At 71.4% G+C, this 54,885-nt stretch carries 54 protein-coding genes, 1 tRNA gene and 4 pseudogenes; 26 read left to right on the forward strand and 33 right to left on the reverse strand.

Annotated elements, in window-relative coordinates:
- Together ACIG0D_RS33860 and ACIG0D_RS33865 are read left to right on the forward strand one after the other, a co-directional pair.
- Positions 1-216, forward strand: a pseudogene (locus ACIG0D_RS33860) (ABC transporter); the annotation flags it as partial.
- Positions 213-1,001: an ABC transporter permease gene (locus ACIG0D_RS33865; RefSeq protein ID WP_399808857.1), complete on the forward strand. Its 789-nt coding sequence runs from the start codon at positions 213-215 to the stop codon at positions 999-1,001. The pseudogene ACIG0D_RS33860 and the gene ACIG0D_RS33865, both read left to right, overlap by 4 nt.
- Positions 1,002-1,116: 115 nt before the next feature.
- Here the strand turns inward: ACIG0D_RS33865 and ACIG0D_RS33870 are convergent, their stop codons facing one another.
- Positions 1,117-2,679, reverse strand: a complete 1,563-nt coding sequence (locus tag ACIG0D_RS33870) for an MFS transporter (protein ID WP_399808860.1) — start codon at positions 2,677-2,679, stop codon at positions 1,117-1,119.
- A gap of 205 nt (positions 2,680-2,884) precedes the next feature.
- Here ACIG0D_RS33870 and ACIG0D_RS33875 point away from each other — a divergent pair, with 205 nt between their 5' ends.
- On the forward strand, positions 2,885-3,952 hold the full coding sequence (locus ACIG0D_RS33875; RefSeq protein WP_399808863.1) for a hypothetical protein: 1,068 nt from the start codon (positions 2,885-2,887) through the stop codon (positions 3,950-3,952).
- Positions 3,953-3,998: 46 nt separating this feature from the next.
- Here the strand turns inward: ACIG0D_RS33875 and ACIG0D_RS33880 are convergent, their stop codons facing one another.
- Both ACIG0D_RS33880 and ACIG0D_RS33885 read right to left on the reverse strand, forming a co-directional pair.
- Entirely contained in the window at positions 3,999-4,499 is a 501-nt protein-coding gene (locus ACIG0D_RS33880) for an SMI1/KNR4 family protein (RefSeq protein WP_399808866.1), read from the reverse strand.
- A gap of 85 nt (positions 4,500-4,584) precedes the next feature.
- The gene (locus tag ACIG0D_RS33885) at positions 4,585-6,171 is read right to left on the reverse strand and encodes a carbohydrate-binding protein (RefSeq protein WP_399808868.1); all 1,587 of its coding nucleotides are present in this window, start codon (positions 6,169-6,171) and stop codon (positions 4,585-4,587) included.
- Positions 6,172-6,497: 326 nt separating this feature from the next.
- Between ACIG0D_RS33885 and ACIG0D_RS33890 the strand changes: the two genes are divergently transcribed.
- From ACIG0D_RS33890 to ACIG0D_RS33905, 4 genes are all read left to right on the forward strand, one after another.
- A complete protein-coding gene (locus ACIG0D_RS33890) occupies positions 6,498-7,055 on the forward strand; it encodes a DUF4396 domain-containing protein (RefSeq protein WP_399808871.1) in 558 nt (185 codons plus the stop codon).
- A 106-nt stretch (positions 7,056-7,161) separates the two neighbouring features.
- Entirely contained in the window at positions 7,162-8,418 is a 1,257-nt protein-coding gene (locus ACIG0D_RS33895; protein ID WP_399808874.1) for a helix-turn-helix domain-containing protein, read from the forward strand.
- A 157-nt stretch (positions 8,419-8,575) separates the two neighbouring features.
- Positions 8,576-8,779: a hypothetical protein gene (locus ACIG0D_RS33900; protein ID WP_399808877.1), complete on the forward strand. Its 204-nt coding sequence runs from the start codon at positions 8,576-8,578 to the stop codon at positions 8,777-8,779.
- Positions 8,776-9,342, forward strand: a complete 567-nt coding sequence (locus ACIG0D_RS33905) for a DUF6415 family natural product biosynthesis protein (protein WP_399808880.1) — start codon at positions 8,776-8,778, stop codon at positions 9,340-9,342. Before ACIG0D_RS33900 ends, ACIG0D_RS33905 begins: the two co-directional genes overlap by 4 nt.
- Here the strand turns inward: ACIG0D_RS33905 and ACIG0D_RS33910 are convergent.
- Together ACIG0D_RS33910 and ACIG0D_RS33915 are read right to left on the reverse strand one after the other, a co-directional pair.
- Positions 9,276-9,725 carry a hypothetical protein gene (locus ACIG0D_RS33910; protein WP_399808883.1) on the reverse strand — a complete coding sequence of 150 codons (450 nt, stop codon included), beginning with the start codon at positions 9,723-9,725 and terminating at the stop codon, positions 9,276-9,278. The two genes, ACIG0D_RS33905 and ACIG0D_RS33910, sit on opposite strands and share 67 nt — an antisense overlap.
- A 54-nt stretch (positions 9,726-9,779) precedes the next feature.
- The gene (locus ACIG0D_RS33915; RefSeq protein WP_399808886.1) at positions 9,780-11,096 is read right to left on the reverse strand and encodes an APC family permease; all 1,317 of its coding nucleotides are present in this window, start codon (positions 11,094-11,096) and stop codon (positions 9,780-9,782) included.
- A gap of 71 nt (positions 11,097-11,167) precedes the next feature.
- Between ACIG0D_RS33915 and ACIG0D_RS33920 the strand changes: the two genes are divergently transcribed.
- Positions 11,168-12,172: a GlxA family transcriptional regulator gene (locus tag ACIG0D_RS33920; RefSeq protein WP_399808889.1), complete on the forward strand. Its 1,005-nt coding sequence runs from the start codon at positions 11,168-11,170 to the stop codon at positions 12,170-12,172.
- Positions 12,173-12,524: 352 nt separating this feature from the next.
- On the opposite strand, the gene ACIG0D_RS33925 is transcribed toward ACIG0D_RS33920, so the two are convergent.
- The 6 genes from ACIG0D_RS33925 to ACIG0D_RS33950 form a co-directional block, all read right to left on the reverse strand.
- The gene (locus ACIG0D_RS33925; RefSeq protein ID WP_399808891.1) at positions 12,525-13,223 is read right to left on the reverse strand and encodes a DUF2637 domain-containing protein; all 699 of its coding nucleotides are present in this window, start codon (positions 13,221-13,223) and stop codon (positions 12,525-12,527) included.
- A 32-nt stretch (positions 13,224-13,255) separates the two neighbouring features.
- Positions 13,256-13,435, reverse strand: coding sequence for a hypothetical protein (locus tag ACIG0D_RS33930; protein WP_399808893.1), 180 nt, complete (start codon positions 13,433-13,435; stop codon positions 13,256-13,258).
- A gap of 133 nt (positions 13,436-13,568) precedes the next feature.
- Entirely contained in the window at positions 13,569-14,849 is a 1,281-nt protein-coding gene (locus ACIG0D_RS33935; RefSeq protein ID WP_399808895.1) for a hypothetical protein, read from the reverse strand.
- Positions 14,846-16,120 carry a glycosyltransferase gene (locus ACIG0D_RS33940; RefSeq protein WP_399808897.1) on the reverse strand — a complete coding sequence of 425 codons (1,275 nt, stop codon included), beginning with the start codon at positions 16,118-16,120 and terminating at the stop codon, positions 14,846-14,848. The genes ACIG0D_RS33935 and ACIG0D_RS33940 overlap by 4 nt, the downstream gene beginning before the upstream one ends.
- A gap of 74 nt (positions 16,121-16,194) precedes the next feature.
- Positions 16,195-16,752 (reverse strand): hypothetical protein, encoded by a 558-nt coding sequence (locus ACIG0D_RS33945; protein ID WP_399808899.1) that lies wholly within the window; start codon positions 16,750-16,752, stop codon positions 16,195-16,197.
- 10 nt (positions 16,753-16,762) lie between these two features.
- The gene (locus ACIG0D_RS33950; RefSeq protein WP_399808901.1) at positions 16,763-17,269 is read right to left on the reverse strand and encodes a SigE family RNA polymerase sigma factor; all 507 of its coding nucleotides are present in this window, start codon (positions 17,267-17,269) and stop codon (positions 16,763-16,765) included.
- Between the two features lie 307 nt (positions 17,270-17,576).
- Here ACIG0D_RS33950 and ACIG0D_RS33955 point away from each other — a divergent pair, with 307 nt between their 5' ends.
- From ACIG0D_RS33955 to ACIG0D_RS33975, 5 genes are all read left to right on the forward strand, one after another.
- A complete protein-coding gene (locus ACIG0D_RS33955; protein ID WP_399808904.1) occupies positions 17,577-18,287 on the forward strand; it encodes a lytic polysaccharide monooxygenase in 711 nt (236 codons plus the stop codon).
- Between the two features lie 353 nt (positions 18,288-18,640).
- The gene (locus ACIG0D_RS33960; RefSeq protein ID WP_399808906.1) at positions 18,641-21,694 is read left to right on the forward strand and encodes an FG-GAP-like repeat-containing protein; all 3,054 of its coding nucleotides are present in this window, start codon (positions 18,641-18,643) and stop codon (positions 21,692-21,694) included.
- A gap of 116 nt (positions 21,695-21,810) precedes the next feature.
- Positions 21,811-22,104 (forward strand): hypothetical protein, encoded by a 294-nt coding sequence (locus tag ACIG0D_RS33965; protein ID WP_399808909.1) that lies wholly within the window; start codon positions 21,811-21,813, stop codon positions 22,102-22,104.
- 269 nt (positions 22,105-22,373) lie between these two features.
- On the forward strand, positions 22,374-24,170 hold the full coding sequence (locus tag ACIG0D_RS33970; protein ID WP_399808912.1) for a pentapeptide repeat-containing protein: 1,797 nt from the start codon (positions 22,374-22,376) through the stop codon (positions 24,168-24,170).
- Positions 24,171-24,198: 28 nt separating this feature from the next.
- A complete protein-coding gene (locus tag ACIG0D_RS33975) occupies positions 24,199-24,477 on the forward strand; it encodes a hypothetical protein (protein ID WP_399808914.1) in 279 nt (92 codons plus the stop codon).
- A 68-nt stretch (positions 24,478-24,545) separates the two neighbouring features.
- Here ACIG0D_RS33975 and ACIG0D_RS33980 read toward each other — a convergent pair whose 3' ends face one another.
- The 13 genes and pseudogenes from ACIG0D_RS33980 to ACIG0D_RS34040 form a co-directional block, all read right to left on the reverse strand.
- Positions 24,546-26,570: a hypothetical protein gene (locus ACIG0D_RS33980; RefSeq protein ID WP_399808917.1), complete on the reverse strand. Its 2,025-nt coding sequence runs from the start codon at positions 26,568-26,570 to the stop codon at positions 24,546-24,548.
- A complete protein-coding gene (locus tag ACIG0D_RS33985; protein ID WP_399808920.1) occupies positions 26,560-26,973 on the reverse strand; it encodes a hypothetical protein in 414 nt (137 codons plus the stop codon). Before ACIG0D_RS33985 ends, ACIG0D_RS33980 begins: the two co-directional genes overlap by 11 nt.
- Positions 26,974-27,431: 458 nt before the next feature.
- Positions 27,432-27,731 carry an SCO5918 family protein gene (locus tag ACIG0D_RS33990; RefSeq protein ID WP_399808923.1) on the reverse strand — a complete coding sequence of 100 codons (300 nt, stop codon included), beginning with the start codon at positions 27,729-27,731 and terminating at the stop codon, positions 27,432-27,434.
- 41 nt (positions 27,732-27,772) lie between these two features.
- Positions 27,773-28,192, reverse strand: coding sequence for a CBS domain-containing protein (locus ACIG0D_RS33995; RefSeq protein ID WP_399808926.1), 420 nt, complete (start codon positions 28,190-28,192; stop codon positions 27,773-27,775).
- Positions 28,193-28,320: 128 nt separating this feature from the next.
- The gene (locus ACIG0D_RS34000) at positions 28,321-29,856 is read right to left on the reverse strand and encodes a DEAD/DEAH box helicase (protein WP_399808929.1); all 1,536 of its coding nucleotides are present in this window, start codon (positions 29,854-29,856) and stop codon (positions 28,321-28,323) included.
- A gap of 205 nt (positions 29,857-30,061) precedes the next feature.
- Positions 30,062-30,265 (reverse strand): cold-shock protein, encoded by a 204-nt coding sequence (locus ACIG0D_RS34005; RefSeq protein WP_007383480.1) that lies wholly within the window; start codon positions 30,263-30,265, stop codon positions 30,062-30,064.
- 228 nt (positions 30,266-30,493) lie between these two features.
- Positions 30,494-30,832, reverse strand: a complete 339-nt coding sequence (locus ACIG0D_RS34010) for a MerR family transcriptional regulator (protein ID WP_399808932.1) — start codon at positions 30,830-30,832, stop codon at positions 30,494-30,496.
- Between the two features lie 353 nt (positions 30,833-31,185).
- Entirely contained in the window at positions 31,186-31,473 is a 288-nt protein-coding gene (locus ACIG0D_RS34015) for a DUF4190 domain-containing protein (RefSeq protein WP_399808935.1), read from the reverse strand.
- Between the two features lie 168 nt (positions 31,474-31,641).
- Positions 31,642-35,478, reverse strand: a complete 3,837-nt coding sequence (locus ACIG0D_RS34020; RefSeq protein ID WP_399808938.1) for an FG-GAP-like repeat-containing protein — start codon at positions 35,476-35,478, stop codon at positions 31,642-31,644.
- Positions 35,479-35,740: 262 nt separating this feature from the next.
- Positions 35,741-36,607 carry a GNAT family N-acetyltransferase gene (locus ACIG0D_RS34025; RefSeq protein WP_399809015.1) on the reverse strand — a complete coding sequence of 289 codons (867 nt, stop codon included), beginning with the start codon at positions 36,605-36,607 and terminating at the stop codon, positions 35,741-35,743.
- Positions 36,608-36,855: 248 nt separating this feature from the next.
- A complete protein-coding gene (locus ACIG0D_RS34030; protein WP_399808941.1) occupies positions 36,856-37,743 on the reverse strand; it encodes a septum formation family protein in 888 nt (295 codons plus the stop codon).
- A gap of 276 nt (positions 37,744-38,019) precedes the next feature.
- The gene (locus ACIG0D_RS34035) at positions 38,020-38,271 is read right to left on the reverse strand and encodes a hypothetical protein (protein ID WP_399809021.1); all 252 of its coding nucleotides are present in this window, start codon (positions 38,269-38,271) and stop codon (positions 38,020-38,022) included.
- A gap of 195 nt (positions 38,272-38,466) precedes the next feature.
- Positions 38,467-38,657: pseudogene (locus tag ACIG0D_RS34040) on the reverse strand (DNA mismatch repair protein MutT); the annotation flags it as partial.
- 125 nt (positions 38,658-38,782) lie between these two features.
- On the opposite strand from ACIG0D_RS34040, the gene ACIG0D_RS34045 reads away from it, so the two are divergent.
- Together ACIG0D_RS34045 and ACIG0D_RS34050 are read left to right on the forward strand one after the other, a co-directional pair.
- Positions 38,783-39,274, forward strand: a complete 492-nt coding sequence (locus ACIG0D_RS34045; protein ID WP_399808944.1) for a hypothetical protein — start codon at positions 38,783-38,785, stop codon at positions 39,272-39,274.
- Entirely contained in the window at positions 39,271-39,591 is a 321-nt protein-coding gene (locus ACIG0D_RS34050; protein ID WP_399808947.1) for a transcriptional regulator, read from the forward strand. Before ACIG0D_RS34045 ends, ACIG0D_RS34050 begins: the two co-directional genes overlap by 4 nt.
- 475 nt (positions 39,592-40,066) lie before the next feature.
- Here the strand turns inward: ACIG0D_RS34050 and ACIG0D_RS34055 are convergent.
- Positions 40,067-40,140, reverse strand: a tRNA-Gly gene (locus tag ACIG0D_RS34055).
- A gap of 294 nt (positions 40,141-40,434) precedes the next feature.
- Here ACIG0D_RS34055 and ACIG0D_RS34060 point away from each other — a divergent pair.
- From ACIG0D_RS34060 to ACIG0D_RS34070, 3 genes are all read left to right on the forward strand, one after another.
- Complete coding sequence (locus ACIG0D_RS34060) at positions 40,435-40,599, forward strand: hypothetical protein (protein ID WP_399809024.1); 165 nt, start codon at positions 40,435-40,437, stop codon at positions 40,597-40,599.
- A 253-nt stretch (positions 40,600-40,852) separates the two neighbouring features.
- Positions 40,853-41,428, forward strand: a complete 576-nt coding sequence (gene dcd, locus ACIG0D_RS34065; protein WP_289920749.1) for a dCTP deaminase — start codon at positions 40,853-40,855, stop codon at positions 41,426-41,428.
- 5 nt (positions 41,429-41,433) lie between these two features.
- Positions 41,434-41,931: a phosphoribosyltransferase gene (locus ACIG0D_RS34070; protein WP_399809018.1), complete on the forward strand. Its 498-nt coding sequence runs from the start codon at positions 41,434-41,436 to the stop codon at positions 41,929-41,931.
- Between the two features lie 74 nt (positions 41,932-42,005).
- Here ACIG0D_RS34070 and ACIG0D_RS34075 read toward each other — a convergent pair whose 3' ends face one another.
- From ACIG0D_RS34075 to ACIG0D_RS34085, 3 genes are all read right to left on the reverse strand, one after another.
- On the reverse strand, positions 42,006-43,049 hold the full coding sequence (locus tag ACIG0D_RS34075; protein WP_399808950.1) for a Yip1 family protein: 1,044 nt from the start codon (positions 43,047-43,049) through the stop codon (positions 42,006-42,008).
- 54 nt (positions 43,050-43,103) lie between these two features.
- On the reverse strand, positions 43,104-44,579 hold the full coding sequence (locus ACIG0D_RS34080; protein ID WP_399808953.1) for a VCBS repeat-containing protein: 1,476 nt from the start codon (positions 44,577-44,579) through the stop codon (positions 43,104-43,106).
- 207 nt (positions 44,580-44,786) lie between these two features.
- Positions 44,787-46,073, reverse strand: a complete 1,287-nt coding sequence (locus ACIG0D_RS34085) for an FG-GAP-like repeat-containing protein (protein ID WP_399808956.1) — start codon at positions 46,071-46,073, stop codon at positions 44,787-44,789.
- Positions 46,074-46,203: 130 nt separating this feature from the next.
- Here ACIG0D_RS34085 and ACIG0D_RS34090 point away from each other — a divergent pair, with 130 nt between their 5' ends.
- The 3 genes from ACIG0D_RS34090 to ACIG0D_RS34100 all read left to right on the forward strand — a co-directional run bounded on the left by ACIG0D_RS34090 (position 46,204) and on the right by ACIG0D_RS34100 (position 48,411).
- The gene (locus tag ACIG0D_RS34090) at positions 46,204-46,725 is read left to right on the forward strand and encodes a hypothetical protein (RefSeq protein WP_399808958.1); all 522 of its coding nucleotides are present in this window, start codon (positions 46,204-46,206) and stop codon (positions 46,723-46,725) included.
- A gap of 343 nt (positions 46,726-47,068) precedes the next feature.
- On the forward strand, positions 47,069-48,061 hold the full coding sequence (locus ACIG0D_RS34095) for an EamA family transporter (RefSeq protein WP_399808961.1): 993 nt from the start codon (positions 47,069-47,071) through the stop codon (positions 48,059-48,061).
- Positions 48,058-48,411, forward strand: coding sequence for an antibiotic biosynthesis monooxygenase family protein (locus tag ACIG0D_RS34100; protein ID WP_399808962.1), 354 nt, complete (start codon positions 48,058-48,060; stop codon positions 48,409-48,411). Before ACIG0D_RS34095 ends, ACIG0D_RS34100 begins: the two co-directional genes overlap by 4 nt.
- A gap of 176 nt (positions 48,412-48,587) precedes the next feature.
- Here the strand turns inward: ACIG0D_RS34100 and ACIG0D_RS34105 are convergent.
- Both ACIG0D_RS34105 and ACIG0D_RS34110 read right to left on the reverse strand, forming a co-directional pair.
- Positions 48,588-48,959 (reverse strand): annotated as a pseudogene (locus ACIG0D_RS34105) (tetratricopeptide repeat protein); the annotation flags it as partial.
- Positions 48,874-49,197 (reverse strand): annotated as a pseudogene (locus ACIG0D_RS34110) (hypothetical protein); the annotation flags it as partial. The pseudogenes ACIG0D_RS34110 and ACIG0D_RS34105, both read right to left, overlap by 86 nt.
- Before the next feature lie 330 nt (positions 49,198-49,527).
- Here ACIG0D_RS34110 and ACIG0D_RS34115 point away from each other — a divergent pair.
- The 5 genes from ACIG0D_RS34115 (at position 49,528) to ACIG0D_RS34135 (ending at position 52,955) form a co-directional block, all read left to right on the forward strand.
- A complete protein-coding gene (locus tag ACIG0D_RS34115) occupies positions 49,528-49,914 on the forward strand; it encodes a hypothetical protein (protein ID WP_399808965.1) in 387 nt (128 codons plus the stop codon).
- 75 nt (positions 49,915-49,989) lie between these two features.
- Complete coding sequence (locus ACIG0D_RS34120; protein WP_399808968.1) at positions 49,990-51,303, forward strand: hypothetical protein; 1,314 nt, start codon at positions 49,990-49,992, stop codon at positions 51,301-51,303.
- Positions 51,304-51,398: 95 nt separating this feature from the next.
- Positions 51,399-51,896, forward strand: a complete 498-nt coding sequence (locus tag ACIG0D_RS34125; RefSeq protein ID WP_399808971.1) for a hypothetical protein — start codon at positions 51,399-51,401, stop codon at positions 51,894-51,896.
- Between the two features lie 86 nt (positions 51,897-51,982).
- Positions 51,983-52,495: a hypothetical protein gene (locus tag ACIG0D_RS34130; protein ID WP_399808974.1), complete on the forward strand. Its 513-nt coding sequence runs from the start codon at positions 51,983-51,985 to the stop codon at positions 52,493-52,495.
- Positions 52,496-52,604: 109 nt separating this feature from the next.
- Positions 52,605-52,955, forward strand: a complete 351-nt coding sequence (locus tag ACIG0D_RS34135) for a DUF4333 domain-containing protein (protein ID WP_399808976.1) — start codon at positions 52,605-52,607, stop codon at positions 52,953-52,955.
- A 76-nt stretch (positions 52,956-53,031) separates the two neighbouring features.
- On the opposite strand, the gene ACIG0D_RS34140 is transcribed toward ACIG0D_RS34135, so the two are convergent.
- The 3 genes from ACIG0D_RS34140 to ACIG0D_RS34150 are packed head-to-tail and all read right to left on the reverse strand — an operon-like array spanning position 53,032 to position 54,600.
- On the reverse strand, positions 53,032-53,262 hold the full coding sequence (locus ACIG0D_RS34140; RefSeq protein WP_399808979.1) for a hypothetical protein: 231 nt from the start codon (positions 53,260-53,262) through the stop codon (positions 53,032-53,034).
- A gap of 19 nt (positions 53,263-53,281) precedes the next feature.
- On the reverse strand, positions 53,282-54,061 hold the full coding sequence (locus ACIG0D_RS34145; protein ID WP_399808982.1) for a GntR family transcriptional regulator: 780 nt from the start codon (positions 54,059-54,061) through the stop codon (positions 53,282-53,284).
- On the reverse strand, positions 54,058-54,600 hold the full coding sequence (locus ACIG0D_RS34150) for a GntR family transcriptional regulator (RefSeq protein WP_399808984.1): 543 nt from the start codon (positions 54,598-54,600) through the stop codon (positions 54,058-54,060). Before ACIG0D_RS34150 ends, ACIG0D_RS34145 begins: the two co-directional genes overlap by 4 nt.
- Between the last annotated feature and the right edge of the window lie 285 nt (positions 54,601-54,885).

Genomic DNA, 54,885 nt, shown 5'->3' on the forward strand with positions numbered 1-54,885 from the left:
CTCCACATCCCCAGCAACAACAGCCAGCGCGAACTCCGCTCGATCGTGGACTGGTTGGACGCGGTCGGTGTCGAGGCCGACGAACTCACCACACACACCCCCGACCTGGACGACGTCTTCTTCGCCCTCACCGGCGGCGGCACCGACGTCCCGAACCAGCCGAGCCTGCCGAACCGGCCGAGCCTGCCGAACCAGCCCAAGGAGACCGCCCGATGAGCACCCTCTCCCTCGCCGCCCGCGACAGCGCCACCATGCTGCGCCGCAACCTCCTGCACGCCCGCCGCTACCCGTCCATGACGCTGAACCTGCTGCTCACGCCGGTCATGCTCCTGCTGCTCTTCGTCTACATCTTCGGCGAGGCGATGAGCGCCGGCCTCGGCGCCGGCGCCGACCGCTCCGACTACATCGCCTACCTGGTGCCGGGCCTGCTGCTGATGACGGTCGGCTCGACCACCATCGGCACCGCGGTCTCGGTCTCCAACGACATGACCGAGGGCATCATCGCCCGCTTCCGCACCATGGCCATCCACCGCGGCTCGGTCCTGATCGGACACGTCGTCGGCAGCGTGCTCCAGTGCGTGATGAGCGTGGTGCTCGTCGGGGCGGTCGCCGTGGCCATCGGCTTCCGCTCCACCGACGCCACCGTCCTGGAATGGCTCGCGGCCTTCGGACTGGTCACCGTCTTCGCCCTGGCGCTCACCTGGATCGCGGTCGGCATGGGCCTGGTCAGCCCGAACGCGGAGGCGGCCGGCAACAACGCCATGCCGCTGATCTTCCTCCCGCTCATCTCCAGCACCTTCGTGCCCCTGGAAAGCATGCCGGGCTGGTTCCAGCCGATCGCCGAGTACCAGCCCTTCACCCCGGCCATCGAGACCCTGCGCGGCCTGCTGCTGGGCACCGGGATCGGCCACAACGGATGGCTCGCCGCCGCCTGGTGCCTGGGCCTCGCCGTCCTCGGCTACCTCTGGTCCACAGCCAAGTTCAACGACGACCCGAAGTAACCGCCATGACCACGCGGGCCCGGGACCCGCACGAGCACCGGCACGACTCGTCCCCCCGGGCGGCGTACACCGACACCGGTCGGAGTGCGCCGCCCCCTTTCCCTTTTCGTTTCGCCTACTCCGTGTCCTCCCGCCCCACCGGCGGCACCCGGCGCAGCAGGATCAGCGCGAGGCCGGCGGTGACCACGGCCAGGGCCGCGCTCGCCCAGGCCGTGGCGTGGAAACCGGCGGTGAACGCCTCCCGCGCGGCCGACGCCAGCCGGTCGGCGAGGCCGGGCGGCAGGGCGCGGGCCGTGTCGAGGGCGGCGCCGACGGTGTCCTGGGCGGTGTGCAGGGCGTCGCCGGACAGGCCCGCGGGCCGCAGCCCGGCCAGCCGGTCCCGGTAGACGGCAACCCCGACGCTGCCGGTCACCGCGATACCCAGGGCGAGCCCGAGGTCGTACGCCGTCTGCCCGGTGGCCGCCGCCGAACCGGCCTTGTGGGCGGGGGCCGCGCCCACCGCGAGCGCTGTGCCGAGGACGCTGATCGGCGCGATGCCGAGCATGACGACCGCCAGCCCCAGCGAGACCGCCCAGGTGCCACCGCTGCCGGTGCCCGCCCGAGCGGTGACGACGAACCCGGCCAGGGCGACCGCGAGGCCGCCGGTGATGACGTACGCGGGCCGGTGACGGCGGGCCAGCGGCGCGGTCACCTGCGAGCCGACGACGAGGCCGACGGTGCCGGGCAGCAGCCACAGCCCCGCCGCGAGCGGCGTGAGCCCGGAGACGGCCAGCAGATACTGAGGGACGAGGTACTCGACGCCGTTCAGCGCCATCATCCCGAACAGCAGGACGAGCAGGGCGCCGGTGAAGCCGCGGTGGCCGAACAGCCGCAGATCGAGCAGCGGCGACTCCAGCCGCCGCTGGCGCCGCAGGAAGAGCACGCCGACGCCCGCGGCCAGGCCGAGGGTGAGCGCCTGCTGTCCGCGCGGCCCGTGCTCGGCGAGGTCCTTGACGGCGTGGACGAGCGGCAGGACGGCGCCGAGGAACAGTGCGGCGCTCACCCAGTCCATGCGCCCGGCGGCCGGATCCCGGTACTCCGGCAGCACCAGCGGAGCGGCCACCACGGTCACCGCCATCACCGGCACGCCCATGAGGAACACGGACCCCCACCAGAAGGACTCCAGCAGCACCCCGCCCGCGATGGGCCCGACGGCGATCCCCGCCGACAGCGCGGTCACCCACATGGCGATCGCGGTGGCCCGCTGCCGGGGGTCGGCGAACAGATGGCTGATGAGTGCCAGGGTCGACGGCAGCACGGCCGCCCCGGCGACCCCGAGCACGGCGCGCGCCGCGATGAGCATCGCCGGAGTGGTGGCGTACGCCGCGAACAGCGACGCCACGATCACCCCGGCCGATCCGGCGAGCAGCAGCCGGCGCCGCCCGATCCGGTCCCCCAGGGACCCCATCACCACGAGGAACCCGCAGGTCATGAACCCGTAGATGTCGGTGGCCCAGAGCAGTTCGCTCCCGGAGGGCCGCAGGTCGGCCGCCAGGTACGGCGTGGCGAGCCACAGCACTCCCAGATCGGCGGTCATCAGCGCGACCGGCAGCAGCAGGACGGCGAGCCCGGCCCACTGCCGGAACCCGGCCCGGGCCGGTGCGGCGGAGGTGTCCTTGGGGACGTGTGTCGTAGCCATGGCGGCACTGTGGGCGCGGGCGTCTCGGACCCGGTTCGCGTCCGGTTCCGGTCCGGTTCGGACCACGGCTCGGACCACGGCGCGGACCGCGATCCGGGCCACTCGGGTCGGACGGGTCACCTGCCGGTCTCCGGCAGATAACGGCTCCGCCAGGGTGCCGGGGCCACCCCTGGGCCGCGCCGGACCCGTCCCGCAGGATGACCGCGTGACCCCGACTGCGACTGCTCGCCAAGATGCCAGGACGCGCAGGTCGACGCGGGCCGCCATCGTGCTCGGCGTGGTGTGCGGCCTGGTGGCGGCCTGGCTGCTGCTCGTGCCGATGCGCGGCGCGCTCGACGACGAGCGGGCCTTCCGCGCGGCGGTCGCCTGCGGCGCGGACGGCGGCCGGGACGGCGACTGCCTGTGGACGGTCACCGCGCGGATCGAGCGCGTCGAGACGGACCGGGGCCGCAGGTCGCACTCCTACTGGCTGTACCTCCGGGAGGCGGACGGCACCTCCAGCCGCACCCGCCTGAACGACAGCCCGCCCGCGGGCGCGGGACAGCGCGTCGAGGTCACCTACTGGCGGGACCAGATCCGCTACGTCGACTTCCCCACCGAACGCCGCCCCACCACCGCCGACCCGCGCGACGACCACCGCGTGTACACGGCCTGGGCCCTCGGCATCGGCCTCTACGGCCTCGGCATCATGGCAGTCGTCACCTGGTGGTCCAGACGCCCCCGGACCACCCCCCGGGCCCACTCCTGGCAACTCGGCTGGCCCCTCCTCGGTGCGTTCGCCCTCGCCGGACTCGGCGTGGTCGCCGCCCTGTCGACGGACGGCCCCGGCGAGGCGTTCCTGACCGTCGCCGCGGGATGCCCTGTGATCGCCGCCCTCTCCTGGGCGGGCGTACGACTGGCGGCGCGGCGCGAGCGCGGGGACGACACGGTCGACGTGACCCCGTCCGTACCGGACCGCGAACGCGTCGTCCTCGGCGAGATCCTCGGCGAGGTGCCGTACGCCCGCGGCGGCGGCCACCTGGTCGCCGGCCCCGGCCTCCTCGCCTCCACCCCCGACCCGACCGGCAGCTTCCGCCGCCGCGAGGCACCCCCCACCCTCGCCCCCCTCCGCGTCCGCCCGCCCTACCACACCGACCCCGCCCTCCCCGAATACGGCGGCCGAGCCCTGGTCCTCGAATGCGACGACAACGGCACCCAGGTCCTGATCGTCACCCACCGCAAGGACATGCCCTGGATCCTGGGCGCACTGGACCACAGGGCGGACACGGCTTAGTACGTGCGCTGGACCCCGGGCGTGCTCGGACGCCGGTGACCGAGCCCTAGCCGGGCTCCTCGCACTCCGCCCGCCCCGGGTAGGGCCCCTCGTGGGCCGTGTCGTGCAGCCAGTCGCCGAGCCACTGTTCCAGGGACTGGCCGAGCGGGAGCAGGGTGTGTTGCGGGCAGCACTGGAATTGGGGGTCCCAGTCCCACATCCACCCCTCCGGTGTCCGGAAATCGATGAACGCCCACATCCCGCATCCCCGGTCCATGAGCGGCACGAGCCCGGCCGGGACCGGCGAGTCGGGGCCGAGGAAGGCGTCGCAGGCCTCGTGGATGTCGGCGCAGTCGCTGAACCAGTGGCCCGTCTCCGTCAGCGACACGACCTCCCAGTGCCCGAACCCGCCGTTGGCGACCTCGAGATAGAGCCGCTTCAGCAGCGGGGGCATGGGATGTCCGACGACCTGCTCGACGGCGGCGACGTCCTGCGGGGACGCCGGGCCGGGCAGGTCGCGGTCGGAGACTTTCGCGCGTACGGCTTCGATGAGTGCGTCCTGGGTCACCGCCGCATCCTTCCAGGGACCACTGACACAAGGGCGCCCGGCCGGGAGTTCCCGCCGGGCGCCTTGTGTGCGAGCAGGGTCGGCCCTAGCGCGTGACCTGGTTGCCGCCGAACGTCACCACCAGGCGGCCGTCCGAGGCGTACGACCAGTTCAGGGCGCCGGAGTAGGAGGCGCAGCGGGAGCCGTTGGTGCCGGTCCAGAACTGGTTGGTGGCGTCGGCGTTGCCGATGATGCGGTCGTTGGTGCCGCTGGAGCTGCGGCAGGAGGTGTTGTTCCGGAAGACCGAGGTGCCGGCGTCGAAGTTGAAGTTGCGTTGAGCGTTGTCGACGCTGACGTTGTCGGAGACGGTCATCGAACCCGGGTTGCTGTTGTACGTGAAGCCGTGCTTGCCGTTGTCGTAGGCGATGGAGCGGCGGATGACATGGTTGACGGCGATGTCCTCGCCGCCGAGCTTGTAGCCGTTGCGGTCGCCGGCGCCGGCCTGGGAGCCGTCGCTGAGGGTGCCGTTCTCGTAGGCGAGGGAGTCCTCGATGGTGACGGCGCCGATGGGGCCGGTGTCGGGCTTGGTGTAGAGGTCCCAGCCGTCGTCGATGTTGTTGTGGGCGACCGCGTACCGGAAGACGTTGCCGGGGCCGGAGGTCAGCTTCGCGGCGAAGCCGTCCGCGTCCTCACCGTCGGAGTCGGCGTTGTCGTGGGACTCCGCGCTGAGGATGAGGTTGTTCGACGGCCACTGGGAGGCGGGCGTCGTGGACGCCATGCGGGAGAGCTGGAGGCCGGTGTCACGGTTGTAGCGGGTCACCGTGCGTTCCACGATGTTGTTGCTGCCGCCGATGAAGATGCCGTTGTCGCCCGCGCGTTCGACGGTGAGGCCGTAGACGTGCCAGTAGTTGCCGTTGAGGGCCAGACCGCGGTTGGCCGGGTCCTCCGCCATCGCGGAGAAGTTGAGGACCGGCTTCTCCCCGGGGTACGCCGTCAGCTTGGTCCGGGCGCTCGCCGTGCCGCTGCTGGTCGGCGGGATCGTGACGGTCTGCGCGTGGTTGTACGTGCCGCCGCGGACGTAGATCGTGCCGCCGGGCGTGATGCGGCTGATCGCCGAGGGGAGGGTCGTGGGGGAGGTCTGGGTGCCCGCCGCGCCGTCCGTGCCGTTCGGGGCGACGTAGAGGACACTGCCCGTGGTGGGCGGCGGGGTCGTGCCTCCGTCGGCGGTTTCGACCTCGGCATAGTCGATGTTCGCCAGGCCCGCCGAACTCGTCGGGTTCAGGCGGATGGTGTTGGAGCCCGCCGCCAGGGACACGCTGACCGTCTTCGTCGCCCAGGTGTCCCACGCGCCCGTGCCCTCGAAGGACAGGGTGCCCGCCGAGGTGCCGTTCACGGTGAGGGTCGCGGCGCGGGCCGTGGTCGTGCCGTTGGCGAAGCGGATCCGCAGGGTCGCCGAGCCGGCGGCGGGGGCGCCGGCCGTGAACTGGGCGTACGCGCCGGTCGCGTTGGTGCCGTTGCAGAAGCCGGTGCCGGAGTAGCCCGCCCAGTCGGACTCGATGGCGCCCGTGCAGACTGCGGGGGAGGTCTCGGCTTCGTAGCGGGTGGTCGCCGCCTGCGCCGCCGTGGTGCCGGAGAGCGCGACGAGGGTGCCGGCCAGCAGGCCCGCGGACGCGATGGCTGGTCTCAGGTGCATCGGTTCGTCTCCCGTGGTGTGGGGTGGCGACCTACGGCGCGAAGTTCAGGTACATGAATCATGGTGCGTGCGGGTGTCGCCGTGGAGGCCCGAAACAGCGTACTCAGCGGACGGTAAGGGCTTGCTATGGACGCGTCAATACTTGTGGCTTTGGACGCTGTTCAGATTTCTGAACAGCGACCGGCGAACGCCTTCGTTTCGGGCGCTATACCCCCCGGGGGTAGGCGAGTGAGCACTGGACACATACCCCCCGGGGGTATATGTTGAAGTTGTGGGGCCGAGAGAAACTGAAACTGCCCCAGCCGGACGGGAATGGGGAGAACGTCATGGACCACACCGCTCACCAGCACCACAGCACCCACCACGCCGGGCACGAAGAGCACGCTGACCACACGAGCCACACCGCTCACGCGGGCCACGACGCGCACGGCCAAGGCCACGGCCAGGGTCCGGCCTCCTGGAGCATGGCCGTCAAGGCGACCCTGCACTGCCTCACCGGCTGCGCCATCGGCGAGATCCTCGGCATGGTGATCGGCACCGCCCTGATGTGGGGCAACGCCCAGACCATGGCCCTCGCGATCACCCTGGCCTTCCTCTTCGGCTACTCGTTCACCCTGTTCGCGGTCCTGCGGGCGGGCCTGAGCTTCAAGAGCGCGCTGAAGGTGGCGCTGGCCGCCGACACCGTCTCGATCGCGGTGATGGAGCTGGTCGACAACACGATCATCGCCCTCACCCCCGGCGCGATGGACGCCCACCTGACCGAAGGCCTCTTCTGGTACGCCCTCCTCGGCGGCTTCGCCGTCGCCTTCGTCCTCACCACCCCGGTCAACAAGTGGATGATCGGCCGAGGCAAGGGCCACGCGGTGGTCCACGCCTACCACTGACCCCGACCCCGCCCCAGGCCCCCGAACCGCCCCCGTCGGCGGACCGGGGGTCGCGGTGTGTCCCCCAGGGGTACCGTTCTGGTGTCGCAGCAGAACGGAGCCCAGCATGCCTGAGCACGCCGATATTCCGACCGTTGAGACATTCGGCCAGCGGGTGCAACGTGCCCGCGAGCGCACGGGGAAGACCAGGGCCGTCGTGGCGGGCCTCATGGGCCAGTCGACCGAGTGGGTCAAGGCCGTCGAGACCGGTCGCATCGGAATGCCCCGGCTGCCCAAGCTGCTTCGGCTCGCGCACGTCCTCGGGGTCGAGGACCTGGCCGAACTGACCGGAGACGAACGCATCTCCGCCACCACGTACAGCAAGGCCCAGCACGGCGACCTACCCCTGATCAAACGCGCGCTGACGACCTATCAACTCACCGTCGGCGAGCGGCAGCCGGAGCCGGTCGACGTGCTGACCGCGCGCGTACGGCAGGCGTGGAAGCTCTGGCACGCCCGCGATCGCCGCACCGGCCCGAAGGACTCCGTCGAGGGCAACCGGTCCCGCATCGGCGCTGTCCTGCCCGCACTGTTCGCGGACACCCGGTACGCCGCTCAAGCCCTCGACGGAGCCGATCGCCGACGGGCTCTGGTCGCGCTCGCCGAGACGTACCACCTGGCCCAGCTCTTCCTGAGCTTCCAGCCCGCCCCCGACCTGGTGATGCTCACCGGCGACCGGGCGATGGCCGCCGCTCGGGACGCCGACAGCCCCCGCGCGCTCGCCTCGGCCGCCTGGTACGTCAACCACGTCCACCGGGACGCCGGCGAGGCCGCGGAGGCGCGGGTCGACCTCGCGGAGCAGGCGGCCGCGCTGCTGCCGTCCGACGACGACCCGGACCACATCGCCCGCCGCGGGCTGCTGTACCTGGCAGCTGCGCTGTCGTACGCGAAGACCGGGCAGGCCGGGGACGCCTGGCGGTACTGGGACAAGGCCGACGCTGCGGCCCGCCGACTGGGCGACGAGTACGCGCACCCGTGGCTGATGTTCGGTCGCGGCATCGTCGACGCCTACGCGATCACCATGTACAACGATCTCCTGCAACCGGGCAAGGCGCTCCAGGTCGCGGACTCCCTGGACCTGAAGCGGATCCCCTCGGCGACCCGGCGCTCGTACCACCTGATCGAGACGGCCCGCGCGTACGGCCTGGCCGGGGAGGGGGTGTCCGCGGTCTCCCTCCTGGAGAAGGCGTACGAGGAGTCGCGGGAGACGATCGAGTACAACCTGTACGCGCGCAGCGCCCTGCCGGAGCTGGCCAAGTCGGGGCCGCGGGTGGTGCGCGACGACGCGCTCCGCCTCGCACGCAAACTTGCCGTGCCCGTGTGATCACTCAGCGGGTACGAACGCTACCCCTCGCGGTGTGGGTAGCAGCCGTGCCTCTTCGCCCGCTCAACCGCCCATAACGTCGGCAGCTCGGAAGACCCCCGCGACCGCTGCGAACGGTCCGGGGGCGTGGCCACAGCCGCGAAGGAGCTGCGACGTCATGGAAATTACCGCGCGGACCCAGGAACACCCACCCCCCAAGATGACCATCGAGGTCTACACAGTCGACCGCTACGGCACGGTCCGCGCCCGCCGGGCCGCGGTCGTCGTGCCGCACGACTACAAGCCCGCCCTCGAAACGCTGATCAGCCAGTTGCCGCCGTGTGCCTGCCCCGTCCACCGCGAGGCGGGTGCCGCGCGGTGAACGCGACCCACGACGAGACCGAGCGACCCACCACACACAGTCTCGGCACCATGCGCGCCGAAGCGACCTGGTTCCTCGATCAGCACCACCTGCTGGGCCGCAACAGCGTGCGGCAGTTCGGTGAGGACTTTCGCCGCTTCCTGGAGGAGGTGATCCCGAGGATCGAACAGCTCGCCGCCCGACGCGGAGGGTACGACGTGCCCGCCCAAGTGGCCCTGGCCGCGGGCGAGGAGGCGCGCCGGCGGCTCGCCGAGCCGGAGGCCGTGGAGCTGAACGGCGAGGTCGCGCGCGCGAGTCGGCTCGCACGTTCCACCGTGGCCCTGTGCGACCACCACGAAGCGCTCACCGGCACGTTGATGTGTCTCGTCTGCGACCAAGTCATCACGGATGGGGAAGTCTCGCTGCCGTACGGGCAGTTCCGCTCCGGCGAGAGCGCGGGACGGGTGCACCCCCGCTGCGCCGGCACCCTGCGCCGGCGTCGGTCGGCGGTCGCCGGTCAGCAGGACTCTTCGATGTACAGCAGGGTCGTACCGTCGGCGGAGCGGAATTCGAAGGCCCGGTAGCTCGGGGTGTGTTCGGAGTCGAAGCGGTCATTGACCGCTTGCCAGGCGGGGAGACGGTCGCCGGACGCCACATGCCGGAACCGCTCCCCACCACCTTCACCGATGACGAACTCGTCGGCCTGGGCGACCAGACGCTTGGCGAGCCTCGGATGCAGCGGGCCGCGTACCTTCCGCCAGCGCCGCCCGGTGTCGTCGGCGAACTCCTCCCGGCCGGCGGGAGACGGACCGCCGAGGAGGCCATCGCCCTCGGAGGACTCGGAGGACTCGGAGGACTCGGAGGACTCGGAGGACTTCGGGGACCCGGGTGATTCGAGGGGCTCCGCGGGCGGCGGCGCGGCCACCGTCTCGGCGAGCGCCGGAGCGTGTTTCCGCTTCCTGGACATGGACTCGATCCTCGCAGGGCTCGCGCGCGGGGGCGGGTCCTCCCGGGAGGGAGGTCACGCGACCACCGTCGAGTCCTCCGCCTCGGACGCCTCCTCCGGGGACACCCGGCGCGCCCGGCGGATGCGACCGCGCCGCACGGACAGCAGCGCCCCGCAGCTCACCACCAGCGGCCACAGCAGATAGAGGCCCGAGAGGGCCAGCAGGAGCAGGACCGCCGCCAGGGCCGCCCAGGCCGCAGCGCGGCCCGGACTGCGGCGGGGGAGGAGGCGGATCGCGGCGGCCACGCCGATCGCGTAGACGACCACGAAGGAGCCGGAGGAGAGCATGACGGCGGGCAGGGCGCCGGTGCCCGTGACGGTCACGGCGAGCAGGGCCAGGCCGGCGAGGGCGGAGACGAAGAGGAGACTGCGGCGCGGGGTCTCGCCGGCCGTGGACCCCTGGGCGAACCAGGAGGGCAGTACGCCGTCCCGGCCCAGCGCGGCACCGAGCTTCGCGGCGCCCGCGTAGTAGGCGTTCATGGTGCCCAGCGTCAGCAGGATCGCGGCGAGCGCGGCGAGGGGGCGGGCGCCGCCGCCGAGGCCGAGCGCCATCAGGTCGCCGAGCGGTGCGTCGGAGTCGGCCGCGGCCGGGCCGAGGACGGCCACCACCGCGAACGCCACCGCCAGGTAGAGCACGCCGACGATCACCACGGCCGCCCCGGTCGCCCGGGGCAGGTCGCGGGCCGGGCGGCGGAACTCGCCCGCGAGATGAGTGACCGCCTCCCACCCGGCGAAGCTGAACACCAGCAGCGCCGCCGCCGGGCCGACCGCCGTCCAGCCGTGCGGCGCGAAGGGGCGCAGATACTCCGTGCTGGCGTGCGGGAGCGACAGCGCCACCGCCGCCGTCAGCAGCGCGAGCAGCAGCAGGAAGAGGAAGAACTGGGCGCGCCCGGTCACCCGCAGCCCGACCGCGTTGACCAGAGTGACGGTCACCATCAGCCCGGCCGCCGTGACCGCGGTGGTCGTGGCGCCACCGCCCAGCGCGGACGAGACGTACGACGCTCCGAACAGCGCGGCGGCCACCGCACCCGGCGGGATCGCGAAGTAGAAGCACCAGCCGGCCACCGCGGCGACCCGCTCGCCGAACGCCAGCCGTGCGTAAGTGGAGACGCCCCCGGCGTCCGGATGCCGCGCCCCCAGTGCGGCGAACGCCGCCGCGAGCGGCGCGGACAGCACGGCGAGCCCGAGCCAGGCCAGCAGCGAGGCCGGTCCGGCGACCTCGGCGGCGAGCGCGGGCAGGGCGATGACTCCGGTGCCGAGGACGGCACCGACGTACAGGGCGGTGCCGTGGGCAGCGGTCAGCCGCCCCTCGGCGGGGTTCTGATGAGGCATGACGTCAGCCTCACCGCCCCGCCCCGGCACCGGCCAGTGGCAGAAACGCCCGAGTGCGCTAAATTCCCGCCATGTGTGCCATCAAGGGTACGGGCGCCGCCGGACGGCACGTCGTCGCCGTCGCCGTCACGGGCAACGCCCCCCTCTTCGAACTCGCCGTGCCCTGCGAGGTGTTCGGCATCGACCGCAGCGAGATCAGCGACCCCTGGTACGAACTGCGGCTGTGCGCCGCCGAACCCGGCCTCCTGCGCACCCCCGCCGGCCTCACCCTGCACACCCCGTACGACCTGGACGACCTGGCCGAGGCGGACACCGTGATCGTGGGCGCCTGCGAGCGCCGGGTGCAGCTCGATCCGCCACAGCCGCTGCTCGACGCGGTGCGCACCGCCCACGCGCGCGGGCGCCGGATCGTCTCCCTGTGCAGCGGCGCGTACGTCCTCGCCGCGGCCGGCCTGCTGGAGGGCCGCCGGGCCACCACCCACTGGATGAACGCCGCCGACTTCGCCCGCCGCTTCCCCGAAGTCACCTACGAGCCGCACACCCTCTACGTCCAGGACGGCACCGTCTTCACCTCGGCGGGCACCGGCGCCGTCATCGACCTCTGCCTCCACCTGGTCCGCCACGACCGCGGCGCGGCGGTCGCCAACGAGGTGGCCCGCCGGATGGTCGTACCCCCGCACCGCGAGGGCGGCCAGAGCCAGTACGCCACGCCTCTCGCCCACGCGTCCCGCGACGGCCGCGACCGCCCGGACGCCGGGCTCGGTCCGGTCCTCGACTGGGCGCGCGAGCGGCTGCACGAACCGCTGACCGTCGCCGCGCTGGCCCGCGCGGCCCACCTCAGCGAGCGCACCTTCGCCCGCCGCTTCCGCGAGGTCCTGGGCACCACCCCGCTCCAGTGGATCCTCCAGGAGCGGGTCCGCCTGGCGCAGGAACTGCTGGAGACCACCGACGATCCCGTGGAGTCCGTCGCCCGGCGCACCGGTTTCGGCACCGCGGCCAACCTCCGCCATCACTTCGCCCGGCTGACCACCGTCTCGCCGCAGTCGTACCGACAGGTCTTCCGCTCAAGCAAATAAAGCAAATAAAGCAAATAATGCGAACAGTGAACAGAGATGCCTGCTGAGCCGCATCGGTGATCCTGGCGGCCGGCGAAGTGCGGTGACGTTCCGGCTTGTGGGGCACCCGCGTCGAACCGCTGTGCGTGGCGATGACCCACGCCTTTTCCCGTTCGGTGGCGCACATACCGCTCGCGTGGATCCACTCCTCGGCCCGCTGCCCGATGCGCCGCACATGAGGATGGACGGCGTATTCCAGCGGACAGAACAGCGGCGGCAATTCCACTTCGGTGACGCGGTGACCCATGGCAGGACAACCTTGCGGGAAAAGGGGGAGCCGCGTGGCGGCCGGCCGCATGTCAGCCGAAAGGTTTCACGTGGTCCTGGTCCGGTGCCGGGGCATCGACTTGCGGGGCGCCCGGGTCAGGGTGATCTGCCGGACGGCCTGCTGGAAGCAGGCGAGCGAGGCGAGACCCGGCAGGGCGGCGGCGATGGTGTCCAGCAGGGTCTTCGGGGCCTGGAGGACGCACAGGAGGATCGTGATCGCCGAGAAGAACAGGACCGTGCACCACGAGTGCAGCGCGCGGCGCCGGTGGAGCGCGGCCCGCAGCACGGAGAGCGACGCGACCAGCCACGGCCCGTACACCAGCAGGGGCCACCATGGGACGATGCCGCCCGGTACGCGGTCCGTGGCCACCACCCGCAGCGGATCGCAGGCGACCAGCCCGCTGAAGAGACTCACCGCGGAGGCGATGGCCGCCGCCAGCGCGGCGACGAGATAGCTCATCGTCTGCACCGCGCTGCCGCGTCTGCGCTCGGGAACCCGGCGGTGACCGCGGCGCGCGCGCCTCAGCGGTGGCAGCTCAGCGGTGATCTCCTGGAGATTCCCCAGCGGTGTGCCGTCGGCCGGCGCGATGATCGATTCCTCGTCGCGCGGCCCGGGAAATCTATGAAGATCATTGTGAAGGTCCTCGTCGATGGCCTCCCGAAGCATCCAGGCCAGTTCCTCGGCGGGATCCCAGGCCGCGTCCGGCGGCACCAGGGGGTGCGACAGATTTCCATTGTCGTACATGACGCAGTCTGACTGCTCCGATTCCGGAGAGATCATCGGTTTTCGGTCTTGAGCCACCGTTGCGCCAGATCGGCCTCCAGCGTGCTCAGCAGATCCATGAATTCCCGCAGAAGGGGCTCGGTGGCCTGCACCACGGCCGGGTGTTCACTCGCGTTCCCCACCGGGCGCCGCACGAGGAGGCGATAGCGCCCTTCCCTGGTTGCTTTGTCCATATCCCCCCTAACGTTGCCGTACTTCGGCGGGTGCGCGGCAAATGGGTGAACAGGGGCCTCGATAATTACTTGATCAATGGGCCATTCAGGCTCCAAATATCGCTGTCACACATATCTCTGTCTCTAAATATGGTTACGGGACGCCCAGCTCGAACAGCGCGTATCCCGCGTACGAGCCCGACGCCAGCGCGGCCAGGCCCAGGAGGGAGAGCAGCTGGGGCGTGGTCAGGCGGCGCAGGGCGGCGGCGAGGGGGAGGAACAGCGGGAAGGCGGGGAGCAGATAGCGGGAGACGTTGGCGAAGATCTGCTGGCTGCCCAGGACGAGGGCCAGGGTGAGGACGGTGTAGACGACCAGCACGGCCGGCGGGCGCGCACGGATCAGCAGCGGCAGCAGCGCGAAGGCCAGGAGGACGACTCCCACGGCGATCAGGTCCGCGAAGGGGAACGCGGACAGGTAGTCGAAGTGGCCCACCGGGACGGAGGTCAGCACGTCCAGGGTGTGCCGGCCGTAGTCGAAGGTGTGGGCCCAGGCGTCGCGCTGGAGCCTGAAGTAGCCGCCGTAGTCGCCCATTTCGTGGCCCACCCAGCCCAGGTAGCCGAGCAGGCCGAGCGGGGCGATCGCGAGTGCGGCCAGGGGGCGCAGCACACCGTCGCGGCGCTCGCGCAGCGCGAGCAGCGCGGCCACGCCGAGGGCGGCGATCAGGGCACCGGAGGTGGGGCGGTTGAGCCCGGCGGCGCAGGTGAGCAGCCCCGCGGTGAGCCAGCGGCCGGTCATGACGGCGTGGCAGGCCCAGGCGGCGAGGGCGACGAAGAGCGAGTCCGAGTAGACCGCCCACTCCACGCCCGACCCCGGCCACACCGCCCACAGCCCGGCCGCCGCCAGTCCGGCGCGGTGACCGGCCAGGTGGGCGACGACGGCGTGGATGCCGAGCGCGGCGACGAAGGAGGCGACGATCGAGACCAGCAGCCCGGCGCCGTACACGCCGAGCCCGGTCACCTCGGATACCAGCCGCATCAGCCCCGGGTAGAGCGGGAAGAACGCCGCCGAGTTCCCCTCCAGGGTGATCAGGCCGGTGGCTCCGGGGATCGGGACCAGCGCGGGGTCGTAGCCGTGGGTGGCGATCTGCTGGTACCACCAGCCGTCCCAGGTGGCCAGGACGTCCCAGGGGTGCTCGCCGCCGCCGAAGCGCGGGTGCTTGTCGCGGAAGTCCCCGGCGAAGTGCAGCAGGGACAGGAAGACGACGAAGCCGGTCAGCTTCAGCCCGCCGTACACGGCGAGGACCGGGCCGTAGCGTCCGGCCGCCCGTCGCAGCCGCTGCCGGACGGGGTTGGGCGAGGGCCAGGGGGCGGCGGGGGACGACGGGGAAGGAGGGGCGGCGGGGGTGGGGAGGCCGGTCACCGGTGCGGCGTTCACGAGGCGGCTCCTCCCGCCGTACGACGGGACGGGCGGGCGCCGAAGACCCAGCTCCGCAGGAGCAGGAACCGCAGCAGGGTCGCGGTCAGACCCGCGGTGACGATGACGGCGAGTTCCGTGGCGGGCGCGGCGCCGGGCGCCGCGTGGTGCAGCGCGGCGAGCGAGCCCGAGGTGAGGGCCAGGCCCAGCAGGAAGACCACCAGCCCCCTGGCCTGGTGCCGCAGCGCGCCGCCCCGGCCGCGCAGCCCGAAGGTGAGCCGCCGGTTGGCCGCCGTGTTGGCGACCGCGCACACCAGCAGCGCCAGCGCGTTGGCGGCCTGCGCCCCGGTCGCCGGGCGCAGCGCCGCGTACAGCAGCAGATGCCCGAGGGTGCTCACCGCCCCCACGGCGGCGAACCGCCACAGCTGGCCGACCGGTCCGGCCGGCGGTGCCCCGGCGCCCGGGTGCAGTTCGGCGGGCCGGAGGGTGCCGCGGGTCAGCGCGCGGCCGAGCCGGGCGATGCCGCGCAGATCGGCCAGCGCGGTGGCGAGGATGTCCACCCGGCTGTCGGGGTCGTCGACCCAGTCCACCGGCACCTCGTGGATGCGCAGCCCGGCCCGCTCGGCGATCACCAGCAGCTCGGTGTCGAAGAACCACTCCCCGTCGCGCACCAGCGGCAGCAGCCGCTCGGCGACCTCGCGCCGTACCGCCTTGAAGCCGCACTGCGCGTCGGAGAAGCCGACGGCGAGGGTGGAGCGCAGCAGGGCGTTGTAGCAGCGGGAGACGATTTCCCGCCGGGGCCCGCGCACCACCCGCGCGCCGGGCGCCAGCCGGGTGCCGATCGCGATGTCGGAGTGACCGGAGATCAGCGGGGCCACGAGCGGGAGCAGCGCGGTGAGTTCGGTGGACAGGTCCACGTCCATGTACGCCAGCACCGGGGCCGGCGAGCGGGACCAGGCCGCGCGCAGCGCCCGGCCGCGCCCCTTCTCCGCCAGCCGCAGCCACTCCACCTCGGCCAGTTCGGCCGCCAGCCGCGCGGCTATCCGCGGGGTGCCGTCGGTGCTGGCGTTGTCGGCGACGGTGATCCGGAACGGGTACGGGAAGGTCGCCCGCAGATGCGCGTGCAGCCGCCGCACGCTCGGCTCCAGGTCCGCCTCCTCGTCGTGGACGGGGACCACCACGTCCAGGACGGGGTCCGGGTGCCGGGCGGGGATGGGGGCCCGGGCCGGCCGGGGGAGGGGCGCACGGCCCGATGTGCGGTCGGGGGCCACGACGGTGGTGGGCTTTGTCATCTGCTGTCCTTGTTTGTTCCCTGCGTGAGGGTGTGACGAAGTCAGGGCGCGAGCCAGGCGGAGAGAGCCGGTCGTCAGCCGCCCGGCTCCACCGACACCGACGCCTCGGAGGAGGGCTCGTCCCGCGTCGCCGTTTCGGTGGCGGAGTCCGCGGGGTCCGACGCGGGGGGCGTCGGCGTCGGGTCGCCGCCCTCGGGCGCGGACTCCGTGACCTCGGCCGGCGGCGTGGTGGTGGAGCCCGGGTCCGGGGCGGTGGGCGTGGGGTCGGTGCTCGGGGGCGCGGTCGTCGTGGGGGACGTGCTCGGGGGCGCGGTCGTCGTCCCGGGCGGGGCGGTCGGGGACGGGTCGGGGGACGGTGTCGCGTCCGGCGCGGGGGACGGCGGGCGGGAACTCGTCATGGGCTGCGGCCGGGGAATGCTGGGCTCGGTGTCGGCGGGCGTGCCGGGCAGCAGGAACAGGCCGAGGCCCAGTCCGGCGACGGCGAGCACCGAGCCGGCGGCCCGGCGCGCCGCCCGCGCCCGGCGGCGGGCCCGGACGCGGTCCATGAGCCGTTCCCGGTGCCGCGGCTCGAAGGGGGTGTGCTCCTCGGCGCCGCGCATCATCCGCGCGAGCTGCCGTTCGAAGTGGTCCATGGCTTCTCCTTCACCCCACCGGCTCGATGACATCGGCCAACAGCTGCCGCAGCCGGGCCACTCCACGCGCGGTATGGGACCGAGCCGTGCCCAGCGGGCACCCCAGCGCTTCCGCCACCTGGCGCTCGGGAAGGTCCTGGTAGTAGCGCAGCACCACCGCGGCCCGCTGCTTCGCCGACAGCAGGCCGAGCGCGGCCTCCAGCCGGGACCGCTCCGCCACGGCCGCGGACACGTCCCCGGCCGCCGGGGTGTCGGGCAGCCGCTCGACGGGCCGCTCCCCCCACCAACGCCGCCGGGCCGACCGCGCCGCCGCGCGCGCCATCACCGTACGGACATAGGCCTCGGGTGCCTCCTCGCCGACTTTCGGCCACACGAACCAGAGCTTGACCAGGGACTCCTGCACCAGGTCCTCGGCCCGATGCCGATCGCCGCCGGTGAGCAGCCGCGCGAGATGGAGCAACGCCGACCAGCGGGCCGCCACGAACTCGTCGAACTCACCGGCCCGAGCTTGCTCCATGCGCACGTCCCCGCTCCCGCCAGTTGCCTACGTGTGAGGAAAGACGGTGGCTGTGCGCTCGCTATGCACCCGGGGGCTGTGATCCGGGCCACTTTCCGGTCGGCGGCGGGCAGGTGACGGCCGCTTTCCGGTCGCCGACGGGCGCGTCACGGTTGCGGTACGGCCGCGCGACGGCTGCGTACGGGTCGTCCGGCACAAGATGGCGCAATCCAAGCGTTGCGGCACCGTTTCCCAGGGAGCAGCCTGTGAATGGGAGCGCTCCCAAAAGCCCGACCCCCACCGGTACGGCTCCCACTCCGATCCCCCCATGAGAAAGAGAGAGACCGTGCTACGTACGGCAGTCACGAGGTGTCATGGGCACGCCATCACGCGGGCCGGCCTCCGTCCCGCCCTCTTCCTGAGCCTGCTCGCCGCCCTGCTGATCACCCTGATCCCCGGGAGCGGCACCGCCCGGGCCCACGGCTCGGTCGTCGACCCGGCGTCCCGCAACTACGGCTGCTGGCAGCGCTGGGGCAGCGACTTCCAGAACCCGGCCATGGCCCAGCAGGACCCGATGTGCTGGCAGGCGTGGCAGGCCAACCCGAACGCCATGTGGAACTGGAACGGCCTGTACCGCAACGGCTCCGGCGGCAACTTCCAGGCGGTCGTGCCCGACGGCCAGCTCTGCAGCGGAGGCCGCACCGAGGGTGGCCGCTACAACTCGCTGGACGCCGTGGGCCCGTGGAAGACGACGGACGTCTCGAGCAACTTCACCATCAAGCTCTACGACCAGGCCAGCCACGGCGCGGACTACTTCCTGGTCTACGTCACCCGCCAGGGCTTCGACCCCACCACGCAGCCGCTGCGCTGGAGCGACCTGCAACTGGTCACCCGCACCGGCCGGTACGCGCCCAGCCAGAACTACTCGATCCCCGTCAGCACCTCCGGTCTGAGCGGCCGCCACGTCGTCTACACGATCTGGCAGGCGTCGCACATGGACCAGACGTACTTCCTGTGCAGTGACGTGAACTTCCGCTGAGCACCGCGGCACCACGCCGCCCGCCGGACGCGACACCTTCCGCACCGCGTCGCGTCCGGCGGGCACCTCCGTTTCGCGGGCGCGGGCCCCGGCCACCGGTGGCCGAAAGTGGTCCCCCTCCCCAGGCGAGCCCCACCGCGACCGCTCGGCCGCCCCTGCTCCCGGCGGTGCGGAAGGCACGTACGCGACGGCTTGCCGTCGATCACGCCCCGCCCGACTGCTAGGATCCGGCCACTCGCGTTGAGGGGGGCCTGAACGCCGTCCGCCACAGGTGCTGCCGCACGGCCTGTGGGCCACCGGCATGCCGTACGCGCCTTCCCCGGCCTTTCCCCGCCATCCCTGGAGAAGCCCGTATGGCCAGACGTGCGCTCGGACGCGTCGCGACCGCCGCCGCCGTTTCCTTCACGCTCGCCGTGGGCCTCGCCCCGCTGACGACCGGCACCGCACACGGTGAGACGGTCGCCGGAGAGGTCCTGGTCCCCGCCACCACGGCCCAGCTGCCCGAGACACGGCTGCTGGGCGCGGGGCCGTCCGGTTTCCTCCGGTACGAGCACGGGCGCGGCCGGCTGTGGACGACGTACGCCGGCGCCGACACGGTCGTCGACGCGTCCGGCACGTACGACGTCCCCGAGTTCGGCGTCGGCTCCGACGTCGTCGCCCGCCACGACGCGTCGGCCGGGACCGTGACGCTGCGGGACATGGCGACCGGCGAGTCCCGCACGGTCACCGTCCCGGAGGGGCACACCTACTTCAGCAGCCTCGGGTGGACGGTCGTGACCGTCGCCGGGACGCTGGGCACCGACGCCCGCTGGCACCTCCTGGACACCCGGGAGGACGGCACGTTCACCGACCGCGCGGTGGAGGGCGTCCCCCAGGGCATCACCTGGACCGCGACGGCCAACGGCGCGCTCGGCGACCCGAAGGGACAGGTCGTCACCTACCGCGCGGACGGCAAGGCGTACACCGGCTGGCTGGACGTCGCCCAGGGCCGGCTGCTCCCGCTGCCGTACGCCGCCGAATACCCCTACGGTTTCGTCCTCACCCCCACCCACCTGATGTGGTGGGAGGAGTACGGCAAGGTCGCCATCGCAGCGCGCGACGACCTGACCACCACCTCCCGGACCCTGACGATCCGCGGCGACGTGCAGCTGCTCGGCATGGTCGGCAACTCCGTCGTCGTCTCCCGGTACGACGAGACGCTCGGCGGCTACGACGTGGGGCTGCCGCTGTGGCGGGTCGAGGCCGTCGCCCCCGACGGCACCACCCGGCCCCTCCTCGAGCGGTCGTTCGGGCGCGCCCTGCCCACCCCGGACGGCGGGCTCCTGGTGGCGGGCGGCTCCCGTCCCCAGGACTGGGGAATCTCCCTCGTCGAGACCGCCGACGGCGGCGGGACGACCGTGCGCCGGATCGCCGACGGCTCCCTGCGCGAGCAGAACCACACGGTCTCCCAGCTGACCCTGACCCAGGGGCGGCTGAACACCCTGGAGAAGGACCCCGCGCGGAAGTGGACGTATCTCCACACCCGGGAGATCGACGCGACCGGCTCCCTCACGCCCGGCGCGCGCACCACGCGGGGCCGCGTACTCCCCGAGAACTACACGAACGAGCGCCCCCGCCTGCACGACACCGGTGACGGCCGCACGGTCATCTCCGGCTACGGCACGACCGCCGCCCAGCAGCCGCACGTCCTGGGCCCCGCCCAGTCGATGCCCGGCACCCGGATCGACACCTCGCGCGTCTACGACGCGGTGGCGGCCGTCGGCGGCCGGTTCGCCGCGCTGCGGGAGCCGTACAGCGGCGACGCGACGCAGATGCGGGTCGTCGACCTGGACACCGGGCGCACCGTGTACACGACGACGGAGGGCGTCGCGGGGATCTGGGGCACCACCCTGTGGCAGGCGGACGGCAGCGACAGCGTGGTCCCCGTCGACCTGCTGACCGGACAGCGGGGCAACCCGGTGTGGTTCGGCAGGGGCTGCCTCCTGAACGACTTCCAGGCCGTCGGCCGCTGGCTGCTGTGGACGTGCGTGGGCGGCATCGAGGCCCAGGGCGTCTACGACACCGCCACCCAGACCAACCTGACCCTCGTGACCGGCTCCGGCTGGGAGCAGGCGCAGCTCGGTGACGGCTTCGTCGCCACCGTGCGGGACGGCCAGCTCACGGTGATCGACGTGCGCGGCGGCAAGGCCGAGTCGCACACCGCCGGGAAGTTCGAGTGGGACGCCTGGGACGTCGACCCGTACACCGGTGTCATCGCCCAGCACCGCGGCGACGGCGCCGTCCGCCTGACCCCCAGCGGCGTCCCCGTCTCCGCCCTCGCCCAGCTCGACGCGACCGTCGCCGGCTCGGCGGACGTCAAGGGCGGCACCGGGCAGTGGAGCCCGAAGTGGTGGCTGAACAAGCCGGCCGCCTCCTGGCAGCTGGTGATCAGGCACAAGGCGACCGGTACGACCGTCCGCACGCTCACCGGCGGCCAGGCGCGCGGCGTGGTCGCCCCGGTGTGGAACGGCAAGGACGGCTCCGGCCGGCTGGTGCCCAACGGCACCTACACCTGGACGCTGACCGCCACCCCGGCCGACGCTCAGGGCCCGGCCCTGACCCGCTCCGGGACGCTCAAGCTGAGCGGCGCCGCCGCCGTGGCCCGGGACTTCATCGGCTCCGACGGCATCGGCGAGCTGCTGACGCTCAACAGCTCCGGCGGCCTGACCTACCACCGCGGCGACGGCACCGGGACGTTCTCCACCAAGACCACCGGCACCGGCTGGCCGACCACGCTCAAGGCGGTGCCCTACGGCGACCTGAACGGCGACCGCTGCAACGACGTGCTGATCCGGCTGAGCAGCGGCGCCCTGCGCGCCTACAAGCCCGGCTGCGGCAAGGCGCTCACGACGTCGACGCCGTACACGTCCCTCGGCACCTCGGGCTGGACCCAGTACGACATCCTGACCTCCCCCGGTGACATCACCGGCGACGGACGCGCCGACCTGATCGCGCGCCAGGCCTCGACCGGGGACGTCTACCTCTTCAAGGCCACCAGCAGCGGCACGCTCTCCGCCCGCACCAAGCTCTACTCCCGCTGGACCGGCTACAAGAAGATCATCGGCGCCGGCGACCTCAACGGCGACGGCCGCGGCGACCTCCTCGCCCAGGACAAGTCCAACGAGCTGTGGCGCTACAACGGCACCGGCTCGGGCACGTTCACGTCCCGCGTGAAGGTCTTCGACGACTGGGGCGGCTCCTACGACTCCGTCACCGGCGTCGGCGACATCACCGGCGACGGCAAGGCCGACCTCGTCTCCCGCGACACCTCCGGCAACGTCTGGCGCAGCACCGGCAACGGCAAGGGCTCGTTCGCGTCCCGGGTACGGATCGCCACCGGCTGGCAGGGCTACAAGGGACTCTTCTGACCAGCCCCCACCCGCCGCCGAGGTCACGTTGTCGTACCGTGGCCTCGGACGTCGACCCGCCCTGGCATACCGGCACGTGCCTCGGCGGGGTGAGGGGGAGGCGAGGAGTGACGGCGATGGACGCGACCGCCGGCTCACTGCCCGGAGCGCTCACCATGAGCTACGAGGGCCAGATGCTGCGCAACCCGCACGTCGTGAAGCTCCGCCTCCGCAACGCCGGCCGGCACGCGGTCGCCAGTGACCACTACGACCAAGGGCGCCCCATCCGCTTCGACCTGGGCCGCCCCGTCATCCTGCTCGACAGCTCGGCGCCCGGCGCCTTCTCCGTCGAGGGCAGCCGGGTCAGTTATCTCGGGTGTCGAGCGGGCGACTGGCATGTGAGGCATGTATCCCCCAGTCACCGCGCCTGACAGATATCTGCGGGTTGTTCAGGCACGTACGGCACGTTCATATGTGGGTCGATCCCTGACTTAGCGTGGATCGAGGCAGATCGGATGTCATCGGTCGGTGACAGCCGGGGTGCAGCCGCACCTTTCCGGGCCCACCCTGCTGCTCATCGACGACTGCTTACCGGGTTGGTCGGCGAATTACGACGGCGACGCTGCCCCTCACGGTCGAGCCTGAACCGCTCCCGTCCCCAGAGCGTCCATACAGGCACCTGACCGTGGAGCCGCCGCTTATGAGCACGTCCGAACCGCCGCCCTGGCCGCACTGCGCCCACGGCGCAGACCCTGCTGCCGACCCCGTCGGCTGCCGCGGCATCCACGTCCCCCGCCACACCGCGTGCCTCGCCCACCTGGCCGACGCCGACCGCGACGCCTACCTGGCCGGCCTGACCCCCGGCAGCGACATCGACCACCGCGGCACCCCCTTCACCGAACGCCTGCTCAACGCCCTGCTCAACGCCCTCCGCGACCCCGCCACTGGACACGCACGCCTAGGCATCACCCGGTTCGAGTCGGCGACCTTCCAGGCCAGCGCCGCGTTCAGATCGGCGACCTTCCAGGGCAACGCCGCGTTCGAATCGGCAACTTTCCAGAGCGACGCCGAGTTCAGTTTGGCAACTTTCCAGCTCGGCGCCGGGTTCGGGTCGGCGACCTTCCAGGGCGGCGCCTGGTTCGAGTCGGCGACCTTCCAGGGCGGCGCCTGGTTCGGGTCGGCGACCTTCCAGGGCGGCGCCTGGTTCGGGTCGGCGACCTTCCAGGACTTCGCCTGGTTTGAGTCGGCGACCTTCCAGGCCAGCGCCGCGTTCAGATCGGCGACCTTCCAGGACTTCGCCAGGTTCGGGTCGGCGACCTTCCAGGGCGACGCCCGGTTCGAGTCAGCGACCTTCCAGGGCGACGCCCGGTTCGAGTCAGCGGTTTTCGAGCGGTGGGTCAGCCTTGGGCCGCTGGTGTGCGCTGGGCGGGTGTCATTGTCCGGGGCGGTGTTCAACGGGCCGGCGACCCTCTCGTTCGCCGGACGCCGTCTGGAGTGCCGGCGGACCCGCTGGCTGTCCACGGCCGAGGTGCGGCTGCGCTACACCAGCGTGGACTTCGCCCACGCAGTCTTCGAGTACCCCCTCACCATCGCCGCGGAGGCCGACCCCTTCGTGCTCTCCACCGGGGAGCCGCTGGAGGAACGGGCCCTCGCCCACGCGCCTGACGCAGCGGTGCGGATAGCTTCGCTGCGCGGGGTGGACGCGGCGCATCTGGTTCTCGCCGACGTCGACCTGTCGGGGTGCCTGTTCACCGGGACGGTGCACCTGGACCAGGTGCGGCTGGAGGGCGACTGTTCCTTCGACACGGTCCCGCCCGGCACGCACTGGCGGCGCTGGCGCCCGGCACGGTTCACCCCGCGCCGCACCCTCGCCGAGGAGCATCACTGGCGCGCGCAGCAGCCTGACGCCGTCCCGGGCTGGAACGTGGCGGTGCTCGGCGCCGGGCGCGCCGGGCCGACACAGCTGGCGCCGGTGTATCGGGCGCTGCGCAAGGCGTTCGAGGACGGCAAGAACGAGCCGGGAGCGGCGGACTTCTACTACGGCGAGATGGAGATGCGCCGCCACGACCGCACCACCACCTCCCGTGCCGAACGCGGACTGCTGCACGCCTACTGGATGCTTTCGGGCTATGGCCTGCGCGCCCTGCGGGCTCTGGGCTGGCTCGCCGCCGCCATGCTGATCACCCTCGTGCTGCTGATGGGCTTCGGTCTGCCGAAGGAGGACCCGAAGCAGGAGGCGACCGGCACCGTGCCGCCCGGCGGAGGCAGGGTCACCTTCGAGATCGACAAGGACGACCCGCAGAACCCCACCGGGAACAGGTTCAGCGGCAAGCGCTTTGAGAAGGCTTTGAACGTCACGCTCAACTCGGTGGTGTTCCGCTCCTCCGGCCAGGACCTGACCACTGCCGGCACCTACATCGAGATGACCTCCCGCCTCGTGGAACCCACTCTCCTCGCCCTCGCCGTCCTTGCCGTCCGCGGACGCATCAAACGCTGACTGCGTTGCCCCGGCCCAGCGGAGTCCTGTGAACGGTTCGCCCGAACCGTTCGGCTACGTGCCTTACTTGCCTACGCCGTCGATCGTGCTCCTGAATTGCACAGCAACCCTTCGACCCCTAGATAACCTTCTTTGCGGCCAAGTCGAGCACTACTTCATCGACACAAAGGTCATCGACGAACCCCCGGACTCGGACCGCACCACCACCCGCCAACTCCGCTCGGCCGTGGTCCTGGCGACCGGCGGCTTGGTCACAGCGCTGGGCTCGGCGGTGTCCGCCCTCCTCGGCAGTCTCTTCTTCAACTAGGCGGCTGTCCCTGGCAACTGCTCGCTTTTGGCGGCGACACGGTCAGCCGCCGGGCGAGGAGGGTCCGGTCAACGCGTCTCTTCGTCGCCCGTCTGTTCCCGAGCGGCTTCCTTGGCCAGGTCATGGGTGTCCGCCCACGCGGCCAGTCTCCGGTCGCTGCGGTCGAGCTTCCGGCGCAGCTCGGCGATCTGGGCTGCGTCCCAGCCGTCACGCTCGACCAGGCTCTTCCCTCCCTCGGTGACGGGGACGTCCGCCATGGCGTCGACGGCCTTGGTGAACTCCTCGACCTTCGAGCGGACTTCGGCCCAGCGCCGGCTCGCCGCCGCGAAGCCCGTGGACTGGCCGTCGGTGCCGGACGGCTCACCGTTGTAGGTGTGGCGTACGAGCGTGTCGGTCAGCTCGCGCGGCTCTCCGCCGGACGTGAGGACCCGTACACCCTCCTCGTCCACCTCGTAGAGCGTTTCGCCACGCCGGCCGGCACGCACCACCTCATACGCCTGGTGCACCCCGCGACTGCGCGACAGCATGGCGCGCAACACGGTCGCCGGGCTGCGGTCGTCCTCGTAGGCGGTCCCGCCGAACACCTCGCGCTGCAACGCCATGGGGTCGGCGACCGCCATGTAATAGGCCGCCTTCGTTGCCAGTTCCGTCTGCGCCGGACCGAGTTCGCCGTTGTCGCCGAGGCCGTACTCCACCTCCTCCAGGGCGGCGTCGCGCAGAGCTTCCAGCGAGGGGCCGTCCGCCGTGGCCCCCTCGAGCCGCAGATCGGCCCGCAGGTGCCGCTCGATCTCCGGCAGCCGGTAGGCGCGTTGGAGGACCGCACGCCGTGGCCGTACCCGCTGGAGAAGGTCGTTCTCCTCCGTGCGGTAGGGACGGATGATCAACTCGACGGCGAGGTCGACCCGGTCCTCGCGCGTGGGCTTCTGCTTCGCGGTCAGGGACCGGATGCCGTCATTGACCCGCCGCTTGGTGCTGCCGCCCAGCACCGAACGGCAGATCGCCGCAGCGCGTACGTCACGGTAGGGGCTGAATCCCTCCGCCTCGGCGTCCTCGGCGGTGATGACACCCGCGAGCCACTGCTTCTCCAGCTCGCTGATCCGGGCGGGCCGGGTACGGGTCGGCTGCGCGAGCGCGTCGAGGACGGCGTCGGCCTTCGCCTCGTTCTCCACCGCCGATCCGTACGGCTTCGGCGGCCGGATGTGCGTGAGGCCGATGAAGTTCCGCACGGCCGTGTGGAAGGGGAGGAGCGTACGCTCGTTGGGCCGGAATCCGATGACCACCCTCGCGGGGACGGTCAGAACGCGCACCTTCTGCTGCTCCGCCTCACTGAGTGACTCCCAGCCCTGTTTCTGGACCAACCGGATCCACCGGTTGACCTCCCGGCGGAACAGCCGGCTGTCGCTGCTCCATTCATAGGCCACTTTGGAGGGCGCGTAGTTCAGCAGCTCGTGCACCGCGCTGATACGGCTCGATCCGTCCGCCGCGATCAGAAGGGCGGCCGGACGGTGCCCGTTGCGGTGGCGCACGGTCATCGGCACGACGGTGAGCGGCTGCAGCACGCCGTCCACCGCCACGTCCTCACCCAGCGGGTTGTCCGTGGCCAGCCGCCCCTGGGCGTCCTCCAGTCGCGTCGCCAGCGTGCCGGGACTGTCGACGAGGATCTCCAGTTCCGCCGGGCTCTCCGCGCTGGTGGTCGGCTCGGGCAGTACGCGTAGCCCCGCCGCCGCGCCGCCCAGTGCGTAGCTCCTGCGGCCGTACTCCCTGGGATTGGCCGGGTGCGGTACCACCGCGGCCGACCACAGGCGGGTCTCCGCGATCAGCAACGTGCCGCCTTGCACGCGGAGTTCGGCGGGGTCGGAGAGTTTCCTGCGCAGTTCGTCGGGGCGTACGGCCCCATGGGATAGGACCCGGACGGTGCCCTCGGTGAATCCGCGGCTGGAGAGGGCATCGGAAAGATTGTCCACCGCGTTGACGCGCGGCAGGGGCCAGTTCGCGGGCTGCCAGCCGGCGTCCATGTCGAGGGGAACATCATCGGCCGGCCGGGCATCCGCCGCCGCGTCGGGGCCGGGGTGCTGCGTCAGCTCACCAGCCATGGGCCGCCTCCGCGATCCGGTCCGCAAGGAGGAGCGCGTCGTGTGCCCTCGCGCGGGCGCTGTCAGGGGCGGGGAAGTCGACGAGGTGGGCGTCGCGGGACACCTGTGCCGCGTGATCGCTGAGTGCCGCACGGACCTGGTACCAGGCTTCGCGACTCTGTGGCACGGTCAGCAGCCGACTGCCGTCCAGGCCGAGTGCCTCGTCCTCGTGATCGGAGCGCTCGGCCACGAGGTCGGCCCAGCGGGCGGCCAGTCGTCCGAGGGTGACGCCCTCGTCGAGGCCGGTGTCAGGCGATGTGGCGGCGGAGCACTCCACCACGGCCTGTCGAAGGACGGCCGAGATCAATCGGACTTCGTCCGTGGCTAAGGTGATCTGAACGGTGTGGGGTCTGGCCGTGGCCATGGAACGGCACTCCAGGAGAGTCGGGGCCGGCTCGGACGCCGGCACGTCTGCCTCTGTTCGCCGGGCGCGAGGGCCCGGCAGAGCGAGAGCGCGGACGTACGTGCCGCCGACCTCCACCCGTGTCTGTCCGCGGACCGTGAACTGATGGCTCCGGGACGTCTGGTGCCGTTCGAGCCACACGCCGACCGTCTGCGGCTGAGGCACGACGTGAGGGTCGTGCCTCCCATACGGCAAGCGGAACGGCTGCTCGGACTCGGCTGAACGCAGCTTGCCGAGGAGCCGTTCCACACAACGCGAGGACATCGAGCGAGTCGCTCAGAACGCAGAATGTATCCGCATGGTCACCATGAGTGCAAGGCTCTTCCTTTTGTCGCACAAGCGACTCCCGTCAACGGCGTGAGGCCCCCGCGCTTCCCGAGCGCGGGGGCCTCACGTCGAACCGTCGGGCGCCGGTGTCGTCACCAGCCCAGCACGCTCTCGTCCTGTCCGGGCGCCGGGGCCGGGGCCGGGGTCGGAGCGATCGCGGCGGCGTCGTGGCAGGTGAACCCGAGGCGGGTCAGGGCACGGCGCATCTCGCCCACGGTGAAGTCCCGGCGGCTCTGACGGGTGATCACTTCGCCGACCTGCATCACGGGGTAGACGCGGCGGTTGATGGTGACGGCCAGGCCGGTGACGGGTTCGGGCTTGATTCCGCTCATCGACTGCTCGACCTCGCTCTTGATGAGGTCGAAGGGGAAACGGGCGATGACACAGCGCATGGACGCCTCCACGGGGTCGGAAAGGGGGGTCGGACGGCGGTTCAGGAGGTGAGAGCGAGGACGCCCAGGGCGTAGCCGTGCTCGTCGATCACGGGGGACACGTCCAGTGCCCGGCCCCGCATGGCCGCCTCGGCCTCGCTGAGCACGGCCACGGACGAGGTGAACGGCCCGCGGTCGAGCGGGATGTCCCGCAGCCGCGTCCGGTCGCTGTACCAGGAGCCGCCGCGGTGCGCGGAGAGCTGGGTCAGGGTGACCAGCCCCACGCAGCGGCCGTCCTCGTCCTGGAGCAGCAGGTGCGGGACACGGGCCCCGATCAGCACGGACAGCGCCACGTCGACGGTCATGTGGTCGTCCACCTGGGGCCCGGGAGCCTCCATGGCGTCACGGGCGGTCAGACCCGTGCCGACGACGGTGTCCCACGTCTCCCCGGTCTGCGGTGCGCGGGGCGGAATCGGCGTCAAGGCTTCTCCTCTTCGTCGGAGCGGTGGAGGGAGGACCAGGCGACCGGGAGGGCCGGTGGCCCGGAGGGGCGAGGCCGGAGGCGCGGAGGCCCGAGGGCCGGGACACGCCCTCGCCTCACCCGCCCGGGCTACGGATTGGTCCTCGGGGCGGTGCGGCGAGTCGCGGTGGTGGGCGAACCGGCTCCGCCGCGGCCGGCGGTGCGGGCGGTGCCCCGCTGGCCGGGCCGTCCGCTCCGGCCTCGGCCCCGTCCACGGCCTCGGCCGCCGCCGGACCCCGTGCCGGTGCTCTGCTCGGTGACCGGTGCGGTGATGGTGACGGGCACGCCGGAGGGCGTGCGGGCGCCGGTGATGCGGTGCAGCTCGGCCTCGCCCGGGCGGATCCGGACGGTACGCGCGGTGATGCCGGCATCGGCCATCACGCGGTCCACCGCGCGGCGCTGGTGCGGCAGGACGAGGGTCACGACGGTGCCGGACTCGCCCGCGCGGGCCGTACGGCCGCCGCGGTGCAGGTAGTCCTTGTGGTCGCCCGGAGGATCGACGTTCACGACGAGACCGAGGTCGTCGACGTGGATGCCGCGGGCCGCCACGTTGGTGGCCACGAGCACGGTGACGTGCCCGTCCTTGAACTGCGCGAGGGTCCGGTTGCGCTGCGGCTGGGACTTGCCGCCGTGCAGGGCCGAGGCGCGCACACCGACGGACAGCAGATGCTTGGTCAGCCGGTCCACCGCGTGCTTGGTGTCGAGGAACATGATCACTCGCCCGTCCCGGGCGGCGATCTCGGTCGCGGTGGCGTGCTTGTCGTCGTCGAGCACGTGCAGCAGATGGTGCTCCATGGTGCTGACGGCGCCCGCGGACGGGTCGACCGAGTGCACGACGGGATCGTGCAGGTAGCGGCGCACGAGCAGGTCGATGTTCCGGTCGAGGGTGGCCGAGAACAGCAGCCGCTGGCCGCCGGGACCGACCTGGTCGAGCAGCGCGGTGACCTGCGGCATGAAGCCCATGTCGGTCATCTGGTCGGCCTCGTCCAGCACGGTGACGGTGACCTGGTCCAGCCGGCAGTCGCCCCGGTCGATGAGGTCCTTCAGACGGCCCGGCGTGGCCACGACGACCTCGGCGCCGGAGCGCAGCGCGTTCGCCTGGCGGCTGATCGCCATGCCGCCCACCACGGTCGCGAGCCGCAGCCGCGCGGCGCGGGCGTAGGGGGCGAGCGCGTCGGTGACCTGCTGGGCCAGTTCCCGGGTGGGTACGAGCACGAGGCCGAGCGGCTGCCGGGGCTGGGCCCGCTGCCCGTCCAGCCGGGACAGTACGGCGAGGCCGAAGGCGAGGGTCTTGCCGGAGCCGGTGCGGCCACGGCCCAGTACGTCCCGTCCGGCCAGCGCGTTCGGCAGGGTGGCCGCCTGGATCGGGAAGGGCACGGTCACGCCCTCGGTGCCGAGCGCGGCCAGTAGCCGGTCGGGCATGCCCAGCTCGGCGAACGACGTGACCGGCGGGAGCGGCGCGGTGATCGCGACCGGCAGGGCGAACTCCTGCCGACGGGCCGGAGGCCTCGTTCCGGGGCCGTTACGCCGTCCGGCCGCTGCCGGACGGGACTTCTGCCTACCTGTGTCCTTGGCGCGGAAACGGCCGGAGCCGCTGCCGCCACCGGTACCACGGGTGTGGTTCAAGTGGAGGAACCTTCCTCGATGCGGCGCATCGAGGAATTCCGGCCACGGCAAAGCGCCGGGCGTGGATTCACAAGAATGAGCCGAAGAAATTGCGAAAAGCGCGAGAGGCGCGTAGAGCGGTCCGGTGGCGCCGGACGAGCAGAGAATGGGCTGGGGCCCGCACCCCAGAGAGTGCGGGCCCCAGCCACATGAGTTCGCGTCAGCGTCAGGCGGGAACGATGTTCTCGGCCTGCGGGCCCTTCTGGCCCTGCGTGACGTCGAAGGTAACCTTCTGGCCTTCCTGAAGCTCGCGGAAGCCGGAGGTGGCGATGTTCGAGTAGTGGGCGAACACGTCAGCGCCGCCGCCGTCCTGCTCGATGAAGCCGAAGCCCTTTTCCGCGTTGAACCACTTCACGGTGCCAGATGCCATATTGAATCTCCCTTGGGGGCAGTGCCGGACTCCGCACTTTGCGGGGCCCGAGTCGCCGCTGTGATCACCCCTCCGGAAAGATCCGGAAAGTCTGCAAAGAAAAAATCTCTGGGACCAAAACTGCAACTGCTATCACGCTAACACAGATCGTCCGACAGGCCACCCCTGATTTTCCGGTGCCCCGGAAATCCTCACACCGCCGCGAGGCACATTTCTGCAGTCGCGGAACTAGATATCCGCGCCGTGCTCGTCCAGCTTGCGCCGCATGTCCCGGTTGCGGCGGCGCTCCTCGTCGAGCTGGTCCTCGAGCGAGATGATCCGGCACGCGGCCTCGACCGGGGTCCCCTGGTCCACCAGCTCACGGGCGCGCGCGGCGATCCGCAGCTGCCGCCGCGAGTACCGGCGGTGACCGCCCTCCGACCGCAGCGGTGTGATCAGCTCCGCCTCACCGATGGCCCGGAGGAAGGCGGGCGTCGTACCGAGCAGGTCGGCGGCCCTGCCCATGGTGTACGCCGGGTAGTCGTCGTCCTCGAGGTTGCCGGCGACAGGGACGTTCTCAGCGGGCATGGCACCTTCGTTCTCGGGACGCGTCAGGGGCCCGGGCGGGCGCGCCACCCGTGCTCAGAAGGGGTTCGGCACCACATCTGCCTCGTACGACAACCCTAACTCCGGCAGCCAAGAAGATGTGTTCTGGCCGTGACAGTTTTTCTCCCACCGCCCGCACCGGCAAGCGAAGGCCCACCCGCGGCCACCGAGGAAGCCCCCGCACCCCGACGCGACGCAGACCACACCCGGAACCGACCGGGCCCGACGGGGACGGACCGGGACGGACCGGCCCGGCACCACGAACGACACGAGGGCGGCCGACGAATCGGCCGCCCTCGTACGGGTGGGGCGGGTGGGGCGGGTGGGGCGGGCTGCTAGCCGCCCACGTACCAGCTGAACCCGTCGTTGCTGGCCGCGACGGCCAGCAGCACGAGCCACAGCACCACGTCGACGACACCGAGGACGATGCCCGCCTTCGCCATCCCGGCACCGTTCTTCACCGCCGCCTGACGACGCGCGACGGCACCGAAGATGATGGCCAGAGGCCCAAGAATGATGTTCAGGAAAAACAGCCCGACGACGCCGCAGCACAGACTCGCGATCGCCAGACCATTCGTACGCGATCCGGAGGACGCGGCAGAGGAACTGCCGTAACTCGCCATTGCATACTCCCGGTTGTCGGTTGCACTGACTGAACGGGGCGCCCACTCCGTACGCTTGCCTTGCTCACCGGGTGCCCCGTCGGGCAGCTCCCATGCAACGAACCGTCAGCACGGGAAAGGCCCCGACCGCCACCCGGTCGGGGCCTTCCGTTCTCTCGAAGTGCCGGATCAGAAAAGGGCCTTGTAGCCCTGCCATCCGGTGGCGATCTTCACTCGGCCCGTGAAGGACCCCTTGCCGTCGCCGCTGTTGCGCCAGACGTTGCCGGAGGTGTCGCGGGAGACGAGGTCCGCCTTGCCGTCGCGGGTGATGTCGCCGACGCCGATGACGGAGTTGTAGGAGGCGCCCCAGTCGTTGAAGAGCTTCACGCGGGCCGCGAACTTGCCCGTCCCCGTGCCGCTGTAGCGCCACAGTTCGTTCGAGGAGTCCTGGGTCAGCAGGTCGCCGTGGCCGTCGCCGTCGAGGTCGCCGACGCCGACGATCTTCTTGTAGGCCTTCCAGTTGTCGTAGAGCTTCACCCGCGCCGCCAGCTTGCCGTCGCTGGTGCCCTTGTGCAGGTACACCGCCCCGGTGGAGGAGCTGCGGGTGATCAGGTCGGCCCGGCCGTCACCGGAGACGTCGCCCGGCGAGGTCAGCAGGTCGTACTGGTTCCAGCCGGTGCCCAGCGAGACGTACGACGTCGACGGCGTGACCGCCTTGCCGCAGCCCGGCCGGTACGCCCGCAGGGTGCCGTCGGTCATGCGGACCAGGACGTCGTTGCACCGGTCACCGTTGACGTCGCCGAAGGGGATCGCCTTGACGGAGGCCGACCAGCCGGAGCCGCTGGTCTTGCCCGAGAAGGCGCCCGTGCCGGAGCCGTGCTGGATGGTGAGCGAGCCGCTGGAGTTCAGGGTCAGCAGGTCGCCGACGCCGTCCGGCGTCGCACCGGCGCCCGCGTGGTCGCGGGGCGCTGCCGTGATGACGCGCGCGGCGGACTCGGCGGTCGTGCTCTGCCAGCCGCTCTTGCGGGCGGTGACGGCGACGGTCAGCTTCTTGCCGCGCAGCGACGCGGGCACCTGGTAGGTGGCGGCGGTGGCTCCGGAGATCGCCTGGCCGTCGGCCTTCCACTGGTAGGCGTACGAGTCCGGGGTCGGCGTCCACGTTCCCGGCTTGGCGGTGAGCTTGGCGCCGACCTGGGCGGTGCCGGTGATGGCCGGGGCGGCGGTGTTCTCCAGCGGGGCCGGGGTGACGGTGAAGGAACCGCGCGGGTGCTCCCAGCTGTTGTGGGTGATGACGCTGAGGTACCAGTCACCCGGGGTGAGCCCGGTCAGGTCCAGGGTGGCCGTCAGGGACTTCCGGTCGGCGGCCACCGAGACGGTGGTGGACTCGACCGTCTTCCCGGACCGGCTGATCCGCACCTTGTCGTCCTCGTGGAGAGCGGTGCCCGTCACGGTCACCGTGGCCTTGCCGCCGGCGGTGCCGGTGGTCGGGCTGACCGTGCCGATGGTGATCGTCTCGGTGCCGCAGAGCGCGTACCTACAGGTCAGTTCCGCCTTGAACGCGGTCCGCGACGCCTTCTCCGGCAGCCCGATGACGAGGATGCTCGGGGTGACGTCCTTGGTGTACGGCTCGTTCAGGTAGCACTGGTAACCGCTCGGGATGAACCGCGTGCAGTTGTTTTCCAGGCGCGGGCCGTACAGCGCGGGCACGGCCGTGTGCGTGCCACCGGCCGTGTCGCTGATCTCGAAGTCGAACCGGTCGTCGTACCCGGTGGGCAGCGCCGCGCAGACCGCGGTGTGCTCCTCGTCGAGGGTGCCGGTGACCGGGCCGTAGCCGTAGCTGACGTTCGGGACCTTGGCGCACTCGGCGGCCGGGCCGTCGGGCGTCGCGATGCGCAGCGCGTCGAAGCGGTAGGACTCGGCGGCCGTCAGGTTCGTCGGGACGGTGACGAGGACCTGGTAGCTGGTGGAGCCGGTGACCGCGCACGCCTTGTTGCGGTACGAGCAGACGACGTCGCCCTTCGCGTCGTACGCCAGGATGTTGGCGCTGCCCAGCGGGTCGCGGACGTCGAGGTGCAGGGTGTCGTCGGCGTCGGCGGTGGTCACCTGGCGGCAGACCAGCAGACCGGGGGCCGCCGGAGTGCCGCCCGTGGACGGGCCGCCCACCGCGGTCGCCGGATTCGCCGCGCAGCCCTTCGCGCCGTCGGTGACATCACGGCGGGTCAGGGTGTACTCGGCGGCGGTGTCGCGGCCGGTGACCAGCACCGTGTGCGCGACGCCCGGGGCGAGGGAGCAGGTGGTCCACGTGGACAGGGAGGGCCAGACGCTGCAGACCTGCTTGCCGTCGGCGTCCAGCACCGAGAACTCGGCGGTGGAGCCGCCGGAGACGGCCCGCAGCTGGAGGTTCTCCACCGCGCTGTGGTCGTCCGCCGGGATGGACAGGCAGTGCGAGAAGACCCCGTCGCCGGTGCGGAGGCGGGCCGCGGCGCCGTCGGCGGTGAAGTCGCCCGCCGGAAGGGCCGGGCAGCCGCTCGCCGCGTCCGTGCGGTGCAGGGCGATGCGGTACGAGCCGGTCGCCGTGCTGTCGTCCTCGGTGGACACCAGTGCGCGGAAGGGCGCGGAGCCGGTCAGCGCGCAGGTGCCCGCGCCCAGGGACTCCCAGTCGCACCGCTGGACGCCGTCGGCGTCGACGACCACGACCCTCGGCTGCGGGGCCGGACCGCTCAGCGGCGTCAGCGCGGCCATCCGGGCGCCCTCGGGCAGCGGCAGCCGCAGGCATTCGATCCCGCCCGCCGCGGCGAAGGTGCCCTGGTGGTTGCCCAGTTCCACGGGCTCGCAGCCGTCGGTTCCGGCGCGGTCCAGGATGAGGGTGGCGTGGTCGGTGAGGACGGTGTAGTCACCGGCGGGGATGCCGCAGCCGGCGCACACCGTCTTCCCCTCACGGTCGTACACGGAGACGGAGGAACGCGTCTCGTCGGTCACCTCGTACACGCTGTACCGCCCCGTCGCCGGGACGCTGAAGATCTTGCAGCCCGTGGCCGGGGTGACGGTGGTGGGCGCGGAGCCGTACACGTTCACGGGGACGCGCGCACAGCCGGCCGGGTCGGACAGCCGGCGGATCGTCAGGGTGTACGGCGCGGGGAAGCCGCGCTCGGCCTGCCTGACGTGCCCCAGCACCCGGTACGGCCCGTCGCCGGGCAGCACACAGCCCTCGCTGTCGTCCTCGTTGAAGTGCGGGCAGATGTGGGCGCCCGTCTCATCGGTGATCCAGTTGATGCTCTCGCCGTAGGTGTCGGTGTGGAAGTCGACGGTGATCCGCTCGCCCGGCTTCCCCGAGAACGGGTGGCACACCAGGCCGAGCGGCGAGGCCGCGGAGCCGGTGACCGGGGGAAGGTCCCAGGACGTTCCGGTCTCCTTCGCACACCCGGTGGTGGCGGTGAGCGGGGTGACGGTCACCTGCGCCTCGGCGGGCTCGGTCCCCCAGCTGGTGTCGACGAACTTCAGCGTGAAGACGCCGGCCCGCGGCAGGGTGCACCAGCCGTCGCGCCAGGTGTGGTCGTAACAGTCCAGCTGTGTCTCACCGTCGAAGACCTGAGCGACCGCCCCGCCGCGCTCCGTGAGCACGCGGTGCAGGCCGGGCTGCTCGGCGGTGAAGCTCAGGCAGGCACTGCCGCCGGCGGGGACGGTCACCTGGCCGACCGCGGAACCCGGGTCGCCGAAGGGGGCGAGGGGGAGGGTGGGGCAGTCTTCGGCGGAGGGGGCGTCGGCGTCGCCGTCCGTTGCGGACGGGGTGGTGCCGTCGGTAGAGGTGTCCGACGCGGCGGCGTTGGAGTCGGTATTTGAGGCGGTACCGGAGGCGGCATCGGACGCCGCACCGGACGCGGCGGGCTCCGTGGCGGTGGCGGGCTCCGTGGCGGTGGCAGTGGCAGTGGTAGCGGCCGTGGCGTCGGCAGTGGCGCCGTCGGCCGCCTGCGCCGCGCCGACCGGCAGCAGGCCCGTCAGCAGCACCGAGAGTGCGATCGTGAACAAGAGTGCGGTGTACGCCACGGATCTTCCGCGCGCACACAGGCGGTAGGGCATGCCCATCCCCCCAGGACGGCGTCGAACGACGCAGGTGAGTGCCGGGGCCCTACATGACCGCGGGTCGAGGGCGGCGCACGGCGAAATCAGGCGAATGATCGCACAAATGTGCGCTGCGGGATACCCGGTCTCAGATGCAGAGGGGAAGAGCCTGAGTCACCCGCAAACGCGTACCCCGGCTCTGATCAGTAAACGCGGACCTCGGCTCTGATCAGTAGAGAATCGAGGGCAGGTACGCCCCGTCGGGCTCGTTGTACAGACCGACGCTCATCAGACTCAGCAACTGCACCACCCTGAGTCCGCTCGCCAGACACCACTGGAGCAGCAGGCTGTTGCGCGCGGGCACGAGGATGCCGGGCCCGCCGAACGCGGGCGCGGAGGCGATCAGCGCCTGGAGGTCCGGGGTGGTCTCGGCGACGGCATGCGCGAAGAACGCGAGGTCCGTGGCGTACCCGGTCACGCGTCCCTCGCGCTCGACGACCCGGGCGGTGCCCTGCTTCAGCGCGTCGGCGACCTCACCACCACGATCGACGCCGTGAACCCGCCGGCACAGCTCGTTGCACGCACGAAGATCCGCATCCACGGCTTCCCGGACGGCATACCCAGCGACCCCCCGCTGGATCGCCTCCCCCTGCACACAGGCCACGGTCTCCCGGAACACGAACCCCAGGCTGACGTACAACGAGAACGACCTGTTGTGATACCCGCTCTGCAACAACCGGATCCCCGGCGCCCCCCGCTCGGCGGCCCGGCGCATCACATCCTGCATGAGCCGCCGGCCCACACCCCGGTTCTGCACAGCCGGATCGATGGTCACAGGCCCGACGCCCACGACCGGCGACCGCTCGTCCAGGAAATTACTCCCCACAACGCGCCCGTCGATCTCGGCGACGACGCTGTAGAACCCCGGATTCGTCAGCGCCTCCTCGATCAGCGCGACACCCACCTCGGGACTGGGTATGTCAGGCGGAAAACCATGCTCACGAGCGATCCCGGCGAACGCGTCGAAACAAATCCTGCCGCACTCCGCCGCATCCTCGGCAGTACCTGGGCGCAGGACGAGATCCACGATCCCCATCTCCTTCAGCACACGCCCGCACGGAAGCCCTCCTTCCATGCTCCGCCTGCTGAAGCGGCGCCGCAAAACCAGCCGGATCTGGCTGTAGGTCTGCCCGACCTCAGCCCGGAGCGGCGCTATCGGAACAGCTCCGGCACCGGACGTACCTCCAGCGGCTCCCCGGGGGTCGGGTGTGGGGACAGTCGCCGAGCTCCTGGGAAGCGGGGGCCGGGCTTGACGCACGCGGCCCCCGCTGCCCCGACGAAGCGTCAGCCCGCCCAGACCTCGGCGTCGTCGGCCGGAACGGTGGTGGCCAGGCCCAGTTCCTTGCGGGCGGCGACCGACTTGTTCGGGTCGATGCCGGTGAACGCCGGGTCGTAGGCGATGTAGAACGCGTCGGCGTCGGCGGCGTTGGCGGCGTTCTTCCAGTTGCCGGCCGCCTTCGTCAGCGTCGAGCGGAGCTTGCCGACCTCGGTGCCCTCGATGCCGGCCAGACCCTTGACGTGGGCGTCGAGGGCGGCCGCTACGGCCTTGGCCTGCGCCTTGTAACCGGCCAGGTCGTCCTCGACGGTGTCCTTCTCGGGCTGGTTCGCCCACAGGGCCTCGTAGACCGCGTTCGAGCCCTTGAGGTAGGTGATCTGCTCGGGCTTGAGGGACTTCGCGCTCTCCAGCGAACCCTTGAACGTGCCCTTCTCCGCGGTGTAGGTGCAGCTCACCGCGCGGTCACCCGTCGCCCAGCTCTCCTTGGTCGGCGTGTAGTAGAAGAGGGCGGCGCCCTTGGGAAGCGCCCAGGTGTCCGGCGCGAACTTCTGCGCCTCGACCGGGCAGCGGGTGTCCGCGATCGCCGTGATCTCGTCGTCGCCGGGGTACTCCTGGCCCTTGTCGATCGCGAACTCGCCGACGACCTGGCCGGTGTGCGCCTCGTCGCACGGCACGACCTCGACGGCGTACGCCGTCCCCTCGGCCTTGCCGTTCGGGTTGTAGCACTCACCGATGTCCAGCGAGTACACCGACTGCTGGCGGGCCGCCTTCTTCGCGGTGTCCTTGGCGCTGTCGACGGCGTCGGAGACCTCCGAGCATCCCACCGCGCCGATCGCGAGCAGGGCGGCAACGGCGGGTATGCCGCGAAGGGAACGGTGCGGGGCACGGACTGTCATGACGTGTACATCCTCTTACGTGATCTCTGTGAGCGCCTGCGGCTCGTACGGGGTCTCTGACTCGCGACAGGCCGAGAGGGTTGTATCCGGGCTGCTCACGGGGTGGGAGTCCGGTTTACCTTGAGACGCATCTGGCACCTTGGTATGGAGTCGATCACGCACCGCGACCTGTTCGCCTCGCCGCTGGATACAAGGTGGCCGTCTCGGGCGGGGCGCGCTTTCACCGTGATTCCCCGTCGTTCCCGCCCACTTGGTGCACTTGTGGTGCTGCGGACTTCAGCGCCGGAGGCCGGGCGCCGGCTCGATGACGTCAGCCCAGACACGATCGCCCCACGGGTTTCCCTCTACACCGAGGCGCGCCGCGACAACATCGTCGAGGAAGTGCGCCTGAGCGACGCTCACAGCCTCGTCGACCCACCAGAACGAGTCGCACTCGGTGCACAGCAGGAATGGCGTCCCGTCGTCCTTGAAGCGGTACGGATGGACCCCGTCTTGCCCGCAGCGCGGACAGACATGTTTGGCTGGCATGAACAGCACGGTACCTCCGAGCCGAGTCACGCTTTTCAGCTGTGTTGGTGGGGCGAGAGGCTGTGTGCAGGGGCGCTCACCTGGGTTCATGTCTGGTTGGGCCCAAACGTGGGCGCATCCGCAGGTCTTGGCTGAACGGCCCTGCACGGCGCTGAATGAGACGGAAACTGAGACGGAGCACGGGCACGTCTCCGACCCCAGGCAGGGCGGCGGCCAGTTCTCAAGAAAATGGCGGAGCCTCAGGCGCTCGTGTGATGCATCGGCAGGCTCGCCAGTTCTGCCGGGTCGACGAAGCGGACCTCTGTCGACTCGTCGGAGACGGTCGGTTCCCCTCCCACCATGCGAGCCCGGAAGCAGACGTTGAACTGGCGGCGCACCTCGCCGTCGCAGCCGCTCTTCCGTGAGGCGTCACCCGCGCGGAGAGGTGGAGCCAAAGCGGCCGAGCCGGCCACTTGCCGCACAGGAAACTCGTCTCTTTCCATATCGGAAACTGGACGCTAGTCTTTCCAGTATGGAAACTCACGGGGTACGACTGACGCCGGAGCAGGCCCATGCCGCCCTGGCCGACACCAAGCACATCCGGGCCTCCGTCGCGTCCCTGTCGGCCACACCGTGGCCGAACTGGTTCTTCATCACGCTCACGCTCTACGTCGCCGCGTTCCCGATCACGTACGGAGGCGTTATGGCCGACTCGGACTGGCTGCTGCCGCGCCCCGCCTGGATGGCCATCATGCTGACAAGCACTGCGGTGTACGTGGCGCTCTTCGCCGTCGCGGCGAAGGCGTGGCGCAACAAGACCGGGGTGGCGCTGCGGTTCGACGTGCTGCCCAAGCGGGCGACCGTGCCGCTCTCGGTGGGCCTGCCCGTGCTGATGGTGGGGGCAGCGTTCGCTTTCCGCGTCACGGGACGGCCGGTGTGGCTGATCGCGGCCTCGCTGATCGGTGCCACCGTGTCCGTCGGCTTCCACCTTGCCTTCGTTCGCCTGCACCGGAAGACCCCGTGAGCGCCGAGATCCGCGATCCGCTGGAGGGTTTCGACACCACCATCCACGCCCCGAACCGGCTGCGCATCTGCGCCCTCCTGGAAGCCGCCGACGAGGCGGAGTTCGGCCTGGTCCAAAAGCAACTCGGCCTCACCGCCTCTGCGCTGAGCAAGCACGTCACCGTGCTGATGGACGCCGGCTACGTCGAGCAGCGCAAGGCCGTCCGCAACACCCGGCAGCGAGTGTGGCTACGGCTGACCCGGCGAGGCCGGGACGCATATCAGGGGCACCTCGCGGCGCTGCGGGCGATTGTGGGGTCGTCGGATCCGTCTCTCTGATCACGATCGGAGCCAGATGAGGAGCACGGCGGCGGTGACCGTACCGACGCAGACGCATCTGCGTGGAGACCGGAGGCCGTCCGCCGCGGTGCGCGCTGCTGCAGCCGGGCGGTCGTGAGGTCTCTCCTCTCCGGAATCGTGTGCCGGACACCACGCCTGCGGAGGCAAGCGCAGATCCCGGCGCGGGGAACCCGATTCTTGTCCATGACGGGCTCGGAACGGGGGGTCGGTCCGAGCCCAGCTTCATGCTTCATCGGACCTGAGGGTCACCCACAGGGGCGGCAAGTACCCGGCCCCCGGAAGGGTCAGTGAGCGTTAACACTGAAAACGCTCAACTCTGTGCACGGGGTCCGGGGCCACCCTCAAGGACATGGTGGCCCGTGCCGGGCAGTCCTCCGAGAAGGCGGCGCTGATCAGCACTCCGACCAAGAGCGAACAGCAAAAAGGCCCGGGTCTGTGACCTGGGCCTTCTTCGTGGAGCGGGTGACGAGAATCGAACTCGCGCTCTCAGCTTGGGAAGCTGATGTTCTACCATTAAACTACACCCGCGTAAGACGCCGACCGATGGGTCGGTGTCCGAACGCTCGCCCACTGTACCAAACCGCAGGCCCCCGGTGTTCAAGCCGAGGGGCCTGAGTCTGTTTCCGGGGGGACTGAGCGGGCTTCAGGGCGGGTACGCGGCTGCGGCAGGCGGGAGTTGGGGCGTACGGTGGAGGGGTCGCCAAGGGGCCGGGCGGGATCGGAGTGCCGCCTGGAGGGGCGTCCCGATGATCCCGTAGTGTGGCTTTTGTCGTCAGGCAAGCAGCAGCCAGACGCGGCTCTTGGGGAAGGGACTTAAGGGACTTGATGGAGCGCACCGTCGTCCGCTGTGCCGATGGGCACGTGTTCACCACCGCCTCGTTCCCGATGCAGCAGGCCGAGCGGCTCGGCCCGGGACGGCTCGTCCGCTGTCCGCGCTGTGCGCGGCTGCGGAGCGTCGTGCCCGTGGCGGCGCTGGAGAAGCATTAGCCACCAGCGGCCGGCGTCAGCAGTCGGCGCCAGCGGCCGGCACCGGCAGCCGGGCTTCAGCAGTCGGCGCCAGCGGTCGGCATCAGCAGCCGGCGCCGGCAGCGGGCACCTGTGGTCGGCATCAGCAGCCGGCGCCGGCAGCCGGCGCCGACGGTCGCCGACCGTAGTCGGTCGTAGAAGCAAGGGTTACGGCATGGGCGCGCGAGGTCCTCACGATTACGAGGGCCCCGCGCGCCTTGCGTATCCTCGGGGCGTGCTTCTCTCAGACAAGGACATCCGGGCCGAGATCGACGCCGGGCGGGTACGGATCGATCCCTATGACGAATCGATGGTGCAGCCGTCGAGCATCGACGTGCGGCTGGACCGTTTCTTCCGGGTGTTCGAGAACCACCGGTACCCGCACATCGACCCCTCCATCGAGCAGGCGGATCTGACGCGGCTCGTGGAGCCGGAGGGGGACGAGCCGTTCATCCTCCACCCCGGGGAGTTCGTGCTGGCCAGCACGTACGAGGTGATCACGCTTCCGGACGATCTCGCCTCGCGGCTGGAGGGGAAGAGCTCGCTGGGGCGGCTCGGGCTCGTCACCCACTCCACCGCCGGGTTCATCGACCCCGGGTTCTCCGGGCACGTGACCCTCGAGCTGTCGAACCTCGCCACCCTGCCGATCAAGCTGTGGCCCGGCATGAAGATCGGCCAGCTGTGCATGTTCCGGCTCAGCTCGCCGGCCGAGTTCCCGTACGGGAGCGAGCGGTACGGCTCCAGGTACCAGGGGCAGCGCGGTCCGACCGCGTCCCGCTCCTTCCTCAATTTCCACAGGACGCAGGTGTGAGCAGCGTGAGCGACGTACGGGAGAATCTGACCTACGAGCGGTTCGGCACCGCCATCCGCGAGCTCGCGCAGACCATCGCCGACGACGGCTACGAGCCGGACGTCGTGCTCAGCATCGCGCGGGGTGGGGTGTTCGTGGCCGGTGGGCTCGCCTATGCCCTGGACTGCAAGAACATCCATCTCGTGAATGTCGAGTTCTACACCGGTGTGGGCACCACGCTTCCCATGCCCGTGATGCTCGCCCCCGTGCCCAACGCGATCGACTTCACCAACAAGAAGGTGCTGATCGCCGACGACGTCGCCGACACCGGCAAGACGCTGAAGCTGGTGCACGACTTCTGCCTCGAGCACGTCGCCGAGGTGCGGTCCGCGGTGATCTACGAGAAGCCGCACTCGCTCGTGAAGTGCGAGTACGTGTGGAAGCGTACCGACGAGTGGATCAACTTCCCGTGGTCCGTCGAGCCGCCCGTGGTGAAGCGGGCCGGGCAGGTGCTCGACGCCTGACAGGCGGCAGTCCGCAGCATGCACGAAGGGCCCCTGGCGCGACGCCAGGGGCCCTTCCGCGTGCGCGAGAAGCGCTAGAACGTGCCCAGCTTCACGATCGACAGCAGCGCGATCAGCTGGATCGCCGACGCCCCCAGCGCCTTCGGCCACGGCAGGTCGTGGGAGCGGGAGACCATCAGGGTGAGCAGGGCGCCGCCCGCGACCCAGGTGGCCCAGCCGAGGATCTGGACGAACGGGGCGTCGCCGCCGAGGAACATCGCCACGACCAGGCGCGGCGCGTCCGACAGGGACATGATCAGCATGGAGAGGCCGACCGTCGGCTGCCAGGCGCCGTTGCCGCCGAGCTGGCGGGCCAGGGTGTGGGTGACCACGCCCAGGATGAACGCGCTCAGCACCATGGCGACCGCGGTCGTCAGGACGATCGGCACCGCGCTGGAGAGCGTGGCGTTGATCGCGTCCTCGCGGGCGCCGTCGAAGCCGAAGACCGCGAGCAGGCCGTAGAGGAAGGTGACGATGAGGGCGGGGCCCCACATCGTGTAGTCCCGCATCCGGAGGAACGTCTGGTTGGGGGCCAGGACGATGCCCTTCAGCAGGTCCTTCCAGGGCAGCCGCGGGCCGATCGGCGCGGCCGGGGCCATGGCGCCCGCCTGGTAGGTCCCGCCCTGCTGGTACGGGTCCTCGTCGATGGAGAAGGCCTGGGTGTGGCCGGGGTTGTTCGCCGCGTACGGGTCCGCGGTGCCCGGGTGGGGGTACGACGAGCCGTCGTCGCCGAAGTACTCCGGCTCCCCGCCGCCGTGACCGCCGTAGCCGACATGGCCGCCCGGTCCGCCGTGACCGCCGGCGTTCGACGGGGGCCACGGTCCGCCCGGTCCGCCGCCGTAGCTCTGCTGCCCCGGGTACGGGTGCGGCTGCGGCGCGGGGGGATGGCCGTACGACGACGGGCCCTGCGGCGCCTGCCGGCCGTACGGGGGGTGTTGCGGTCGCGTGTGCGGGGCGCGGTCGTCCCGGCCGCCGCGTCCGATCCTGAATCCAGCCACGTCAACGAACGTACCTGGTCCCGGAGAGTGACGTGCCGGGCCCGGGGTTCCGGGCCCGGCTTTGCTGCCGAGCTGTGACATCCCTTACGGATGTCCCCTAAGGGGGCCGACCGGGGCGGCCCGGACCGGTCGGGCTCAGTCGGCGATGTTCACGCCGAAGGCCGGCGCTCCGGTCGTCGAGACGCCGGTCGCGCTCGGCGAGACGGTGCGGCTGCCGGACGTGGTGATCTTCGTGCCGTTGGACGGCAGGTAGAGGATCGCGCCGTTGCCGTCGTTCTCGTACGAGCCGGCGATCAGGTCGGCGCGGCCGTCGCCGGTGACGTCGTCGAGCTTGACGTCGGCGCCGAGCGCGTCGTTCTTCTCGTCCTCGCCGGGGACGCCGGCCGTGCTCTGGGCGAACGACTGGGCGCCGGAGGAGGTGTTCAGGCCGGAGGCGGAGCCGTACAGGACGGTGACCATGCCGGTGTCGGTGATGCCGTCGATGTTCTCGCCGGCCACGCCGACCACCAGGTCCTGGTAGCCGTCGCCGTTGATGTCGCCGAGGTCCAGCTCGTAGCCGAAGTAGTCGTTCTTCTCGGAGGTGCCGGGGACGTTGCCGGTGTTCTGGGTGACGCTGGTGGTGGAGCCGGCGCCGCTCGAGGTGCCGTACGTGATCCACACCTTGCCGCCGTCGGAGGCCTCCGGGAAGGCGACGTCGCCGTCGGCCCGGTTCCAGTACATGCCGGTGACGATGTCTCCGTAGCCGTCGGCGTTGATGTCGCCGATCGCGGTGATGACACCCGCCTTGAGCTGCTTGGCGGAGGCGGTGGACAGGCCGCTCGCGGTGCCGGGCACCAGGTAGTTGGTGTTCCAGCCGTAGTCGGTCTGGGTCTCGAAGCCGTCCACGACGAGGTCGGTGCGCTGGTCGCCGTTGACGTCGCCCGCGGTCAGGTTGAGCGGGCCGCGGGCGGAGCCGCCGGACTGGATCGGCGGCTTGATCGTGTACCGGCCGCCGACCGCCTTGCCGGTGGCGCTGATGCCGCCCTTGAGGACGTGGATGGTGCTGGAGGTGTTGCCGACCGCCAGGTCGGCCTTGCCGTCGCCGTCGAAGTCGCCGGCCGCCAGGTTCTTGCCCCACATGTCGTGCGAGGAGGGCGCCGGGTCGCTGATCGTGACGCCGGTGCCGGTCAGGCCCTTGGCGGAGCCCCACAGGACGGCGACGCCGCCGCCGTCCTGGTCGCTGCCGACGTCCTCCCAGGGGGCGGAGACGGCCAGGTCGTCGTAGCCGTCGCCGTTGAAGTCGGCGTACGCGGTCTCGGCGCCGAAGCCGTCGCCGGTCTCGGCGCTGCCCGGGGTGCCGGCGGTGTTCTGGCTGATCACCGCGCGCTTGGTGGAGGTGACACCGGTGGCGGTGCCGTACAGGGCGACGACCTGGCCGGCGGTCTGCTTGCCACTCACATAGGCGCCGGCGGCGGAGAAGGCGACATCGCCGATGCCGTCGCCGTTGAAGTCGGCCTGCGGGACGTGCGTGGAGTCGGCGGCGGTCGCCGTCGCGGCCGTGAGCGTGAGCAGCCCGCCCGTCAGCGCGGCCGCGGTGGCCGTCGCGAGGGCGAGTCGCAGGGTGTGCTGCATGCGGATCTCCTGCGGCATGCGGGGACGCCCGGTGGGCGTCCCGAGTCGATGGGGGTGCGACGGACGGCGCGCGCGCCGGGACGCCTCGGCTGGTGTCGCCGGGAGTTCCCCAGGTGTTCACGGTCCGGTCGGCGAACAGGAGACCACCGGTGGGGCGGAAGGGTTGTACGTGAGTTCGAGGGACGTTCGAGGGTGTTCGAGGTCCGATCAGCGGGCCAGGAACCCGGACGTCGAGAAGGTGAGCACCGGCGTGCGGGCGAGCAGCCCGGACTTCGCGCCCTGGTACAGCGCGACGGTGTCCTCGGTCTCGCCCCGGTGGGTCCGTACGACGAGGTCGTCCCGCCCGTCCCCGTCGAAGTCCCCGGCCGCCACGACCCGCGTGGTACCGGCGGCGGGCGGCCGCACCGTCACCGGACCGGCCGCGGGGAGTCCCTTCGTACGGCCCTGGAAGACGCGCAGCGCCCGGCCCGCGCCGCCGGAGACGAGCTCGCTGAGGCCGTCGCCGTCGAAGTCGGCCGTGTCGAGGAGGGCGCCGGGGGCGGGCAGGGCGGCGCGGACGGGGGCCGGGAGGTCGTAGCGCAGGGCGGTCTCCGCCGCCGTGCCCACGGCCGCGTCCAGCGCCGCGCCCCTGCCGAAGCGGCCGAGGGCGACGTCCACGCCGGAGGGCAGGGTGACCCCGGTGCGGGTCGGTCCGGCCGGTCCGCCGAGGACGACCGCCGAGGGGCCCGCGCCCTCGGCCGTACGGACCACCAGGTCGTCGTAGCCGTCGCGGTCGACGTCGGCGGACGGGCCGACGGGCACGTTCCCGGGCGCGGCGATCGGCGCGCCCGCCGCCTTCGGGGCGCCCCTGCGGGTGAACGGGCCGCGCAGGTAGCTGAGTTGTTCGCCGGAGGCGTGTACGACGAGATCCTGCGCGCCGTCGCCGTCGAAGTCGCCGCACACCGGCCGGTCGGGCCAGTCGTTGCCGGCCCGGGCGCGGTCCGGGACGACGAGCTTCACGGCGCGGCCGGTGAGGCCGTCCGGGGAGCCGAAGAGGAGCTGGAGGGGGACCGGGGGCCGGCCCTGGCCGTCGTACGGCGGATCCGTGGACACGACCAGGTCGGTGAAGCCGTCCCCGTCGAGGTCACAGCTCGCCGCGGCGTCGAGGACGGCGGGCAACTGGCCCGCCGTACGGGCGCCTTGCCCGCTCGGGGTGATCAACTGCCGGGCTCCGGGCGTCAGTCCGTGCGGGCCGCCGCCGTAGACGACGCCGATTCCCGCGTCGTCGGCGTGGCTCTGCTGCTTGACGAGGTCGTTGAGGACGAGGTCGCGGTGGCCGTCGCCGTTGAAGTCGTCGGGGACGTCGCTGCCGTCGCCGCGGGGCACGGGGAGCGGGGGTGGGGCATCGGCGGCCCGCTTCACGGGAGTTCGCGGCTCGGAGGGGGCGGTGGGCCCGCACGCGATGAGCAGCAGGACCCCGGTTGTCACGGCAGCTCCGGCAGCTCGCTTGCGCATCGTTCACCTCGTCCGCCCGCATGGACAACAACTGAGTAATGATGCACCTGTTCGAGAAAAGGCGGATAGTACGAAAACTTCGTTGACCGGAATTGCACAGCGGCCGGGAAACGGTCCTAGGCTGACCGTCGTGGACGACGACCGGAGCATCATCGACCTCCTCCATGCCCTGGACCGCCTCCCCGGACCGGAGCACCTGGAATTCCCCGACGGCTTCGACTCCATGCGCGCGCGCATCCGCGCCATCCAGCTCAGGAAACGCCTGAACGAGGATTTCGGCACCCCCGAGCGCGACCAGCCCGTCCGCCTGGACGACGGCATCCAGGACGCGTCCTTCTCCTTCGGCCTGCGCATCCCGCCGGGCGTGACGGAGGCCGGCGAGTGGATCTGCGTACGGCTGAGCAACTACGGCGACCTCGCCGTCGTGACCACGCCCAAGCCGGACAGCCACCCGGACCTGGACGCGGCGGTGGCGGACGGCGCCCTGTCCGAACGGGACCGGCACCGCGTCGAGAGCGCGCTGAAGGAGATGGAGTACCAGCCGGTGCCGCCGCGGCTGCTGCTGCGCGAGTACGACGGGGTGACGTGGCTCGCGGACGCGGAGCCGGCGGGGGAGGTGACCTGGTGGACGCGCTTCTTCGACTACCTGTGAGCCTTCGCCTACGTGTGAGCCTTCGCTTGCCTGTGAGCCTTCGCTTGCCTGTGAGCCTCCGCTTGCCTGTGAGCCTTCGCCTGCCTGTGAGCCTCCGCTTGCCTGTGAGCCTTCGCCTGCCTGGGACGGCCGCCGCCGGGCCGCCGCATAGAATCGCCGCATGAAGACCTACTGGCACGTCGTTCTGCCGCCGCTCTGCGCCTGACGGGCGCAGACGGCGGACCGACCGTCTGATCGACTCCCCGACCGGCCCGCAGGGCGGTCGGGGGGCGTCGTCGTGCGCCCGTTCTCGGACTCTCACCACCCGGTCCCGGACGCATTCGACGACGGAAGATTCACGACAGTGCCGAACCGCACCTCATCCCTGGCCGCCGCACGCCCGCGCACGCCACGCACGCCGCGCACCGGTCTCCGTACCGGTCTCCTCGCCGGCCCCGCTCCCATCCTCATCTCGGCCGTCCTGTGGGGTACGACCGGAACCGCCGGCGCACTCGCCCCGGCCGGCGCCCCCGCCGCGGCCATCGGCTGCGCGGGCCTCACCCTCGGCGGCCTGCTGCTGTACGCCACCTCCCGCGCCGCCCGCGCGCTGCCCGCCGCCTGCACCCGCCGCGAACGGTGGCTGCTGCTGCTCGGCGCGCTCGCGGTGGCGGGGTACCCGGTCACTTTCTACCCGGCGACCGCCCGCACCGGCGTGGCCGTGGCCACCGTGATCGCGCTCGGCAGCGCCCCGGTCTTCGTCGGCCTGCTGTCCTGGGCACTGGGGCACTCCCGCCCGACCACCCGCTGGACCTGCGCCACCGCCGCGGCGGTCCTGGGGTGCGTGCTGCTGGTGCTGGGCCCGGAGTTCGGCGGATCCGCCGAGCCGGTGGACTTCACCGGCGTCCTGCTGGCCGCCTGCGCGGGGCTGTCGTACGCCGTCTACTCGCTGATCGGCGGCCGGCTGATCGCGGACGGACATCCCTCGGACGCGGTGATGGGCGTGCTGTTCGGGGCGGCGGGCGTGCTGGTGCTGCCCGTGGTGGTGGGTACGGACACGAGGTGGCTGACCGAGGCGTGGGGTGCGGGGGTGGCGCTGTACCTCGCCCTCTTCACCGTCTGCCTGGCGTACCGCCTCTTCGGCCACGGGCTGCGCGGGACGCCGGCGTCCGTGGCGACGACGCTCACGCTCGCGGAGCCTGCCGTCGCGGCGGTGCTGGGAGTGGCTGTGCTCGGGGAGCGGCTGCCGGTGGTGTCGTGGGGTGGGTTGGTCGTGCTGGGGGTCGGATTGGGCGTACTGACGGTCCGGGCCGGTGGACGCGGGGATACGCGGGAGGCGTCCGGCAGGATGGAGCCATGAGCGTAGTGAAGATCAACGTGCTGACCGTGCCCGCCGAGCAGCGGGAGGTCCTGGAGAAGCGGTTCGCGTCCCGCGCCCACGCGGTCGAGTCCTCCGACGGTTTCGAGTGGTTCGAGCTGCTGCGGCCCGTCGAGGGCACCGACAACTACCTGGTCTACACGCGGTGGCGGGACGAGGAGTCGTTCCAGGCGTGGATGGAGGGGCCGATGAAGGCGGCTCACCAGGGCGGCGGGGGCCAGGGCGGCGGGGGCCAGGGTGGCGAGGGCGGGGAGCGTCCGAAGCCGGCCGCGTCCGGGTCCACGCTGTGGTCGTTCGAGGTGGTGCAGCAGGCGGCGCCGAAGGGGGAGTAGGCGGGGGCGCCGGGGATTGCCGGAGATTGCCGGGGATCGCCCGGGATTACCGGGGATTGCCCGGGATTGCCGGGGATGAGGGCTGACGACCCCTCATTCCCGGCTCCGTCCTCACTGCTCCGGCTTTCGCGGAGCCAGTCGAGGATCCGATGCGTGACCAGGGTGTCGGGGTGGTCCTCGCCCAGCGTTCGCCGCTTCCGGTCGAGGGTGTCCTCGGCCAGGGCGCGGGCCCGCTCGAACTGCCGCAGTGCGCCCAGCCGGACGGACAGGTTGGAGGCGGTGGCCAAGGTGTGCGGGTGGTCGTCGCCGAGAGTCCGGCGGCGACGGCGCAGAGTGTCCTCGTCGAGGGCACGGGCACGCTCGTGGTCCCGGGTGTCGTCGTAGGCGCGGGCCAAGTAGTGGGCAGTCCACAGCGTGCCCTCGTGCTCGGGCCTCAGCTGTCGGGACCAGACGTCGTAGACGTCATCGGGACTGGCCGTGGTCAGGAGGACTTCGGCGTCCCGGCCGGCCTGTCGGCGTTCGTCGGGCGTCAGCTGATCGCGCAGCACGTTCTGCGTGAGCCGGTGCAACTGGACGGTGCCGTCCTGCGCGCGGGCCAGGCTGTGCCGGGTGATGCCTTGGAGCGCGGTGGCGGCGGTCAGCCGGCCGGCCAGTACGTCCGCCAGGGGGCCGGACGAGTCGGCGGGCAGGCGGCCGGCGCAGGCTCCAGTAGTCCAGCTCGACCTGGTGCCCGGCGTCCACGAGCTGCCAGGCCACCCACTCCGCCCACGCCCGGTCCGCCCCCGCGTGGCTGACGAACCACGGTCCGCCCGCCCCCTCGAGCCAGCCATCCCGCCTCGCCCGCCCCCGAGTTCCGCTGCCGAGTTCCGCCGCACTGAGCCTATGAGGTCAGGCCCAACCCCTGCGATCGTTCACCGGTTCACGTACGAGGGGCCGGGAAGTGCGAAGAGGCTGTGAAAGAAGATCCAGTGGAATCAGAGGCCGCCGAGGGGGCCCAGGGGCGCGCGCTACTGTACGGATGTTCGTTGAAGTGGGGATCGGTTCGCCTTGCGAACACCTGCGCGGCGTACCGGAAAACGAGTCCCAGGCAGGCCCGTGGTCAGGACGGGGAGTGACGTGACGCAGCAGACCGTCGGGATGCGACTGAACCAGTTGCCGGCCGACCCCGGCGGCTCCGGCGGTCAGACCGATCTCGCGTCTTCCCCCGCCGAGAAGAAGGCCGCGGCGAAGGCCATCGAGGACGAGATCGAACCCGGCACCCGCAAGGCCGGCGACTTCGCGGACACGGAGACCAACGACGCCGTCAAGGCGTTCCGCGACGGATGGCGCACCTCGGGCGCGCTGAAGAAGGCGCACGAGACCTGGGGCGAGCAGGTGAAGAACCTGATGAACCGGCTCGCGTCGGAGAAGGCGGCGCTGCGGAGTGCCAGCACGGCGCTCCAGGGGGCGGATCTCCAGACCGGTGTGGACACCCGTGCCGTGTCGGTGATCGACGGCTACTGACCGCACCTCTCACGCGTCCAGTTCGACGGCCGCCGCGCGCCCGGCAGGCCGCCACCGCACAATCACGGGGACCCGATGCCGACGTACGACGAGATCATGGCGACCGACCTGTCCGCGCTCACCACGGCCGCCGAGCGCTGGGACGGGATGGCGAAGGCGTTCCACACGCAGGAAACCGCCTACAGGCGGGACGTGCACGGCATTTCCATGGGGCAGAGCTGGACCGGGCTCAGCGCGGACGCCGCGAGCAAGCGTTTCGACATCACGCTGAAGGAGTTCCAGAACGCCCAGGTCGAGGCGAAGGCGGTCGCCTCCCTGCTGCGGGACGCGCACACCCAGTTCACGGATCTGAAGAAGAAGCTGGAGTCGGCCCGTAAGGACGCCATCGAAGCGGGCATGGCGGTGTCGGGGCAGGGCGTGGTCTCCTACGACACCACGAAGCTCACCGACGGCGAGCGCAACGCCCTGCACCACGACCCGGACTACCGGGAGTCCGTGAGCAAGGCCGTCGCCTCGTGGCAGGCGCGCATCGACCAGCTCGTGAAGGACGTCGGGGAAGCCGACGCCGGGGTCGAGATCGCCCTCAAGGCGGTGGTGCTCGACGGGAACATCGACGACGGCACGCTCAGCGGCTTCAACGGCCAGGCGCAGGGTGACATCGAGAAGTACGAGGCCGCGGCGGCAGCGGAGGCCAAGAAGGAGGCCCAGGAGAAGAAGGAGGGGTGGGTCGCCGAAGGGGAGACCTCGACCTCCGGCCCCGGCACCGGTACGTCCGTCAGCGGGCCCGACGCCAAGACCGGGAAGCTGGGCGAGGCCGAGGCCCATGCCGACCTCGGCCGGGCCACCGCGGAGGGCTCCCTCACCAACGGGCCGATGAAACTCGCCGGTGAGGCCGAGGCGTACGCGGGTGCCAAGGCGTCCGCGAGCGCCACCGTCACCAACGAGGGCTTCAACGGCGGCGCGTCCGCCTTCGCGGGCGCCGAGGCCACGGCCTCGGGCACGGCCGACGCGGGTCCCGTCGGCGTCTACGGACGGGCCGAAACCATGGCCGGTGCCGAGGCCGGGGTCAACGCGGGGGCGGGGGTGGACGGTGTGCAACTCGGCGCCGAGGCTTTCGCGGGCGCCAAGGGCTCGGTGTCGGCGGGAGCGGACGTCGGCGGCATCGGTGTGGGCGTCACGGCGGAGGGCTGGGCGGGGCCCGGTGCGGAGGCGAGTTTCAACTTCGCCAAGGACGCGAACGGCACCTGGCACGTCGGTCCCAAGGTGGGCGTGTCCCCGCTGCTCGGTGGCGGTCTGGGGTTCGAGTTCACCCTCAACCCGGGGAAGGTCGTCGACACGGCGGGCGGTGTGGCCGACGCGGTGGGGGACGTTCTGGGCAGTGTGTTCTGAGGTACGCACCCCCTTTCACCTCTTTCACCTCTTTCACCCTGTCATCCCTTCCACTGCCGTTCACCGCCCTCAGCCCGTAGCAAGGAGTGCTCACCATGGCGACGACCCTCCCCGTACCCATCGCCTTCGAGTTGCCGGAGGGCTGGCGCGCCGCCTCTCCGGACGAGGCCGGCGCACCCGGCGCCGCGTTCGTGGCGGTTCACCCGCGACCGGACGCCGGATTCACCGCGAACATCACGATCGACGGCGAGTACCGCCCGGACGCGGCGACGCTGTCCGAGATCGCCGACGCCTCGGTGGAGCGGATGCGCCGGGCCGTCGGCTCCGTCGAGGTGACCACGCGCCGGGAGACCGGCTCCGCGGAGGCGCCCGGCCTCACCCAGACACTGGCCCTGTCGGCCGCGGTGAAAGGCGCGTACCTGGACCTCGTCCAGGCACAGGCGTACCTGTCCCTGCTGGACGTCACCGATCCGGCCCGACGGGTCGTGCTGCGGCTGGTCCTGACCGCCACCGCCGCGCAGTTCCCGGAGGTACTGGAGGACTTCCAGGACTTCGTGCGCACCGTGCGCCCGGACACCGGGCAGACTTCCTAGCGCCCCTGTTGCCCGGCCCGGTGATGCGTATCGCTCCGGCCCGGACGATGTTGAACCGTCGACCCGACCTCTCCTAGGTTGAACCCATGGGACTCTTCGACAAGCTGACCGGTACCCGGCGTCCCGAGGACGGTGTCACACCGGCCCCGCTCGAGGAGGTCCGGACGGCGCTGCTCGGGCTGAACCGGCCGGATGTGCCGTACGTCATCCGGGACGGCGCCGCGGAGGACGCCGACCTGGTGGCGGAGTGGCGGATGAACGAGCCCGCCTGGCAGGCCTTCTTCCTGGAGTCCCAGCTGTCACGTGCTGTGCGGATCCGGATGCGACTGGTCCAGGAGGAGCACGAGGTGCGCGCTCTGGAGGAGCAGTGGGAGGTCACACGCGTCGGCGATCCGCCGAGGCTTCAGATCTCGTCGCAGTACTCCCGCGGTCCGGACCGCACGGTCTCCCGCCACTGGACGATCGGGCGGGGGGAGAGCGGCCGGCTCGAAGTGACGGAGACCTTCCGCTTCGACGGCGCGGACCTGCGCAACCCGCTGCGGGACGCTGTCCTGAAGGCGGGCTGGACCTGGCGCGGAGTGGTGTTCGGCAAGCTGTGAGCACGTGGTGAGGAGAACGTGCGCACGGCACCGGCCGCGTCCGGGCGCCGGCCGTGGCCACTATGCTTCCGGCGTCTTTCCGTCCTGATCATCTGAATGGGAGCCAGCCATGACCCCGCCGCGTCTGCCCGCAGCATGGAGCCTCGCGACCCTGGCCGCCGGCGCGCTGCTCGTCGGCTGCTCGGCCTCGGCCGATGTCGGCGATTCCGAGCCCAAGCTGTCCTCCGGGAAACTCGCCGACACGGTCGCCCAGAAGCTCGCGGACACCACCGGCCAGCCCAAGCCGGACGTCACCTGCCCCGAGGACCTCACCGGCAAGGTCGGCACCACCACCCGCTGCACCCTCACCGCGGACGACGGCAGCACCCTGGGCGTGACCGTCACCGTGTCCTCCGTCGACGGAGACAAGATCAACTTCGACATCAAGGCCGACGAAACGGCGTCACCGGCCGCGAACTGACGTCGACGCTCCCCGCCACGGCACGGTGGCGGGTACGCGCGGTCTCGGGCGGCGTGGTCCGGCGCGGAGCCGTGGTTCAGGAGGCCTGCGCCACCGACTCCGCTTCCGACGGCGTTGTGCGGGGAGCCGGCTGACGATCCAGACGGGCCACCACCGTGTCGTGGAAGCGGCGTACGGCGTCGTCGACACTGCGGATGAAGCCGGTCTCGACGTCAACGCTCAGCGGAACTTCAGTACTCGACGAGTTCACCCCGAGGCAGTTCGCGCGTAAGCCCTGATCAGCGCTCGTCGCCGCACCCGCGGTCACTCGGGGTGGACCCTTGCAGTCACTCCGGTGTGAACTCGTACTGCAGCTCGTAGAGATGCCCCGCCTTCACCATGACCGTCGCCTCGACCGGGCGTCCGTCCTCGGTGTGGACGACGCGGAGGGTGCACAGGACGGGCAGGTTGCCCGGAAGGCGCAGGAGGCGGAACTGTTCCTGCGTGGGGACGCGGGCCGAGACGCGGTCGACGCTTCGGTGGGGTGGGTGGCCGAGTTCCGTCAGGAGGGCGGGGGTGCCGCCCTTGATGCGGCGGCGGTCCATCAGCGGGGTGCCGTGGGCGACGTCCAGGGGGTAGTAGGACTTGACCACTTCGGCGGGCTCGTCGTCGATGAGTACGAGCTGGCTGCGGAGGAGTGCCGTCCCCTCGTCCGGGAGGCCGAGGGCGGCGCGAACATCCGCCGGCGGGCGCACCTCGGTCACGTCCAGGAGCGTGATCCGGGCGTCGGTGCCGTGTTGGGCAGCCTCGGTGAGCCAGGGGTAGGGCGCGTCGGCGGTGGGCGGTGTCAGGGAGGCGGCGGGGTGGATCGTGCGTTGGCGGTGTTCGCGCACCGTCACCGCCGCGCCCGCGCGTCCGACCACCAGGCCCTCGTCCTTGAGGAGTTGCAGTGACTTCTGGACGGTCGCGTTCGAGGCCTCGAACCGGGCCTTGAGCTGGGCGGTGGAGGGCAGGCTGGCACCTGGCGGAAGGTCACCGCTCATGATGTCGTCGCGCAGGTCGGCCGCGATGCGTTCGTGCAGTGAGCGGCGGTCGTGGGCGTCCGGTTCGGCCTTGGGCACGGTCATCCGATCCTGATCTCGTAGCGCAGCTGCTGGCGCCCGGCGGGCATCACCATACGGTCGACCTGGATCGGCCGGTCGTCCCGGTCAAGGGTGAGTCTGGTGAGCCGTAGGACCGGTTCCTGATCTGTCATGTCGAGAGCCTGCCGTTCCTCTTCGTCCGGCATCCCGGCCGTCACGTCCTCTCGGATGCGTGCGCCGACGTATCCGAGGCCGGCGAGCAGGGTGACGGCTCCTCCCTTGATCTTGGCGGTTCCGGACAGAGCGGTGCCCCGTGCGATCTCGGTGGGGTAGTAGGTGTCGGTCAGCTCGTTCGGCTCGTCGTCGAGGAGGATCAGGCGTCGGCGTACGACGACGGGCTCGCCCTCCGGGATCCCGAGCACCTGCGCAACTTCGGAGGGCGCAGGGACCTCGCCCGCATGCAGGATGCGCTGCGTGCCGCGACGTCCGTGTGCGGCGGCGTCGGCGCTCCACGCGTCGCCTTGACTGTTCTCACGTGGCGTCAGATACGGCATCGAGGTGCTGACCCACCTGCTGGTACTCACGGTGACCTCCCCTGGCTGACGCCGACGCGACCTTGCCGCTTTACACGTTATGCGACGCGGTCTTTGACTCCGCTACCGCGCTCCTTGCTGCTATTCGCGAATAGCGATACGGTCGCATCGTGCGCTCTCAGGCACCCACCGACCCGATGGGAACTGATGACATGATCGACCTCCTCCGGCGCTTGGCGGATTGGTTGGGCTTACGGCTCATGCCGGGCGAAGTTCACTGCCCAGCGGATGCCCTCCTCCCGCCGCTTCCTCTCTGGCCCTTGGATGCGGAGCCGC

Source organism: Streptomyces sp. NPDC052773 (genome assembly GCF_044547145.1).
Taxonomy (GTDB): domain Bacteria; phylum Actinomycetota; class Actinomycetes; order Streptomycetales; family Streptomycetaceae; genus Streptomyces.

Bases quoted from the DNA above. Each gene is read 5' to 3' on its own strand.
- ACIG0D_RS34045 (WP_399808944.1), top strand. From the start codon at position 38,783: ATGGAAACTCACGGGGTACGACTGACGCCGGAGCAGGCCCATGCCGCC.
- ACIG0D_RS33895 (WP_399808874.1), top strand. From the start codon at position 7,162: ATGCCTGAGCACGCCGATATTCCGACCGTTGAGACATTCGGCCAGCGG.
- ACIG0D_RS34075 (WP_399808950.1), bottom strand. From the start codon at position 43,049: ATGTCACAGCTCGGCAGCAAAGCCGGGCCCGGAACCCCGGGCCCGGCA.
- ACIG0D_RS34015 (WP_399808935.1), bottom strand. From the start codon at position 31,473: ATGGCGAGTTACGGCAGTTCCTCTGCCGCGTCCTCCGGATCGCGTACG.
- ACIG0D_RS34135 (WP_399808976.1), top strand. From the start codon at position 52,605: ATGACCCCGCCGCGTCTGCCCGCAGCATGGAGCCTCGCGACCCTGGCC.
- ACIG0D_RS34005 (WP_007383480.1), bottom strand. From the start codon at position 30,265: ATGGCATCTGGCACCGTGAAGTGGTTCAACGCGGAAAAGGGCTTCGGC.
- ACIG0D_RS33985 (WP_399808920.1), bottom strand. From the start codon at position 26,973: ATGGCCACGGCCAGACCCCACACCGTTCAGATCACCTTAGCCACGGAC.
- ACIG0D_RS33890 (WP_399808871.1), top strand. From the start codon at position 6,498: ATGGACCACACCGCTCACCAGCACCACAGCACCCACCACGCCGGGCAC.
- ACIG0D_RS34025 (WP_399809015.1), bottom strand. From the start codon at position 36,607: ATGGGGATCGTGGATCTCGTCCTGCGCCCAGGTACTGCCGAGGATGCG.
- ACIG0D_RS33915 (WP_399808886.1), bottom strand. From the start codon at position 11,096: ATGCCTCATCAGAACCCCGCCGAGGGGCGGCTGACCGCTGCCCACGGC.
- ACIG0D_RS33885 (WP_399808868.1), bottom strand. From the start codon at position 6,171: ATGCACCTGAGACCAGCCATCGCGTCCGCGGGCCTGCTGGCCGGCACC.
- ACIG0D_RS33945 (WP_399808899.1), bottom strand. From the start codon at position 16,752: ATGGACCACTTCGAACGGCAGCTCGCGCGGATGATGCGCGGCGCCGAG.
- ACIG0D_RS34145 (WP_399808982.1), bottom strand. From the start codon at position 54,061: ATGACCGTGCCCAAGGCCGAACCGGACGCCCACGACCGCCGCTCACTG.
- ACIG0D_RS34030 (WP_399808941.1), bottom strand. From the start codon at position 37,743: ATGACAGTCCGTGCCCCGCACCGTTCCCTTCGCGGCATACCCGCCGTT.
- ACIG0D_RS33910 (WP_399808883.1), bottom strand. From the start codon at position 9,725: ATGTCCAGGAAGCGGAAACACGCTCCGGCGCTCGCCGAGACGGTGGCC.
- ACIG0D_RS33950 (WP_399808901.1), bottom strand. From the start codon at position 17,269: ATGGAGCAAGCTCGGGCCGGTGAGTTCGACGAGTTCGTGGCGGCCCGC.
- ACIG0D_RS34125 (WP_399808971.1), top strand. From the start codon at position 51,399: ATGGCGACGACCCTCCCCGTACCCATCGCCTTCGAGTTGCCGGAGGGC.
- ACIG0D_RS33955 (WP_399808904.1), top strand. From the start codon at position 17,577: ATGAGAAAGAGAGAGACCGTGCTACGTACGGCAGTCACGAGGTGTCAT.
- ACIG0D_RS33960 (WP_399808906.1), top strand. From the start codon at position 18,641: ATGGCCAGACGTGCGCTCGGACGCGTCGCGACCGCCGCCGCCGTTTCC.
- ACIG0D_RS34080 (WP_399808953.1), bottom strand. From the start codon at position 44,579: ATGCAGCACACCCTGCGACTCGCCCTCGCGACGGCCACCGCGGCCGCG.
- ACIG0D_RS33925 (WP_399808891.1), bottom strand. From the start codon at position 13,223: ATGTACGACAATGGAAATCTGTCGCACCCCCTGGTGCCGCCGGACGCG.
- ACIG0D_RS33980 (WP_399808917.1), bottom strand. From the start codon at position 26,570: ATGGCTGGTGAGCTGACGCAGCACCCCGGCCCCGACGCGGCGGCGGAT.
- ACIG0D_RS33930 (WP_399808893.1), bottom strand. From the start codon at position 13,435: ATGGACAAAGCAACCAGGGAAGGGCGCTATCGCCTCCTCGTGCGGCGC.
- ACIG0D_RS33920 (WP_399808889.1), top strand. From the start codon at position 11,168: ATGTGTGCCATCAAGGGTACGGGCGCCGCCGGACGGCACGTCGTCGCC.
- ACIG0D_RS33965 (WP_399808909.1), top strand. From the start codon at position 21,811: ATGGACGCGACCGCCGGCTCACTGCCCGGAGCGCTCACCATGAGCTAC.
- ACIG0D_RS33970 (WP_399808912.1), top strand. From the start codon at position 22,374: ATGAGCACGTCCGAACCGCCGCCCTGGCCGCACTGCGCCCACGGCGCA.
- ACIG0D_RS33990 (WP_399808923.1), bottom strand. From the start codon at position 27,731: ATGCGCTGTGTCATCGCCCGTTTCCCCTTCGACCTCATCAAGAGCGAG.
- ACIG0D_RS34035 (WP_399809021.1), bottom strand. From the start codon at position 38,271: ATGCCAGCCAAACATGTCTGTCCGCGCTGCGGGCAAGACGGGGTCCAT.
- ACIG0D_RS33870 (WP_399808860.1), bottom strand. From the start codon at position 2,679: ATGGCTACGACACACGTCCCCAAGGACACCTCCGCCGCACCGGCCCGG.
- ACIG0D_RS34120 (WP_399808968.1), top strand. From the start codon at position 49,990: ATGCCGACGTACGACGAGATCATGGCGACCGACCTGTCCGCGCTCACC.
- ACIG0D_RS34085 (WP_399808956.1), bottom strand. From the start codon at position 46,073: ATGCGCAAGCGAGCTGCCGGAGCTGCCGTGACAACCGGGGTCCTGCTG.
- ACIG0D_RS33900 (WP_399808877.1), top strand. From the start codon at position 8,576: ATGGAAATTACCGCGCGGACCCAGGAACACCCACCCCCCAAGATGACC.
- ACIG0D_RS34130 (WP_399808974.1), top strand. From the start codon at position 51,983: ATGGGACTCTTCGACAAGCTGACCGGTACCCGGCGTCCCGAGGACGGT.
- ACIG0D_RS33940 (WP_399808897.1), bottom strand. From the start codon at position 16,120: ATGACAAAGCCCACCACCGTCGTGGCCCCCGACCGCACATCGGGCCGT.
- ACIG0D_RS33865 (WP_399808857.1), top strand. From the start codon at position 213: ATGAGCACCCTCTCCCTCGCCGCCCGCGACAGCGCCACCATGCTGCGC.
- ACIG0D_RS34010 (WP_399808932.1), bottom strand. From the start codon at position 30,832: ATGCCCGCTGAGAACGTCCCTGTCGCCGGCAACCTCGAGGACGACGAC.
- ACIG0D_RS34100 (WP_399808962.1), top strand. From the start codon at position 48,058: ATGAGCGTAGTGAAGATCAACGTGCTGACCGTGCCCGCCGAGCAGCGG.